68 protein-coding genes, 4 tRNA genes and 1 pseudogene (3 of these 73 only partly in view) are annotated in these 52,353 nt (G+C 67.7%); 27 read left to right on the top strand and 46 right to left on the bottom strand.

The features are described 5' to 3' along the window. The 18 genes from I1A62_RS29910 to I1A62_RS29825 form a co-directional block, all read right to left on the bottom strand. Window positions 1-121: the 5' portion of a hypothetical protein gene (locus I1A62_RS29910; protein WP_219455875.1), read on the bottom strand. It extends 440 nt beyond the left edge of the window; the window shows 121 of its 561 coding nt (coding positions 1-121); it begins with the start codon at window positions 119-121; its stop codon lies off the left edge, out of view. Next, window positions 118-369, bottom strand: a complete 252-nt coding sequence (locus I1A62_RS29905; protein ID WP_219455873.1) for a hypothetical protein — start codon at window positions 367-369, stop codon at window positions 118-120. The genes I1A62_RS29910 and I1A62_RS29905 overlap by 4 nt, the downstream gene beginning before the upstream one ends. 2 nt (window positions 370-371) lie before the next feature. Continuing rightward, complete coding sequence (locus I1A62_RS29900) at window positions 372-1,559, bottom strand: RtcB family protein (RefSeq protein ID WP_219455872.1); 1,188 nt, start codon at window positions 1,557-1,559, stop codon at window positions 372-374. 163 nt (window positions 1,560-1,722) lie between these two features. After that, on the bottom strand, window positions 1,723-1,998 hold the full coding sequence (locus I1A62_RS29895; RefSeq protein ID WP_219455870.1) for a WhiB family transcriptional regulator: 276 nt from the start codon (window positions 1,996-1,998) through the stop codon (window positions 1,723-1,725). Next, window positions 1,995-2,411 carry a hypothetical protein gene (locus tag I1A62_RS29890; RefSeq protein WP_257890578.1) on the bottom strand — a complete coding sequence of 139 codons (417 nt, stop codon included), beginning with the start codon at window positions 2,409-2,411 and terminating at the stop codon, window positions 1,995-1,997. Before I1A62_RS29890 ends, I1A62_RS29895 begins: the two co-directional genes overlap by 4 nt. After that, complete coding sequence (locus tag I1A62_RS29885) at window positions 2,408-2,689, bottom strand: hypothetical protein (RefSeq protein WP_219455868.1); 282 nt, start codon at window positions 2,687-2,689, stop codon at window positions 2,408-2,410. Before I1A62_RS29885 ends, I1A62_RS29890 begins: the two co-directional genes overlap by 4 nt. Before the next feature lie 2 nt (window positions 2,690-2,691). Then, entirely contained in the window at window positions 2,692-2,889 is a 198-nt protein-coding gene (locus tag I1A62_RS29880; RefSeq protein ID WP_219455866.1) for a hypothetical protein, read from the bottom strand. Then, complete coding sequence (locus I1A62_RS29875) at window positions 2,886-3,617, bottom strand: hypothetical protein (RefSeq protein ID WP_219455865.1); 732 nt, start codon at window positions 3,615-3,617, stop codon at window positions 2,886-2,888. Before I1A62_RS29875 ends, I1A62_RS29880 begins: the two co-directional genes overlap by 4 nt. Window positions 3,618-3,619: 2 nt before the next feature. Next, window positions 3,620-3,778, bottom strand: coding sequence for a hypothetical protein (locus I1A62_RS29870; RefSeq protein ID WP_219455863.1), 159 nt, complete (start codon window positions 3,776-3,778; stop codon window positions 3,620-3,622). Then, window positions 3,775-4,104: a hypothetical protein gene (locus I1A62_RS29865; RefSeq protein ID WP_219455862.1), complete on the bottom strand. Its 330-nt coding sequence runs from the start codon at window positions 4,102-4,104 to the stop codon at window positions 3,775-3,777. The genes I1A62_RS29870 and I1A62_RS29865 overlap by 4 nt, the downstream gene beginning before the upstream one ends. Window positions 4,105-4,109: 5 nt before the next feature. Next, window positions 4,110-4,358: a hypothetical protein gene (locus I1A62_RS29860; RefSeq protein ID WP_219455860.1), complete on the bottom strand. Its 249-nt coding sequence runs from the start codon at window positions 4,356-4,358 to the stop codon at window positions 4,110-4,112. Between the two features lie 293 nt (window positions 4,359-4,651). Further along, a complete protein-coding gene (locus I1A62_RS46600; protein WP_257890577.1) occupies window positions 4,652-4,996 on the bottom strand; it encodes a hypothetical protein in 345 nt (114 codons plus the stop codon). Then, a complete protein-coding gene (locus I1A62_RS29850) occupies window positions 4,993-5,574 on the bottom strand; it encodes a hypothetical protein (RefSeq protein WP_219455858.1) in 582 nt (193 codons plus the stop codon). The genes I1A62_RS46600 and I1A62_RS29850 overlap by 4 nt, the downstream gene beginning before the upstream one ends. Then, window positions 5,571-6,074, bottom strand: a complete 504-nt coding sequence (locus I1A62_RS29845; protein ID WP_219455857.1) for a hypothetical protein — start codon at window positions 6,072-6,074, stop codon at window positions 5,571-5,573. The genes I1A62_RS29850 and I1A62_RS29845 overlap by 4 nt, the downstream gene beginning before the upstream one ends. An 80-nt stretch (window positions 6,075-6,154) precedes the next feature. Then, window positions 6,155-6,346 (bottom strand): hypothetical protein, encoded by a 192-nt coding sequence (locus I1A62_RS29840; protein WP_219455855.1) that lies wholly within the window; start codon window positions 6,344-6,346, stop codon window positions 6,155-6,157. A gap of 2 nt (window positions 6,347-6,348) precedes the next feature. Beyond that, window positions 6,349-7,140 carry a BRO family protein gene (locus tag I1A62_RS29835; RefSeq protein WP_219455853.1) on the bottom strand — a complete coding sequence of 264 codons (792 nt, stop codon included), beginning with the start codon at window positions 7,138-7,140 and terminating at the stop codon, window positions 6,349-6,351. After that, the gene (locus I1A62_RS29830) at window positions 7,137-7,346 is read right to left on the bottom strand and encodes a hypothetical protein (RefSeq protein WP_219455852.1); all 210 of its coding nucleotides are present in this window, start codon (window positions 7,344-7,346) and stop codon (window positions 7,137-7,139) included. The genes I1A62_RS29835 and I1A62_RS29830 overlap by 4 nt, the downstream gene beginning before the upstream one ends. Before the next feature lie 418 nt (window positions 7,347-7,764). Beyond that, entirely contained in the window at window positions 7,765-8,013 is a 249-nt protein-coding gene (locus I1A62_RS29825; protein WP_257890974.1) for a helix-turn-helix domain-containing protein, read from the bottom strand. A 138-nt stretch (window positions 8,014-8,151) separates the two neighbouring features. On the opposite strand from I1A62_RS29825, the gene I1A62_RS29820 reads away from it, so the two are divergent. After that, window positions 8,152-8,367, top strand: a complete 216-nt coding sequence (locus tag I1A62_RS29820) for a helix-turn-helix domain-containing protein (RefSeq protein WP_219455848.1) — start codon at window positions 8,152-8,154, stop codon at window positions 8,365-8,367. Here I1A62_RS29820 and I1A62_RS29815 read toward each other — a convergent pair. After that, window positions 8,329-8,547, bottom strand: coding sequence for a hypothetical protein (locus I1A62_RS29815; RefSeq protein WP_219455846.1), 219 nt, complete (start codon window positions 8,545-8,547; stop codon window positions 8,329-8,331). The two genes, I1A62_RS29820 and I1A62_RS29815, sit on opposite strands and share 39 nt — an antisense overlap. 101 nt (window positions 8,548-8,648) lie before the next feature. Between I1A62_RS29815 and I1A62_RS29810 the strand changes: the two genes are divergently transcribed. Further along, window positions 8,649-9,776, top strand: a complete 1,128-nt coding sequence (locus I1A62_RS29810) for a site-specific integrase (RefSeq protein ID WP_219455845.1) — start codon at window positions 8,649-8,651, stop codon at window positions 9,774-9,776. A 56-nt stretch (window positions 9,777-9,832) separates the two neighbouring features. On the opposite strand, the gene I1A62_RS29805 is transcribed toward I1A62_RS29810, so the two are convergent. The 7 genes from I1A62_RS29805 to I1A62_RS29775 form a co-directional block, all read right to left on the bottom strand. After that, a complete protein-coding gene (locus tag I1A62_RS29805) occupies window positions 9,833-10,861 on the bottom strand; it encodes an ImmA/IrrE family metallo-endopeptidase (RefSeq protein ID WP_219455843.1) in 1,029 nt (342 codons plus the stop codon). Between the two features lie 6 nt (window positions 10,862-10,867). Beyond that, window positions 10,868-11,404 (bottom strand): hypothetical protein, encoded by a 537-nt coding sequence (locus tag I1A62_RS29800; RefSeq protein WP_219455842.1) that lies wholly within the window; start codon window positions 11,402-11,404, stop codon window positions 10,868-10,870. Between the two features lie 54 nt (window positions 11,405-11,458). Next, a complete protein-coding gene (locus I1A62_RS29795) occupies window positions 11,459-12,358 on the bottom strand; it encodes a zeta toxin family protein (protein WP_219455840.1) in 900 nt (299 codons plus the stop codon). 317 nt (window positions 12,359-12,675) lie between these two features. After that, window positions 12,676-12,766 (bottom strand) — tRNA-Ser (locus I1A62_RS29790). 56 nt (window positions 12,767-12,822) lie between these two features. Further along, window positions 12,823-13,014 (bottom strand): CsbD family protein, encoded by a 192-nt coding sequence (locus I1A62_RS29785; protein WP_124394266.1) that lies wholly within the window; start codon window positions 13,012-13,014, stop codon window positions 12,823-12,825. Window positions 13,015-13,152: 138 nt separating this feature from the next. After that, complete coding sequence (locus tag I1A62_RS29780) at window positions 13,153-13,611, bottom strand: nucleoside deaminase (RefSeq protein ID WP_005561213.1); 459 nt, start codon at window positions 13,609-13,611, stop codon at window positions 13,153-13,155. 11 nt (window positions 13,612-13,622) lie between these two features. Further along, the gene (locus I1A62_RS29775) at window positions 13,623-14,162 is read right to left on the bottom strand and encodes a tRNA adenosine deaminase-associated protein (RefSeq protein WP_087561549.1); all 540 of its coding nucleotides are present in this window, start codon (window positions 14,160-14,162) and stop codon (window positions 13,623-13,625) included. 49 nt (window positions 14,163-14,211) lie between these two features. On the opposite strand from I1A62_RS29775, the gene I1A62_RS29770 reads away from it, so the two are divergent. Beyond that, window positions 14,212-15,180 carry a prephenate dehydrogenase gene (locus I1A62_RS29770; RefSeq protein ID WP_124394263.1) on the top strand — a complete coding sequence of 323 codons (969 nt, stop codon included), beginning with the start codon at window positions 14,212-14,214 and terminating at the stop codon, window positions 15,178-15,180. Between the two features lie 49 nt (window positions 15,181-15,229). Here the strand turns inward: I1A62_RS29770 and I1A62_RS29765 are convergent, their stop codons facing one another. From I1A62_RS29765 to I1A62_RS29755, 3 genes are read right to left on the bottom strand one after another with little or no spacing between them, the layout of a single operon-like run. Next, window positions 15,230-15,817 (bottom strand): putative glycolipid-binding domain-containing protein, encoded by a 588-nt coding sequence (locus I1A62_RS29765; protein ID WP_087561551.1) that lies wholly within the window; start codon window positions 15,815-15,817, stop codon window positions 15,230-15,232. After that, window positions 15,814-16,911 (bottom strand): hypothetical protein, encoded by a 1,098-nt coding sequence (locus I1A62_RS29760; protein ID WP_124394274.1) that lies wholly within the window; start codon window positions 16,909-16,911, stop codon window positions 15,814-15,816. The genes I1A62_RS29765 and I1A62_RS29760 overlap by 4 nt, the downstream gene beginning before the upstream one ends. A gap of 41 nt (window positions 16,912-16,952) precedes the next feature. Beyond that, entirely contained in the window at window positions 16,953-18,230 is a 1,278-nt protein-coding gene (locus I1A62_RS29755) for a cation:proton antiporter (protein ID WP_219455838.1), read from the bottom strand. A gap of 262 nt (window positions 18,231-18,492) precedes the next feature. On the opposite strand from I1A62_RS29755, the gene I1A62_RS29750 reads away from it, so the two are divergent. The 5 genes from I1A62_RS29750 (at window position 18,493) to I1A62_RS29730 (ending at window position 21,633) form a co-directional block, all read left to right on the top strand. After that, window positions 18,493-19,638, top strand: a complete 1,146-nt coding sequence (locus tag I1A62_RS29750) for a DNA cytosine methyltransferase (protein WP_219461506.1) — start codon at window positions 18,493-18,495, stop codon at window positions 19,636-19,638. A 15-nt stretch (window positions 19,639-19,653) separates the two neighbouring features. After that, entirely contained in the window at window positions 19,654-20,055 is a 402-nt protein-coding gene (locus tag I1A62_RS29745) for a very short patch repair endonuclease (RefSeq protein WP_219455836.1), read from the top strand. A gap of 104 nt (window positions 20,056-20,159) precedes the next feature. Beyond that, entirely contained in the window at window positions 20,160-20,429 is a 270-nt protein-coding gene (locus tag I1A62_RS29740) for a hypothetical protein (RefSeq protein ID WP_124394259.1), read from the top strand. A gap of 61 nt (window positions 20,430-20,490) precedes the next feature. Then, window positions 20,491-21,147, top strand: coding sequence for a bifunctional 2-polyprenyl-6-hydroxyphenol methylase/3-demethylubiquinol 3-O-methyltransferase UbiG (locus I1A62_RS29735; RefSeq protein WP_219455834.1), 657 nt, complete (start codon window positions 20,491-20,493; stop codon window positions 21,145-21,147). 54 nt (window positions 21,148-21,201) lie between these two features. Further along, a complete protein-coding gene (locus I1A62_RS29730; RefSeq protein ID WP_124394257.1) occupies window positions 21,202-21,633 on the top strand; it encodes a nitroreductase family deazaflavin-dependent oxidoreductase in 432 nt (143 codons plus the stop codon). Here I1A62_RS29730 and I1A62_RS29725 read toward each other — a convergent pair. The 4 genes from I1A62_RS29725 to I1A62_RS29710 form a co-directional block, all read right to left on the bottom strand. Then, window positions 21,608-22,429: an NAD(P)H-binding protein gene (locus I1A62_RS29725; RefSeq protein WP_219455832.1), complete on the bottom strand. Its 822-nt coding sequence runs from the start codon at window positions 22,427-22,429 to the stop codon at window positions 21,608-21,610. The two genes, I1A62_RS29730 and I1A62_RS29725, sit on opposite strands and share 26 nt — an antisense overlap. Window positions 22,430-22,505: 76 nt before the next feature. Next, the gene (locus tag I1A62_RS29720) at window positions 22,506-23,828 is read right to left on the bottom strand and encodes a serine hydrolase (RefSeq protein WP_219455830.1); all 1,323 of its coding nucleotides are present in this window, start codon (window positions 23,826-23,828) and stop codon (window positions 22,506-22,508) included. A 103-nt stretch (window positions 23,829-23,931) separates the two neighbouring features. Next, a complete protein-coding gene (locus I1A62_RS29715; protein WP_219455828.1) occupies window positions 23,932-25,500 on the bottom strand; it encodes an MFS transporter in 1,569 nt (522 codons plus the stop codon). Then, on the bottom strand, window positions 25,497-26,741 hold the full coding sequence (locus I1A62_RS29710) for a cation:proton antiporter (protein WP_219455827.1): 1,245 nt from the start codon (window positions 26,739-26,741) through the stop codon (window positions 25,497-25,499). The genes I1A62_RS29715 and I1A62_RS29710 overlap by 4 nt, the downstream gene beginning before the upstream one ends. 182 nt (window positions 26,742-26,923) lie before the next feature. Here I1A62_RS29710 and I1A62_RS29705 point away from each other — a divergent pair, with 182 nt between their 5' ends. Next, window positions 26,924-27,352: a DUF6325 family protein gene (locus I1A62_RS29705; protein ID WP_124394252.1), complete on the top strand. Its 429-nt coding sequence runs from the start codon at window positions 26,924-26,926 to the stop codon at window positions 27,350-27,352. 28 nt (window positions 27,353-27,380) lie between these two features. Then, window positions 27,381-27,716: an SHOCT domain-containing protein gene (locus tag I1A62_RS29700; protein ID WP_124394251.1), complete on the top strand. Its 336-nt coding sequence runs from the start codon at window positions 27,381-27,383 to the stop codon at window positions 27,714-27,716. A 46-nt stretch (window positions 27,717-27,762) separates the two neighbouring features. Here I1A62_RS29700 and I1A62_RS29695 read toward each other — a convergent pair whose 3' ends face one another. After that, window positions 27,763-28,836 carry a D-2-hydroxyacid dehydrogenase gene (locus I1A62_RS29695; protein ID WP_219455826.1) on the bottom strand — a complete coding sequence of 358 codons (1,074 nt, stop codon included), beginning with the start codon at window positions 28,834-28,836 and terminating at the stop codon, window positions 27,763-27,765. A 227-nt stretch (window positions 28,837-29,063) separates the two neighbouring features. Here I1A62_RS29695 and I1A62_RS29690 point away from each other — a divergent pair, with 227 nt between their 5' ends. The 3 genes from I1A62_RS29690 to I1A62_RS29680 are packed head-to-tail and all read left to right on the top strand — an operon-like array spanning window position 29,064 to window position 31,965. Next, on the top strand, window positions 29,064-30,464 hold the full coding sequence (locus I1A62_RS29690; protein ID WP_219461505.1) for an MFS transporter: 1,401 nt from the start codon (window positions 29,064-29,066) through the stop codon (window positions 30,462-30,464). Further along, window positions 30,461-31,201 carry a fumarylacetoacetate hydrolase family protein gene (locus I1A62_RS29685; protein WP_219455825.1) on the top strand — a complete coding sequence of 247 codons (741 nt, stop codon included), beginning with the start codon at window positions 30,461-30,463 and terminating at the stop codon, window positions 31,199-31,201. Before I1A62_RS29690 ends, I1A62_RS29685 begins: the two co-directional genes overlap by 4 nt. Continuing rightward, window positions 31,198-31,965 (top strand): SDR family oxidoreductase, encoded by a 768-nt coding sequence (locus tag I1A62_RS29680; RefSeq protein ID WP_219455823.1) that lies wholly within the window; start codon window positions 31,198-31,200, stop codon window positions 31,963-31,965. Before I1A62_RS29685 ends, I1A62_RS29680 begins: the two co-directional genes overlap by 4 nt. A 4-nt stretch (window positions 31,966-31,969) precedes the next feature. Here I1A62_RS29680 and I1A62_RS29675 read toward each other — a convergent pair whose 3' ends face one another. Continuing rightward, window positions 31,970-32,872, bottom strand: a complete 903-nt coding sequence (locus I1A62_RS29675; protein ID WP_219455820.1) for a LysR family transcriptional regulator — start codon at window positions 32,870-32,872, stop codon at window positions 31,970-31,972. 101 nt (window positions 32,873-32,973) lie between these two features. Between I1A62_RS29675 and I1A62_RS29670 the strand changes: the two genes are divergently transcribed. Continuing rightward, entirely contained in the window at window positions 32,974-33,339 is a 366-nt protein-coding gene (locus I1A62_RS29670; protein ID WP_124394246.1) for a nuclear transport factor 2 family protein, read from the top strand. Window positions 33,340-33,413: 74 nt separating this feature from the next. Further along, complete coding sequence (locus I1A62_RS29665; RefSeq protein ID WP_124394245.1) at window positions 33,414-33,887, top strand: hypothetical protein; 474 nt, start codon at window positions 33,414-33,416, stop codon at window positions 33,885-33,887. A 74-nt stretch (window positions 33,888-33,961) separates the two neighbouring features. Here the strand turns inward: I1A62_RS29665 and I1A62_RS29660 are convergent. From I1A62_RS29660 to I1A62_RS29650, 3 genes are all read right to left on the bottom strand, one after another. Next, window positions 33,962-34,034 (bottom strand) — tRNA-Arg (locus tag I1A62_RS29660). 54 nt (window positions 34,035-34,088) lie between these two features. Further along, a tRNA-Ser gene (locus tag I1A62_RS29655) sits at window positions 34,089-34,180 on the bottom strand. 99 nt (window positions 34,181-34,279) lie between these two features. Further along, window positions 34,280-35,005: a dienelactone hydrolase family protein gene (locus I1A62_RS29650; protein ID WP_219455819.1), complete on the bottom strand. Its 726-nt coding sequence runs from the start codon at window positions 35,003-35,005 to the stop codon at window positions 34,280-34,282. 61 nt (window positions 35,006-35,066) lie between these two features. Between I1A62_RS29650 and hisC the strand changes: the two genes are divergently transcribed. Both hisC and I1A62_RS29640 read left to right on the top strand, forming a co-directional pair. After that, window positions 35,067-36,143: a histidinol-phosphate transaminase gene (hisC, locus tag I1A62_RS29645; RefSeq protein WP_219455817.1), complete on the top strand. Its 1,077-nt coding sequence runs from the start codon at window positions 35,067-35,069 to the stop codon at window positions 36,141-36,143. A gap of 89 nt (window positions 36,144-36,232) precedes the next feature. After that, window positions 36,233-37,930, top strand: a complete 1,698-nt coding sequence (locus I1A62_RS29640; protein WP_219455815.1) for a bifunctional UDP-sugar hydrolase/5'-nucleotidase — start codon at window positions 36,233-36,235, stop codon at window positions 37,928-37,930. Between the two features lie 9 nt (window positions 37,931-37,939). Here the strand turns inward: I1A62_RS29640 and I1A62_RS29635 are convergent, their stop codons facing one another. Both I1A62_RS29635 and I1A62_RS29630 read right to left on the bottom strand, forming a co-directional pair. Continuing rightward, entirely contained in the window at window positions 37,940-38,941 is a 1,002-nt protein-coding gene (locus I1A62_RS29635; RefSeq protein WP_124394241.1) for an alpha/beta hydrolase family protein, read from the bottom strand. A 144-nt stretch (window positions 38,942-39,085) separates the two neighbouring features. Further along, entirely contained in the window at window positions 39,086-39,718 is a 633-nt protein-coding gene (locus I1A62_RS29630; protein WP_219455812.1) for a maleylpyruvate isomerase family mycothiol-dependent enzyme, read from the bottom strand. A gap of 94 nt (window positions 39,719-39,812) precedes the next feature. Here I1A62_RS29630 and I1A62_RS29620 point away from each other — a divergent pair. From I1A62_RS29620 to I1A62_RS29610, 3 genes and pseudogenes are all read left to right on the top strand, one after another. Beyond that, window positions 39,813-41,110, top strand: a pseudogene (locus I1A62_RS29620) (TIGR03086 family metal-binding protein). A gap of 24 nt (window positions 41,111-41,134) precedes the next feature. Then, window positions 41,135-41,926, top strand: a complete 792-nt coding sequence (locus I1A62_RS29615) for a VOC family protein (protein WP_219455809.1) — start codon at window positions 41,135-41,137, stop codon at window positions 41,924-41,926. A 2-nt stretch (window positions 41,927-41,928) separates the two neighbouring features. Further along, on the top strand, window positions 41,929-42,291 hold the full coding sequence (locus I1A62_RS29610) for a TfoX/Sxy family protein (protein WP_124394237.1): 363 nt from the start codon (window positions 41,929-41,931) through the stop codon (window positions 42,289-42,291). 40 nt (window positions 42,292-42,331) lie between these two features. On the opposite strand, the gene I1A62_RS29605 is transcribed toward I1A62_RS29610, so the two are convergent. From I1A62_RS29605 to I1A62_RS29590, 4 genes are all read right to left on the bottom strand, one after another. Next, the gene (locus tag I1A62_RS29605; protein WP_219455807.1) at window positions 42,332-42,955 is read right to left on the bottom strand and encodes an RES family NAD+ phosphorylase; all 624 of its coding nucleotides are present in this window, start codon (window positions 42,953-42,955) and stop codon (window positions 42,332-42,334) included. Continuing rightward, the gene (locus I1A62_RS29600) at window positions 42,952-43,476 is read right to left on the bottom strand and encodes a hypothetical protein (RefSeq protein ID WP_124394235.1); all 525 of its coding nucleotides are present in this window, start codon (window positions 43,474-43,476) and stop codon (window positions 42,952-42,954) included. Before I1A62_RS29600 ends, I1A62_RS29605 begins: the two co-directional genes overlap by 4 nt. Before the next feature lie 228 nt (window positions 43,477-43,704). Next, window positions 43,705-43,791: transfer RNA gene (locus I1A62_RS29595), tRNA-Ser, on the bottom strand. Between the two features lie 42 nt (window positions 43,792-43,833). Then, window positions 43,834-44,316 carry a MarR family winged helix-turn-helix transcriptional regulator gene (locus I1A62_RS29590; RefSeq protein WP_087561581.1) on the bottom strand — a complete coding sequence of 161 codons (483 nt, stop codon included), beginning with the start codon at window positions 44,314-44,316 and terminating at the stop codon, window positions 43,834-43,836. Window positions 44,317-44,438: 122 nt separating this feature from the next. Between I1A62_RS29590 and I1A62_RS29585 the strand changes: the two genes are divergently transcribed. Next, a complete protein-coding gene (locus I1A62_RS29585) occupies window positions 44,439-45,434 on the top strand; it encodes an NAD(P)H-quinone oxidoreductase (RefSeq protein WP_219455804.1) in 996 nt (331 codons plus the stop codon). Between the two features lie 72 nt (window positions 45,435-45,506). On the opposite strand, the gene I1A62_RS29580 is transcribed toward I1A62_RS29585, so the two are convergent. Continuing rightward, window positions 45,507-46,709 (bottom strand): cysteine desulfurase-like protein, encoded by a 1,203-nt coding sequence (locus I1A62_RS29580; protein ID WP_012691164.1) that lies wholly within the window; start codon window positions 46,707-46,709, stop codon window positions 45,507-45,509. Window positions 46,710-46,841: 132 nt separating this feature from the next. Between I1A62_RS29580 and I1A62_RS29575 the strand changes: the two genes are divergently transcribed. From I1A62_RS29575 to I1A62_RS29550, 6 genes are all read left to right on the top strand, one after another. Beyond that, window positions 46,842-47,435, top strand: a complete 594-nt coding sequence (locus tag I1A62_RS29575; RefSeq protein WP_124394233.1) for a bacterial proteasome activator family protein — start codon at window positions 46,842-46,844, stop codon at window positions 47,433-47,435. Window positions 47,436-47,483: 48 nt separating this feature from the next. Then, window positions 47,484-48,356, top strand: coding sequence for an ABC transporter permease (locus I1A62_RS29570; protein WP_124394232.1), 873 nt, complete (start codon window positions 47,484-47,486; stop codon window positions 48,354-48,356). 12 nt (window positions 48,357-48,368) lie between these two features. Then, complete coding sequence (locus I1A62_RS29565) at window positions 48,369-49,265, top strand: ABC transporter ATP-binding protein (RefSeq protein WP_124394231.1); 897 nt, start codon at window positions 48,369-48,371, stop codon at window positions 49,263-49,265. After that, the gene (locus I1A62_RS29560) at window positions 49,262-50,173 is read left to right on the top strand and encodes a glycosyltransferase (protein ID WP_124394230.1); all 912 of its coding nucleotides are present in this window, start codon (window positions 49,262-49,264) and stop codon (window positions 50,171-50,173) included. Before I1A62_RS29565 ends, I1A62_RS29560 begins: the two co-directional genes overlap by 4 nt. Window positions 50,174-50,331: 158 nt before the next feature. Continuing rightward, window positions 50,332-51,414 (top strand): ribosome small subunit-dependent GTPase A, encoded by a 1,083-nt coding sequence (gene rsgA, locus I1A62_RS29555; protein ID WP_219455802.1) that lies wholly within the window; start codon window positions 50,332-50,334, stop codon window positions 51,412-51,414. Between the two features lie 64 nt (window positions 51,415-51,478). Beyond that, window positions 51,479-52,353: the 5' portion of a class I SAM-dependent methyltransferase gene (locus tag I1A62_RS29550; protein WP_219455800.1), read on the top strand. The gene runs 1 nt beyond the window's last position; the window shows 875 of its 876 coding nt (coding positions 1-875); its start codon is at window positions 51,479-51,481; only part of the stop codon is in view: it crosses the right edge, with 2 bases visible at window positions 52,352-52,353. Continuing rightward, window positions 52,326-52,353 carry the final stretch of a mannosyltransferase gene (locus I1A62_RS29545; RefSeq protein ID WP_219455798.1) on the bottom strand. It continues 1,496 nt past the right edge of the window, so 28 of the gene's 1,524 nt are visible here — the last part of the coding sequence; its start codon lies beyond the right edge, outside the window; it ends in the stop codon at window positions 52,326-52,328. The two genes, I1A62_RS29550 and I1A62_RS29545, sit on opposite strands and share 29 nt — an antisense overlap.

Here is a 52,353-nt window from a genome sequence, read left to right as displayed (position 1 = left end):
CCGTGTCCGGGAGGAGTCGGGCATTGACGAGGTCGTTCTCGACTACCTCGGCGATCTGCCGGGGCGGCAGCCACGGTGATCGTTCGATCGCGACAGTGATGACGTCGAGTGCGTCGCTCATCCGTCGAGCCCCTCGCCATGGATCCAGCGGAAGAGGTCGTTGAGTGACGAGCGGAGCTGCATCGCCTGTACCCATGTGAGGTCGATCTCGGCATCGTCTTCGTCGGAGCAGATCGTCGGCGGGAGGGTCATCGTCACCGGCGGTGTCGAGACGTCGGCCGGAACGTCGACGGTGATCTCGTACTTGTCCGCGTCTCCGTACGTCCACAGCTTGCGCACGGCTGGCGTCTCTTTCGGTTCGTTGCTCATCTTTAGGTTCCCTTCACATTCAGGATCTGCCGCAGTTCGTGGGTGATCTGGACGAGGTCGGCGGCGTCGTCCATGACGACGTCGATGTCCTTGTAGGCGTCTGGGATTTCGTCGATCCACTCGGGGCCGTGCCGGTACTCGATGCCCTGCATTCGGTCGGCGAGGTCTTGCTCGGTGAATCGCTTGCGGGCGTCGGTGCGGGAGAAGCGTCGGCCGGCGCCGTGCGGTGCCGAGCACAGACCAGGCCTGCTGCCCCTCCCCACCACCACGTACGAGCGGGTGCCCATGCTGCCCGGGATCACAGCCTTCACACCCGGGTGGGCATTCACGGCGCCCTTGCGGGTGAGCCACACGTCGGAGCCGAAGTGCTGCTCCTGCTCGGTGTAGTTGTGGTGGCAGTTGATCCGCTCTTCCTCGAGCACCGGAGGACCGATCCACCGCCGGAAGACGTTGACGAAGCGGTCCATCATCTCCGCCCGGTTCAGGTGCGCGAACCGCTGGGCCCATCGCAGCTCGCGGATGTACTCCCAGAACTCGGGGATACCCTGCGGTAGGTAGGCGAGGTCCTGGTTCGGGAGATCGATGTGCCAGGTCTTGCAGAGCTGCTGGGCAACCTTGATGTGCTTCTGCGCGATCTTGTTCCCGACACCACGCGACCCGGAGTGCAGGAACAGCCACACACGGTCTTCCTCGTCGAGGCACAGCTCGATGAAGTGGTTGCCTCCGCCGAGCGACCCGAGCTGTTCGCGCCACTGCGGCGAATGCGACAGGTCGACGCCGTCCTTCTCGGCACGCACTTCGAGTTCGGTGATCTTGTCGCGGGCGAAGTAGTGGTTCAGCTCGTCGGTGCTGTTGTAGTTGCCCGGCGACAACGGGATGGCCTCTTCGATCGCCTCACGCAGCTCGGGGAGCTTGCGGCTGTTGCCGTCGACGTCGGCCTTTGTGAACTGGGTGCGCACCGCGATCATGCCGCAGCCGATGTCGACGCCCACCGCGGCGGGGATCACCGCGCCGCGGGTGGGGATGACGGTGCCGACGGCGGAGCCCTTGCCGGAGTGGGCGTCGGGCATCAGCGCGACGTGCGGGTGGACGAACGGCAGCGAGGCTGTCTGTTCGGCCTGGGTGAGGGTGTTCTGGTCGATCTGCGACGCCCACACCAGCAACTTCTGGCCGTTCTTCCGAGGTGTCATGCGATGTCCGCTTCTGTGTTGGTGGTTCTGCATTCGATGTGGCGGACCCATCCGGCCGGGAGGTGCTGCCCGCAGACGGAGCAGTTTCGGTCCGGGACGGGTGCGGGGTGTGTGACGCGTTTGATGGCGGCCGCGACGGGGACTGAGCTGGTCGAGGACTCGCTCATGACGCCCGACCCGCTGCTCTGACGTCACGAATTCGCCTGCGCACCTTCGGGTCCTGCATGTCGATTCCGGCGCGGATTCCGGTGTCCTCGCCGCTTCGGACGGCGTCCTGGTAGCACTCGGCGCGCACGGGGCAGGTGCCGCAGTACTCCCACGCCTCACGGACGCGGGCGCGGCGCTTGGCCGTGGTGTTCTCGACCGGGAAGAACAGTTCGGGATCGGCGTCGACGCAGGCTGCGTCCATGCGCCACTCGCCGGGCTCGCGCTCGTTCACCACAGCGTCGGCTCCGGTTCGGTGATGCCTGCTGCGAGGATCTGGTCGACGACACGCGAAACGAGGGCGATGCCAAGCTTGCGCTGGCGGCGGGCTTCGGCACGTAGCTCGGCGGGCAGCGATTCGAACCACCGGGTGATCTCGGCCCATGTGAGCGTGACGACGTGCGCTGGGTCGTCCCGCTTCCGCTCGTTCATGTAGTCGCCGAGCGCGGTGATTGCGAGGCCCCATGAGTACGTGGCGCGCCACACCCCGGCGGCGTGCCACTCGGGATAGTGGACGGTGCCGCCGCCCTTGCTGTCGCGGATCCACTTGCACCAGTACTCAGGAGCGTCGGCCAGGGCGAGGATCTGCCACGGTGCCAGCTCGCCGAGGAGCAGACGTTGGCCTTCGGTGAACTGCAGGGCTGTCACAGGTCACCGCCGACCGCGTTGCGGATGACAGTCTCGACGACACCCATGCGTTGCGCGACGATCTGCGCGCCGGGCGCACCGCGGCGGTCCATCTCCCACTGGTAGCGCGCCTCGGAGTGCACGGCGTCGACGGCGAACTTCAGGTGTCCGCGGAGGCGTTCGTTCTCTGCGCGTAGTTCGTTGTTCTCGTGGACGGCCTGGGCGACGGCGCGGTCGCACTGCTCGGTGTGGGTGCCGTTGCCGCGGTGTTCGCGGGCCTTCTCGATTCCGAGGGACATGGTTATGGCCTCCGTGCGGCGTAGGTGGCGGTGACGGCGCGGTCGCGTTCGGCGATTTCCTGGGCGGTCAATCGGGTGGGGGTGCCGGTGAGCATCCACCCGAACGCGTTCTTGCAGGTTTCGCAGCCGTCCCCGACGTGCGCGACGGGATGGTCGCAGCCGGGGAGCACGCAGTCGGGGAACAGATCGGTGGTGCTCACAGTTCGCGGCTCTCGGCGAGATGCGAGGGCTGCGGTAGGCGTTCGTCCCAGGCGTCGCGCCAGAGTTTGTGCTTTTCGCGGGTTTCGTCATCGATGGCGATCGGCATGAGGATTCCGAGGAACGATTCGCCGCAGCGGATGGTGAGGGCGCGGGAGCCGGTGGTGGCTTCGATGCAGGTCGCCTTCTGGTAGCACGACGATGCAGCCTTGAATCGGGCGAGGAACTCGCCGCCGACTGCCATCTCATCGAGGAGGGTGGGTCGGCCGTGGTGGACCTTCGCGAACAGGTTTGTCAGGTCGGGGAAGCCGTCGTCCGACGCGAGTCGCGGGAGTCTGAGGGCGCGGCCGTCGATCATGCCGGAGCTGTCGGTGACGGTGACGTGGGTGTCGTCGGACTCGATGCGCAGGATGTATTGCGGCTCATCGCCTTTGTCCTTGCCGCATTTGAAGATACTGAGGATCTTGTCGACGTCATCGACGGACAGGTCGATGATCTCGACCCAGGCGAGTTTGGTTTCTTCGAGGTCGTCGGGGTTGAGGTGGGCGACGACGGAGACCAGTGACATTCCGGCGGTGAAACGGTCGGTGGCGGTGACGGTGACGTTCTCGGGTCCGACGTCGAGGCGGATCCGGCACAGTGCGGGCAGTTCCTGATCGGTGCTGGCGTGGACCTTGACCGAGATCAGGCCGGCGCGGAGGTCGTTGGTGCCGACGAGGATGGATGCCACTGCTAGGTCACCTCTTTCTGGGTGGTGGGGATCGGGATCTCGATCTGTCCGGGTGTTTCGTGGTGGGTGTGGGGTCGGTCGACCCAGCGGTGGATTTGGGCGCGGCGTTCGGGTGGGAGGGTGTGCCACCATTCGTCGGCGGCCTGGGCGGAGGTGTTCATGCCCGGTACTTCCTTCGCCTGCCCGTTCGCCCGGTGGGGAGGTTGATTTCGAGTCCTGGGGGTTTGGGGTTATGGGGTCGGAATGCGTTGCAGGTGGTGCGGTGTGGGGTCCAGAGCAGGTCTCCGTCCGCGAGTGCGGTGTGGAGGGCGTCGGCGGTGAGGAATTCGGCGTACACCTTGGTTCGGCCGTCCGGACCTTCGGTGGTGTGGCGGCGTGCTGTGCCGGTCGAGGAGTCCGGTGAGGGGTCGAACGGGATCGCCCTGCCCTCGTTGGTCATCGACCACATGAACACGATGTTCTGGTGGCAGTGCCAGCACGTCGCCATCGGTGTTACCGCCTTGCCGTGAACGCGTCGACGGCGACCGCGGTCAGTGCGGCGGCGAGGTCGGCGGCGGTGTCGGCGGGCAGCGGTCCGGTGGTGTGGACGTAGATGCCGGTGTCGTCGACGCGGACGGCGGCGAGCTCGTCGTCGGAGCACCACCCGCCGCCGCTGAGCTGGGGCATGTGGACGACGGCGTACTGGGCGCCGAGGACGTTCGACAGTGCGCGCATGTCGTCATCGGTGACGTTGTCGGCCATCAGGTGCTCCTTCCCAGGAATTCGGCAGCGTTGGTCCAAGCGGTGTTCTTGCTCGGGGAGGTCGGTTTGCCGTTGGTCGCGAGGACCGGCAGCCGCAGGTGATGCGGGAGGCGCGCCCAGCAGTCGGCGCAGGAGAACTGCGTCTTGTGGATCGGCCGGCCACAGCGGCTGCCGGGGCACCGACGTCTGCGCTTACTCACCGCAGCTCCGTTCGTGGCAGGGCCGCAGATTCCACGGATGGACCGGGCAGTACCCGTCGTCGATGGGGTTGCCGTCGTTGTCGATGCGCCCGTTCACCGCTTCTCCCCCGCCCGGGCTGGGTCCGAGACCCAGAGCACCTGCTCGTAGTCGTCGTCGGTGGTGCGTTCGGTGCGGAACGTCGGGGTGCCGTCGCGGCGGGCGCGTTCGTACTCCGCCGATGTGGCCTTGCGCCAGACGTTCTCGTCGCCAGCCGGTTCGGTGGCCGGTGACGGGACTTCCAGTTGCGCGGCGAGCCCGGTGATCAGCTCGCGGGCCTCGGTCCCGGTCAGGTGCAGGTTCAGGCTTTCGCCATAGGCGATGACCACCCTGCCGGGCCTACTCCCCTGCCTCACCCGCACCTTCTCTATGCACGTGTCGTCGAACAGGATCATCGTCATCGGGTCGCTTCCCTCTCATCGGTCTCGGTGTCGGTCACGAATTTCGTTTCTGCCGCTTCGCGTTCGGCGTGCCACTGCGAGAGTGGGACCTTCTGCCACTGCGGGCCGACCTTCTCGGGCGGGACCTCGATCCCCCAGGTCACCTCGACGTAGCCGGATTCGCCGGGGTAGTCGATCCCGAAGGTGTGAGTCGTTCCGGCGCCGGTCTTGGGGTTGTACAGTCCGTCGACTTCGGTGGGCATTCCGGACATCCGCCGCAGGGAGGGTGCGTTGCGGAGCTTCGCAAACTGACGGTCGAACTCATTTCCGAGCTTGGTGCGACGATCCGGAACCAGCGACTCCGATTCCTTGGTTTTCCGGCGCCAGCCCTCCGGGACCGGGGCGGCGGCTGCGATCTGCAAGCCGGTGCAGAACTCGAGGTCGAGGAACCTGCCGACCCAGATGTCCGACGTCCCGGTGATCGACTCCGCGAACTGGTGGATGCGGGAACGCCACTCGTCATATGCGGCCTTCTGAGTTTCGATCGCGGCCAGCACGTCGGGGTCGTCGGTGCGGTACACCTCGACCGGGGCGCTCACAGGACACCTGCCCCGGTGAGGGCGTGGGCGATGCCGGTGATCAGGACGATCGCGAGGGCCAGGGCGGCGACGAGAATCCGGCGGAGACGGACGAGCGCGCGGGCGCGGCGCCGCTCGGCGTCGTGCTCTTCCCGCGCGTGGTCGACGTACGCGTCCATCGCCAAGCTCTCCCGCGTGAGCCGGGCCAGCGACGGCAGGAGCACGTCGGTCGGGGTGGCGTCGTCGTCCGAGTCCTGGTCTTCGAGGTCTGCGTCGGTGTAGTGCCACCGGTTGCACTCGACACCCCGAGCACGAGTCGGCACCTTCGACCGCAGAGCCGCATCGATCTCGGTGTAGTCGACGTACGGCGACCGGGAGGGGCAGTTCTGCAAGCGAGTGACGCGGAATCGTCGGACCTCGTCGTGGAGGGGGGTCGGCTCGTTCGCGAGCCGCTCGCCCTCCTCCCGCACCTTGTCCAGGGACAGGCCGGTGAGGCGAGTGTGGTCGAGTCGCATGGTCATCGATGTCTCGTTTCAGTCGGTGAGGATGTGGGGTCCGGTGCCCAGCAGGGTCAGGGGGTGTCACCTGCCGGACACCGGAGTTAGGTGGAGACGGGCGCGGCGGTAGCGAGACCGGCGCCCGTCCCCTTCGGCCCCGCGCCAGCCGGAGTAGTGGCGGCAGCGTGGGCAGCTTGGGTGTCGGCGTCGAACAGTTCGCCCGCCACGATCAGCCAGATCGCGAGCATCGGCGGCGGCCCCGGCCGCCGCATCCACTCGGTGTTGACGGGACGCACGGTCAGTTCCTGTTCAACGCCGGCGGAAGCGGCGTGGGGTCAATGGTCGTGTTGAGCCGGAGCGGCTGGGTGCCGCCGAGGCGTTTGTGCAGGTATTTCAGTCCGTGGACCGTGATGCGAACTTGCTTCGACAGCACGGGCTCACCGCTGTGCGGGTGCTCGTAGCTGGTGACGCGGAGCCGGAGGTGGTCGATGTTCTTCTGGTACGGCTGCCCGGTGTTGTCGACCATCCGCATCTGCCGGATCGCGACCATCAGCCGGTTCTGTCCGGTCGTGATGGCTGGGTCGCGGGAGAGGATCTGCGCGGCGTCACGGAGCGAGTAGTCCCCGTCGGCGTCGGCGAGCGCATCCCACGCGGCCGCCGCCGGCGCGGCCTGCTCCAGTTCGGCCCGCGTCGCCTCGTGCGCCTCCACTTCGGTGGCGTACGCACGCAATGCCTCCGGCAGCGACTTCGGGATCTGCGCCTGCGCGCTGTAGGTGCCGGTCTTGCGGATCGCGGGCAGTACTTCGGCGGTGACCCAGCGGCGGAACTTCTTCGCCTCCGGCTTGCGACTCTGGAAGACCAGCTCGTACAGGCCGGACTCGTTGACGATGTTCACCGTCCGCCGCTGCCCGGAATACGAGCTGACCTCAGCAGTACTGAGGTCAGCCGGATCCAGCGAACGCGCGGCCATCGTCGGGTTGCTGAGACCGAGGATCTTGCACGCATCAGCGAGGACGAATCCTGGTTCGGCGGTGGCGAGGACGACCGTCCGGAGTCGCCAGTCGCCGGTTCGGAACAGCTCGACGGTCATTTGATCGCCGACGTCACGAACTTGATCGCGAACGCCAATCCCATGTTCGCCGCGAACGATGCCGTTTCGAACAGGTCGACCGCGAGATCGCGAACACCACCGAGGACGGGTGTCGGCACCGGCGCCTCCAGTTCGAGCTGTGCACGCTCGAGCTGGACGATCAGAGACTGCACCGCGACGCGGTCGAGGTAGAACTCGTCGAACACACCGTCGTAGGCGAATCGGATGGCGACTTGCCGGAGGGCTGTGTCAGCCCGGACGTCAATCGACGTTGAATCGGTGCCAATCGGTGAATCGCTCGCTTGTGCCGTAGCATCGTCCATGGTCTTCCTTCCAAGGGTGGGATCGATTGGGCCCTCAGGTGTTCGAGCACCTGGGGGCTTCGTCATGTGCGGCGACCTCGTGTTCTGCTCGGCCGCTTTCCCGTCCGCCAGGCGATGGCATGTGACGGCAGGATCATCCACGCGCCTTTGCGGCCGGCTCGCTGAAATGCAGGCAGCTCTCCTCGCTGGCACGCCTTCAGGACCGTGTCGTAGCTGGGACTTGTCCGTGTGCCCGAGCCCTGCCAGCCAAGAAGGCGGGCAATCTGCTCGACCGTCTGGGGGATCTCGGAGGCTGCGGCAGTCATTTGGCACCGCCGTCGGGATCGGCGCTCAGTTCGGACGACTTTGGAATCAGGTCGTCGTGCCCGACTCCGAGAGGTTCGGCGAGCCGCACGATGTCGTGCAGCTTGAAAGCGGCGAGGCCCCCCTCGAGCCGCTTGAGGGTCGAGTATGTGATCCCGCTCGATTGAGAGAGGGATTTGATGGTGAGGTTCGCGTTCTTGCGGGCGCTGCGTACCCGCCTCGCTGTGAGTTCGTTTATCAAGACCATGCGGGCCACCATATGGACCATACGGACCAAGTGTCAAGGCATGCGTAGGCCAAATTAGGACCGTTCGGTCTTGTCTCGTGTCAGTCCGGACCGGATTGTGGTCTAATGCGACTCATGGATATAGACAAACTGAACCGGATGATCGGCGACGAGATACGGGCCGCGCGCGCCCGAGTGAATCTGAGTCGCGAGGCGCTCGCCGCGAAGTCGGGAATCAGTGCGAAGACGATCCAGCGACTTGAGAACGGCGAGCGGCCGGCTGATGTGACTCAGATGCAGGCACTCTGCGAGGTGTTCGGCGTGGAGATCACGGACCTACTTGGTCGCGCGATCGCGCGCACCACGGAAGAGTAAGCGCCAGTCGATTTCAAGCGCTTGGGCGATTACGACTAACTCGGCAACGGTGAAGTTGCGCTCGCCGCAAATCTGCTCCTGGACATGCTTAACCGTCTGCTTAGTCATGCGTGCCACCTGATCCACAGTGACCGATCCGGTTACTACAACGGCGCGGTACAGCTCGCCCGCTAGATCCATTACTCCACCTTTGCTCGATGGTTCGTTCGACGTTACGAACGTCACTCGAACATATGTTCGCACACAAACAGACTCGTAAGTTCGTTAGTGAGGTATAAGACATGGCGACCTTTAAGTCCTATCGAACGAAGGCTGGCCTCAGATACAAAGTCCGCTACATGAAGCCGGACGGAAGCCAGGGCAGCAAGAGCGGCTTCATGACCCAGGAGGCCGCCAAGGACTGGGCTTCTAGAGTCGAAGTCCGGAAGGTCGACGGCGAGTTCGTGGATCCCCGGCACGGACGCATAACTGTCGATTTGCTCGCGGGTCCCTGGCTGGCAACCAAGAAGGCCAAACTGAAGCCATCCGCATACCAACCCCTCGAGTCCTCCTGGCGCATACACGTGCAGCCGGAATGGGGCCACTGGCAGCTGGCCAAGATCGAAATTGTCGACGTGGAGGAATGGATCACCGACCTCGTTACCGAGGTCCGAGATCCCCGCGATCCCGCGAAGGTGATCCGGAAGCCTTCGTCGGCAACGACCGTCATTCGTGCCCACTCAGTGCTCGCGGGAATCCTCGACAGAGCGGTACGCGACCGCAAACTCGCGTCGAACAAAGCGCGCGAGATCGACAACCTCCCCAAGAAGACGGCCAAGCGAAAGATCTACCTCACCCACCAGCAGGTCGCGACCATGGCGGAGGCGGCTGGCGGCTGGTCAACGCTCGTCCTGCTTCTCGCCTACTGCGGTCTACGCTGGGGCGAGGCGGTGGGGCTCCGGGTGGCAGACCTCGATATGCTGCGCCGCCGCGTCAATGTCGTCCGCAACGCCGTGCAGGTCGGAGCGCGCATCGAAGTCGGCACCCCTAAGTCAGACAAGCCACGGTCGATCCCCATTCCCGCGTTCCTCGTTGAAGAGCTGGCGGCTCAGTGCGTCGGCAAAGCACGCGACGGCCTGGTCTTCCCTGGGCCGGACGGCGACTATCTCCGGCGGCCGAACTCTGAGCGCGGCTGGTTTCGTTCGGCAGCCCGCAAGGCCGACGCCGAAGCGCTAACCCCACACGACCTTCGGCACACCGCGGCGAGTCTGGCAGTTTCTGCCGGCGCGAACGTGAAGGCCGTTCAGCGAATGCTTGGACACGAGTCCGCCGCCCTGACACTCGACGTGTACGCCGACCTGTTCGACGACGATCTGGACTCGGTCGCTGACGCACTGGATCGCGCGCGGCGTGGTGTCACGTCGGCCTGAAGGGACAGGGCCAGTCACCGCGTTAGTGCGCTCTGGCGACTGCGGGCATGCAGCGCCTACCCAGCCTCGGCTTCAAAAATCCTGGCGCGCGCATATGCGTATCGGCGGAAGTCGGGATGGTTGTAGATGTCCTTCAGTCGCGGCTCTGATCCCACATTTTGAAGAACATGAGTAGCGATCGTTTCGGCCCGAATCGGGATGGCGCCCTTGCGGGCGAGCTGAAGCGTGGTTGAGAACTTGCCGTCGACTGAGCCGCGGAGCGAATCTCGCCGCTCTCCCAGATCGAGCGAATCCAGCAGCTGACGCCACAGTTCCTTGACTTTGATTTCACTCAATTCTGATTCGAATTCCATGGTATTCGGGAACGTCCACCACACGATCTGACGCCCACTTATGCTGCCCTCGATCCGCTCGCTTGCGAGCGGATCGAGGGCAGCATCACCGATTGCTGCGCCCGGCGCAGGAGGTCGCGGACCAGTGTGTTCACTTCGATACGACCGCTCAATGAGTCCATTTCGCACGGCGGAAACAATGTTTCCTGGCGGAAGCAGTTCGACGAGCGACCGCAACGGAACTGAAAAATGCACACCAGTGGTATCGAGCATTCTGAGCACGTCAGATCCCGAGTGTGTGTCTAACGCCCGAGACAACACACGCGGAGGCACAAGGATCCGTTGAGCGAAGAGGTGTGCCTCTTGTTCTGATGTCGAGATCGATGAGGAATCAAATTCGACATCGCCCTCACTGTGGCAAACGTTGATTCCAGTGTGCCAAGGAAGCTGGACATGCCCGAGCTCGTGGGCCAAGGTGAAGCGGTATCGCCGCCAGAGGTAATCCGGCGAACCTTTTCTTGGCAGTTTCCGAGCGTTCAGAACAATGCGAGGCCGCGGTAGCGCGGGTGGGCCGATCAACCCAAGCGAGATGGCGTCGACGTCGGCGGGGATATTCTGGATATCCAAGTCTGCGTATGCTTCGCAGAGCTTCTCAATGTCGGCACCGAATTCTAGATTGTGGAGATCGACCAACCGGCTTGCTGCAGCTTCGGCACTTTCGAAGCCATTTACCGAAGTGGCGGAGGCAGTCAACTTACGCTACCCCTTTTGTTGGCCGATATAATCGGCCAACCACCCCTGGACAGCCGAAAGCTCACGCGGATCGTCAGCGCGTGCAGCCAGCGCATAGGAGCGCTGTGAACTTTCCACGTCACGAACTTTCGTGAAAACCGCATTGAAGGTATCCCCCGTGCGGGCGGCATCTACCAACACGCGCAACCTACGAATATCGCCCTTAACGAATTGCTTCTCGTGGGGCTTCAGCTGCAAGCTGTCGGGGTCGCGGTTCCACTGGTCGTAAAGCTCCGAAGCGAGAATCTCTCCCCGCGCTGCTCGATCGACGGGCGATGACGACTCGTTCTCGGTGTCTGGGAGCTGTGCGAGTGCAGCTCGAATCGAGTCGGCTCGACGCACTCGCCTCTGGGCCGCCTGCCGGTCCAATGCGCTGTCAATGCGGTGCTGCGCAGCCTCGATCTCTTCAGCGTCCCCGAACAGCAATGCACGCTGAAGTGCTTCACGCGCCTCCCCTAGAAGGACGGCAGGGGACTTGCCATTAGCGCTCTGCACGCCGGGCATCCGGTCCACATCCTTCCGATCCACGACAGTCTCAAGTTGTGTCCGAGAATACATCTATAATGCCGGTCGGACAGCGGCGGCACCAGCAGAACCGAAAGTTCCGTCTCCATCGAGGACGAGCGGGGCAATACCTGAGTGCCCATCTGAAGTGTCGAAGATCCCCCACCCAGCGAGCTGGACTTCCCCCTGAGCCTGTGCGGCAAGGATCGCGTCAAGCGCTCGTTTCGGTCGCCCGCCGACACTTTCCACATACCCCACGTCGACAAATCGTCCTGTGTCGATCGCGCGTTTCTTGATTCTGCGGATCGCTTGATCGATCGGACACTGCGCAACGAGTACGTATACGCGGTAGCCAGCCTGGTCGAGTTGGTGAAAGTCCCGCAGGGAAAACTCCGGATCTCCTACAGCGTCAATGCAGATTCCACGCTGATTCGGCTCGCCCGACAGGCACCGACTGCGAAGTTCGCCGTAGGTGATGTGGGAACATTCCTCCTGCACGACTTCACTTCCGAGGCCCCCAGCATACTCCGGGAGTTCGATCCGAACCTCGTCGGCATCCAGAGGCAATGCAACATCCATACCGGGCTGTTGGATGAGCGGACGAAGCGAACTGGTCTTCCCGCTCCCGGGTCCCCCATATAGCAGGAATGCCGGTGGACGATCCTGTTCGACTGCCGGCGTGTACGTGCTCAGCAGGCCCGCCACCACTCGTTCGTGAAGTGAAGGCCGAGGCTGACGCCACGCGGATCCCGCTCGGTGAACATGTGTCGTTTGAACGACGTGCCCGTCAAGGGCCAACGACTTCAGAGTCTTGAGCAGCGCCGATTCATTCGACCAGATCTTCTTTGCCCATTCATCATGGATCCACCAGGACTCTTCGTACTGCTCGACATCTTCTCTTAGGCGAGAGAACTCCTCGTCGAGGGTCTCGTCTTCGAAGCCGAGCACAGTCATGCCAATCCGTTCTCCGCGCACCCATCATCCGTTCTGGATCTCAGAAATGGTAAGTCACTGTTCGCGGGATCCGATGAGATGGTCCCGAAACACGGCCAATGGAAGACAATCTCGGACCACGCGGGCGCATTTACGCCATGCGGTTCTGCCGCAACCGGTGTCACCGCCGCTGAAACCCAGCCGCTAGATGCCCGCCGGGGCCGCACGTGTTCGGCGTTTCGTTGAGTTGACTGTCCGAAAACTGTCCGCCAGTCGTCCTACACCCCTTCTATTCGGCACAAAAAAGCTCCCCACCTGCATGCGCAGGTGGGGAGCTTTGGCGGTGGCGGAGGGATTTGAACCCTCGGACGGGGGTTACCCGTCACACGCTTTCGAGGCGTGCTCCTTAGGCCGCTCGGACACGCCACCGCCGGTGACTTTACCGGATGTGGCGCCCGAGCCCGAAATCGCCAGGTGAAACCGCCTTACGTGAGCTTGTCCTTGAGGTTCTTCCCGGCGTCCTTGATCTTCTCGCCGGCATCCTTCACCGCCGAGGAAGCCTGGTCGGCCTTGCCCTCGTCGCGCAGGTCCGGGTTGCCGGTCGCTTTGCCCGCCGCTTCCTTCGTCTGGCCCTTGAGGTCTTCCGCCTTGTTCGAAGCTTTGTCTGCGATTCCCACGAGATACCTCCGTGAATCCGATTTCGAACCCGGTGACGGGTCCGGCGGCGCCTCGTCAGCGCCTCTCTCCAGAGAAGCACGGGTCACGGCGACCCGGCCACAATGTGTCGAGTACCCCACGAAAGCGTTTAAAACCGGTCAGCGCCGCTCACGGAAGAAGTCTTCGAGGATGCCGGCGCACTCGTCCTCGAGGACACCGCCCCTGACCTGCGGTCGGTGTGTGAGACGCCGATCGCGGACCACATCCCACAACGAGCCGACGGCACCGGTCTTCGGCTCCCACGCCCCGAACACGACCCGGGAGATCCGGGCCAGCACGAGCGCGCCCGCGCACATCGTGCACGGCTCCAGCGTCACCGCGAGCGTCGCCCCCTCGAGGCGCCACCCGTCGCCGTACACCCGCGCCGCGGCCCGCAGCGCGATGATCTCCGCGTGGGCCGTCGGATCCGACATCGCCTCCCGCGAGTTCACGGCCCGCGACACCTCGACGCCGTCCGCGTCGAACACCACCGCACCGACGGGCACGTCGGCGTCGGTGGCGGCCCGGGCCGCCTCGATCGCCGCGCGGATCATCCGCTCGTCGTCCTGAAGAGTCACGGCGTGCGGGACTACCGGGGCAGCTTGTCGAGAACCCCGGTCAGCTCCGTGGTGAACCCGAGCCGCTGCGCGATCATCCCGAGCTGCTCGTCGGGGTACAGATCCGTCTCGGACGTGATGACCGCCAGCACGGGTTCAGGCAGACCGAGGTCGGCGAGCAGCGACAGGTCGCCCTCCTCCCACGGCTCGACGTCGTCGAGGTCGTCCGGATCGATGTCCGGGACCTCGACGTTGAGCGCCTCGAGGACGTCGGCGGCGATGTCGTAGTCGATGGCGGCGGTGGCGTCGGACAGCAGCAGCCGCGTTCCCGACGGCGCCGGACGGAGCACGATGAAGAACTCGTCGTCCACGTCCAGCAGACCGAAGAACGCGCCCGCGCTACGGAGGGCCCGAAGCTCCTCCTCCGCGACGCTCAGACTGGTCAGAGCAGCCGACGTGAGGGCCTTCACCTTCCACCGGCCGTCCTCGTGTACTACTGCGACACCGAAGCCCTCCAGATCCTCTGCCCGATCCGTGGAGGCGCTGTTGTTTTCCGCGCGCTGTGCACCCATGAGCGCAACGGTAGCCCGCTGGGTGCCGGTAAATGAAGTCCGCCGTCGAATGTGCCAACCTGTTCGGGTGTCTGATACCCCTTCCACACCTCCGGTGTGCGTGCTCGGCCTGGGATTGATCGGCGGTTCGCTGCTGCGTGCGGCAGTGCGCGCGGGCCGCGAAGCGTGGGGCCACAACCGGTCCGCGCCGTCCGTCGACGCCGCCCGCGCGGACGGGTTCGACGCCGACACCGATCTCGTCGCGGTCCTCCAGCGTGCGTCCGCCGCATCGGCGCTGATCGTGATCGCGGTCCCGGTGCCCGCCGTCGCCGCCACCCTCACCGCGATCGCCCTGTACGCGCCGAACTGCCCGATCACCGACGTCGTCAGCGTCAAGGCCGAGGTCGCGGCGGCCGCGGCCCGGCAGGGACTCGCCGACCGCTACGTGGGCGGGCACCCAATGGCGGGAACGTCGGCGTCCGGGTGGAGCGTCGGCAGCGCCGACCTGTTCCGCGAGGCCGTGTGGGTGGTCGGCACCGACGACGGCGTCGACCCCGGCATCTGGACGCAGGTCGCGCAACTCGCGTTGGACTGTGGTTCCGTCGTCGTGCCCGCCGAGTCCGCCGAACACGACCGGGCGGTCGCGCGGATCTCGCACCTGCCGCACCTGCTGGCCGAGACCCTGGCGATCACCGGCGCCCGCGGCGGACCGCTGGCGCTGGGTCTGGCAGCCGGCTCGTTCCGCGACGGCACCCGGGTGGCGGGCAGCGCACCCGGACTCGTCCGGGCCATGTGCGAAGGCAACCGGGACGCCCTGCTGATCGCACTGGACGAGGCGTTGACGCTGCTGCAGGACGCGCGGACCGAACTGGCGGAGGAGTCGTCCGCGGCGTCACTCGTCGAAGACGGTCACGGAGCGCGCCTGACGTACGACAACCAGGAAACCTGGGAAATCACTGGCATCGTTCCCGGCCACGACGGCTGGATCGAGGAAATGCGCGACGCCGGCAGGCGCGGGGGGCGGCTCCGCCGCCTGTGAGTGCCCGGCGAGTGCAGGGACTCCTTAACCACGCACGAGCGCGAAGCGCCTAGATCCGCTCCGCCAGCCCCGGGTAGTCGATGATGAACCCGTCCCGGTCGACCGTCACCGAGGAACTCGACACCGGCGACAGCACGTGGATGCCGTCCGGACCGCTGCTGTACGTGAGGATCGCGCCCTCGACCCGCAGGTCCAGGAGGTTCACGTAGACGACGGGAACCTCGACGTCCTCGGACCCGAGGTGCAGTCCGTACCGCCGGATGGGCAGGGCGTTGAAGAAGGGGCTGAGCACCATGTCGACGTCGAGGGCGCCCTCGAACGTGGACCGCTGGTGGTTGGCGCCGTGCTCCACCATCCACGTGCCCTCTTCGTCCCGGCTGATCGACATTTGCCGCTCACCGGCCGCGACGGACGTTCGCAGCGACAGCCGGCGGGTGATGCCGCTCTCGTCGGTGACGAGGTCGTAGGACGCGCTGAACGCGGGATGCTCGGGGCACTCGCCGCCGATGATCCGGCCTGCGGCCTTGATGCGGTCGCCGCTCAGCTGGACGCGCACCGATTCCATTCGGGGTGCGTTGTCCGCCCGCCACGTCAGTACTGCGGGCCAGGTCGAGGCACCGGAGGCTTGGATGCTCACCTGTCTACGGTAAGCGACGACGGCTCCCGGGGTGGCAACGGGCCGAGTTTCGTTGCAGCAGAGTTGTCGAGAGTCAGCGCCCGGGCTCGTTCCGTGACCGCGATGCGCGACGAGAAGACGACGAGGGCGCCGAGTCCGACCGCGACGTTCAGCAGTGCCCCGAATTCCTGTGCGACGAAATCGAACACCTCGGTGAGGAGCACCGTGACCAGCGCTGCCGCCCTCAAAAACTGCAGCGGCCACAGTTTGCCGTTCCGCAGTCGCAGGACGGCCGACCAGCACAGCACGAACGCGATCGCAGAACCGGTGAGCTGACCGACCGTCGTGATGTCGGTTCCCTCGTCGCCGCGGAGGTCGTCGTCGAGCGTGATCACGGCGCTGAGCAGTCCCAGGGTGGAGAACAGGGTGAGCAGCACGGCCGCCGTCCACAGCATGCCGGGGCCCTTCGCGAACGCGGGCGTCGCGCGGCGGGCCAGCTCCCGGGCCGTGGGCACGGTCCGGCCGGTCCGGTCCGGACAGTGGTCGAGCAGATCCCGCACCGACGTCAGCGTCGCCTCGTCCGCCCCGGCCGCGGCCGCCCGGCGCAGCTGCGCCAGCGCCTGCACGCGGCGCGCGCGGTCCAGGCCGCGGTCCAGGCCGCCGAGCGCGATGGCGGCGGCGTTGGCGACGTCCTCCGTCGGGGTCGGCGGCCGCACGTCGTGCAGCGACCGATTGACCAGAAGCAACACGACGATCACCACGTACATGATCGCGACGGACGGCCGGTAGAAGTAGTCGTTGGTCTTGGTGACGAACTTGCCGATCTCGTCGAGGAACAACCCGAACCCGATGCCGCCGATCACGACACCCAGGACCCGCGGTTTCATCCCGAGGAACGAGAACACGGTCACGAGCGCCACGACCATGCCGAGCCCGCCCCACAGGACGTGCGCGATGTGCAGCGACGACCCCCCGACCTGCGGATAACCGGTGAGGTGGAGGTAGGCGCGGGTGAACAGAATCGTGCAGATCCCGATGATGACGAACGCCTCGACGAGGCCGCTGCCCTGGGCGTCACGCACGAGGTGCGACCGGTTCCGGAAACCCGAGATCATGCCGCCTCCCTGTGTTCCCACCTACAGGAAGTCTAGGACTCTCAGTGGTGGAAAGTCTGCGTGTTGCTCGCCGAGGACAGGCGGTCGAGACGCTCGAGTACACGGTCGACGACGTGCGGGTCCTGCCCCTTTTCGTTGCGGGCCCGCAGCACTTCGGCCTGCGCCGCGCGCTGCAGCGCCCCGCGCTGCAGCGCCCGCAATTCGTCGCGGCAGGTCTCGAGTTGTTCGATGCGCTGCGAGTATTCGGGCGAGTGGGCGCCGGGTGCGGAGTCCTCCTCGAGGCGGTCGTAGAGGGCCTCGAGCCGGGCCACCGATTCGGGCGGCAGCGTGGTGGGCGCGGAGGTCACGACCTCGAGAGCCGCGCGCCGGGCCCGCTCGACCAGTGCCCGTTCCTCGGCGTCCTCCGCGTCCGCGACCCCGGCGACGCCGAGCGCCTTCACCAGCCACGGCAGCGTGAATCCCGGAATGACCATGCTCATCACCAGCACGACGGCCGCGATGACGACGGCTTCGGACCGCCACGGGAAGTCGTCGACCGGCAGGCTCAGCGCCAACGCCAGGGTGACGAGTCCGCGCATCCCGCACCACGTCATGATCACGGCTTCGGCGGGCGTGCGGGGTGCGGACGACGCGTTGTCCTCCCAGCCGCGGATGTACAGCCAGGTCACGCCCATCCACAGCGCGCGGACCACCACCTGCACCACCCCGATCACGACGCCGTGCCACACCATCGTCCACAGGTCGCTGCCGGCGTCGTCGACGATCTGGCGGAATTCGAGACCCATCAGACCGAACGCGATGCCGGTGACCAGCAGTTCGGCGACGTGCCAGAAGGAGGCACTGGCCAGGCGGTCCTCGGCGTCCACCTCGGAGTCGGCGGCGCTCATCTGCACCGCGGCGACCACCACGGCGATGACGCCGGACGCGTGGATCTCCTCGGCCGGCAGGTACACGACGAACGGGATGACCAGGGTCAGTCCGCTGCGACCGGGGACGTCAACGATCCGCACCACCAGCCACGACCCCGCCCAGCCGGACGCCAGACCGATCAGCACCGCGGCGACCGCGGTGTACAGGAAGTGCAGCACCTCGAACCCGAAGTGCAGGTCCTCGCCGGCGACGGTCGCGGCGAGCGCCGCCTGGAACGCGACCAGCGCGGCGGCGTCGTTGAACAGGCTCTCCGTCTGAGGACGCCGACGAGTCGGCGCGGAATCCCGACCGGTTCGGCGACGGCCTCGACCGCCACCGGGTCGGGTGGGGCCGTCATCGCGGCGATCGCGATGGCCGCCGCCAGGGTGATGCCGGGCACCAGCGCCCACAGCAGCGGCGGCAGGAACAGCGGCAGGATCGGTTCGGGTTCGAGTTCGACGTGCGGAATGCCGGGTACGAACGCGGTGACGAGCGTGAGCAGCACCGGCCAGGGTGCTCGTATCATGTGTGGCTGCGCCACCCGTGAGTACTTCTTAACCGCCCGAGGTTAATAAGTACTCACGGGTCGTTGGTCAAAGCGGCCACAGATCTCGAGTAACGTTCTCGGGTGACTGGTTCGTGAGGAAGGGTGCCGTGACGTCAACCGGGAGCATGGTGGGCCTGTTCGCCGGTATCGGCGGGCTCGAGTTGGGTCTGAGAGAGCACGGCTGGAACACCGAACTGCTCTGTGAGATCGACCCGGGCGCCCAGGCGGTTCTGCGTACCCGATTCACGGACGTCTTAGTGCATTCCGACGTCACCAAGCTGCGTTCCCTCCCCCAGGACATCGAACTCGTCGCCGCCGGATTCCCCTGCCAGGACCTGTCCCAGGCCGGCCGGACCGCAGGCATCACCGGTGCGCGCTCCGGTCTCGTCGACGAGGTGTTCCGGTTGGTGAAGCGGAAGAAGGGCCCGCGCTGGCTCCTGATCGAGAACGTTCCGTTCATGTTGCAACTGGGTCGCGGGGCGGCTATGAGGCACATCACGGACGCCCTCGAGGACCTCGGCTACACGTGGGCGTACCGGGTCGTCGATGCACGCGCCTTCGGACTCCCCCAGCGCCGGCAGCGGGTCCTGATGCTCGCCTCCCGCACCGAGGATCCCCGCGCGGTCCTGTTCGGTGAGGACGCCGGGGAACGCCCCGTCGACGACCCCACCGACTTCCCGTGCGGTTTCTACTGGACGGAGGGCACCCGCGGCCTGGGGTGGGCGGTCAACGCGGTGCCCACGCTCAAGGGCGGTTCGTCCGTCGGGATCGCAAGCCCGCCCGCCGTGCGACTGCCGTCGGGCGAGATCGTCACCCCCGGCCTCGTGGACGCCGAACGCCTGCAGGGCTTCGACCCCGACTGGACGGCGCCCGCCGCGCTGGTTCCCGGTCTGCGGAACAGTCATCGGTGGAAGCTCGTCGGCAACGCGGTGAGTGTGCGGATGGCGTCGTGGGTCGGTCGGCGGCTGCTCGAGCCGGCCGAGTACGAGCGGGGCATCGAGACACCGATGAAGCCCGGCGACGCGTGGCCGGTCGCGGCGTGGGGCAGCAACCGTCAGGCCTTCCGCGTGCACACGTCGACGTGGCCGGTGCAGGAGCCGTACGAGGATCTCAGCGGCTTCCTCGAGGACACCCGGCTGCTGTCGGCGCGCGCGACCGCCGGGTTCCTGAAACGGGCCCGGATGGGCAATCTGCGTTTCGTGCCCGGGTTCATCGACGACGTCGAGAGCCACCTCGACCGCATGGGCGGCTTCCCCGAGGCCGCCGCGTAGCCGGACGGACCTGCGATGCCGGCCACCGACCCCGCGACCAGCGCCCGGATGCGGGCGCAGCGGCGGCGCGACACGGCACCCGAACTCGCGTTGCGCCGCGAACTGCACCGGCGCGGGGCCCGGTACTTCGTGGACCGGGCGCCGATGAAGGGGGTTCGGCGGCGCGCCGACCTGGTGTTTCCGCGACGCAAGGTGGCCGTATATGTGGACGGGTGTTTCTGGCACAGCTGCCCGCAGCACGCCACGTTCCCGAAGAACAACGCGCAGTGGTGGGCCGAGAAACTCGCCGGGAACGTCACCCGCGACCGGGACACCGACTCGACGCTCACCGACGCGGGGTGGACGGTGGTGCGGATCTGGGAGCACGAGAATCCGGTGGCCGCCGCGGATCGGGTTCAGGCCGCGCTGCGTCGCTGACTGTGACGGTGTTGCACTTCCCACCCCTTGGGGGTCTGGTCGCCGACGCCGGATCGGTGCAGGATGGTGTCATCAGCAACCGTTCGAACCAAATTCGGAGGCGCATGATGATCCGCCGTATCGTCGCGGCGGCCTCCATTGCGATTGCAGCAGCGGCCGTCCCACTCGTCGGTCCGGGGGCCTACGCGGTGGCTGCCCCCGGCGACACGTACATCAGCAATCCCCCGGCCAACCCTGCGGATCAGGGCTTCTGCGAGGACCAGGCCGCCCTCGCCAACAATCTCGCCGCCAAGGGCGATTACGCGCGTGCCGACGGCGTCGTGTCGGCCGCGAACATGAGCGGTTGCCGGATCTACACGTTCTCCAGCCCGTAATCGCTTGCCGTTCCGGCAACGGAATTCCCGGTTGGACGGCTCCGCGCGGCACAGTGGGGGCATGACTCACGAGCACACACCGGACACGACCGATTTCCTCAGCCAGGAGTTCTGGGACGAGCGCTACCGTTCGGCCACCGCGGTGTGGAGCGGCAACCCCAACCCGCGCCTCGTCGAGCAGATCGCGGACGTCACCCCCGGCAGCGCCCTCGACATTGGCAGCGGAGAGGGTGCCGACGCGATCTGGCTCGCTACCCGCGGGTGGAACGTCACCGGAGTCGACGTGTCCACGGTCGCGTTGGACCGCGCCGCCGCACGGGCCGCCGAGGCCGGTGCGGATGTCGCGGACCGGACGACGTGGGAGCAGGCCGACATCCTGTCGTGGGAGCCGCCTGCCCGCCGATTCGACCTGGTATCGGCGCATTTCATGCATCTGCCCGGACCTGCCCGCGAGGCCCTGCACCGTCGTCTGGCGGGAGCCGTCCGGCCCGGCGGACGACTGCTGATCGTCGGACATCATCCGTCCGATCTGGAGACGTCCGTGGGGCGGCCCAATGTTCCCGACATGCTGTTCACCCCGGAACAGGTCGCGGCCGTGCTGGACCGCGCGGAGTGGGAGATTTTCGTGTCGGCGGTCCCGTCCCGCGAGGCGCGCGACCCCGACGGCCGGCCCGTCACGATCCACGACACCGTCCTGCACGCGGTTCGCCGGGCCTGACGACGGACTACCCTGTGGGGCACGATCTCTTCCGAGTGCCGAGACGAGGACGCCGTGGCCGATCTGTTCGTGAAAACCCTTCAGCTGCACCAGTTCGTCTACGAACACAGCCACGGCTGGGTGGGGCATCGGTTGTTGTTCGGGATGCCGACGCTGTTGCTGCGCAGCGTCGGCCGGAAGTCCGGTCAGCCGCGCACGTCCGCGTTGACCTACGGCCGCGACGGCGCGAGCTATCTGGTCGTCGCGTCGAAGGGCGGCGCGCCCACGTCGCCGGCGTGGATGCACAACGTGCTGGCCGCCCCGACCTGCGAGATCCAGGTGGGCCGCGAACACATCACCGTGGCGGCGCGGAAAGTGCTTCCGGGCGAACCGGATTACGACCGGATGTGGGCGAAGATGAACGAGATCAACCACGGCCGGTACCGCGACTACCAGAAGAAGACGGACCGCCCGATTCCCGTCATCGCGCTGACCCCGAACCGCTGAACTCGTCGGCGTGCGCCGACGCCCATTGCGCGAACGTGGTCGCCGGGCGGCCGGTGAGTTGCTCGACGAGGCGGTTCGCCTGCTGCGGGTGGTCGACGAGACTCGCCATCCCGTCCAGGTACCAGCGGGCGTACTCCCCCATCGCCGGTGTCAGGACGTCCACCGCCTCGTCCAGCGGCACCTGCCGGTACTCGATGTTCCGGCCGAGGGCGGCGCCCAGTTCCCGCACGAGGTCGGCGCGGGTGATCGTCGCGGGACCGGTCAGTTCGTACGATTTGCCGACGTGCCCGTCGTCGAGGAGGGCGACGGCCGCGACCTCGGCGATGTCGTCCATGGCGATCGGCGCGTTCGCCGCCGTCGGGTAGGGCTCACGCACGGTGTCGCCCGCGGCGATCTGCGGTGCCAGGATTCCCGCGTTCTCCATGAACTCGCCGGGCCACAGGTGTGTCCATTCGATGCCGGACGCCTCGACGGCGCGTGCGACGTCACCCCAATGGCCGTCGTGGGGGCCGGAGAGGTCGACGACGTGCCGGACTCCGGCCTGCTTCGCCAGGCGCAGTGCGTCCGGTGCGGTGTCGGGAGTCGGTGCGAGGTAGAGGGAATCGACGCCGTCGAACGCCGCGGGCAGGCTGTCGAGTCTGCGGAGGTATCCCTCGGCGACGGTGACCGAGTCCGGAAGTTGCGCCCTGTCAGGATGATTCGTGAGGGCCCGGACGTCCGTCGCACCCCGCGCGAGCAGGTGGTCGACGAGCATTCGGCCGATGTTCCCGGTTGCCCCCGTCACGAGAATCGTCATGGCTGCACGCTACTACCGCGCCCGGGCACGTGAGTGGCAAAGTGTGCCCGGGCACGCTTTGCCACTCACCTGGGGGTCAGCTGGTCGGCGGGGCGGGGGTCGTGGACGGCGCCTGCGCCGGGGTCTCCGACGGCGTCGGTGTGGCGGGGGACGACGCGTCCGGGTTCTGCACCTCCGGCCGGAGCCGGTAGATGTGTTCGGGCGAGATGACTTCGGTGACGGCTCCCGCCAGCGCCGTGCTCGGTTCGCTGTCTTCGTAGGGGATGTCGGTGTTGAGCATGATCGCGACCGTGGTCTCCGTCTCGGGCAGGTACATGCACACCGTCTGGTAGCCGGGGAGGCTGCCGTTGTGCCCGATCCAGCCCGCGATGTCGAAGATGCCCAGCCCGTAGCCGACGTCGGACGCCAGACCCGGCGCGGTCACCGTCTCGAGCCGTTGCGCCTGCGTGGCCGGCTGCAGCAGGGTTCCGGTGGCCAGCGCGGGCGCCCAGATGCGCAGGTCGTCGAGGGTGGAGATCATGGCGCCCGCCGCCCATCCCCAGGACGGATTCCAGTCGGTGGCGACGGCTTCCTTCTCGTCCAGGGTCTGCTCGGTGTAGCCCTGCGCGTGCGGTTCGGGGAACGCGTTGGTGGTCGGGAAACTGGTGTCCGCCATCTTCAACGGCTGCAAAATCTTCTGCGAGACGTACTCCGGGAGCGGTATTCCGCTGACCTTCTCGACGGCGAGCCCCAGCAGGACGGTGTTCGTGTTCGAATACTCGAATCCCTGACCGGGCGGGAAGGACGCGGGCTGCGTGAACGCGTAACCCAGCAGCTCTGGCGGCGTGAATTCCCGCATCGGGTCGGAGAGCAACGCCTGCTGGAAGTCCTTGTTGGCCGTGTAGTTGGGCAGCCCGCTCTGCATCCGGGCGAGCTGGCGCAGCGTGATCTGGTCACCCGCGGGCACGCCCTCCACGTACTTCGAGATCGGGTCGTCGAGGGCCACCTTGTCTTCGTCGACCAGTTGCAGCAGACCTGTGACCGTGAACGTCTTTGTCACACTGCCGATCCGGTGATAGAAGTCGGTCTCCATCGGCGCGCCCGTCGACTTGTCGGCGACACCGAACGCCTTCACGTAGTCACCGTCGGGCCCCCACACGCCGACGATCGCGCCGGGAATCGCCGCCATCGACATCGTCTTCTCGATCGCCTCGTTCAGTCGGTCCGCGACACCGGGGTCGATCTGCGCGGCGCCCGCTTCGGCACCTGCCGATCCCGCCTGCGTCGTCGTCGAGGTCGCGGAGGTGCCCGTGGACGAGGAGTCGTCGGAGCACGCCGCCGTCACCACCAGCAGCAATGCTGCCGCGACCGCCGCGAGACCGCGTCGCCGATTCGTCTTGGTCACGACCTGAGCTGTCATCGTGCGGTCCCGTCGTCGAGGTGCCCCTCTCGGGAATTTACCCCGCGACCGCCGGGCGAATGTACCTTTCGGCGCTTCCGAAGCGACCGACGGTACGTTCGCCCTACTGCGCACTCTCGGTCGCGTATTCGGCCAGCAGCCGCTTCTCCTTGTCGCGGCGCGGGTAGAAGAAGAACACCACCACGGCCCCGGCGCACACCACGAGGATCGCGGCGAGGTACGCGCGGTCGTCGCCGTCCAGGAAGGCGTTGCGGGCGGCCGCGATGATCTGCTCGGCGTACTGCGGATAGCGTTCCGCGAGCACCTCGGCGCTGGAGTACGACTTCGTCAGCGCCGCTTGGGTTTCCGCGTTGATCTGGCCGGCGTCCGGCGACGAGGCGATCGTGGCGGACAGCGACTTCGCGTAACCGGCGGTGAGGACCGCGCCGAGGATCGACTGCATGATCGCGCCACCGAGGTCGCGTTGCAGGTCGGACGTGCCCGACGCCATGCCCGCCCGCGACACCGGCACCGACCCGGTCAGCGACCGCGACGCCGGGGTTCCCGCGAACCCGACCCCGATGCCGACGAACGCGTAGGCCAGTGCCACCCACCAGTACGTCGCGTTCTCGTCCCACCACACCAGCGCGACGACCAGTCCGAGGACGACGAACAGGTAACCCAGGAGCAGGGTGAACCGGGAGCCGTGCGATTCGATGAGTTTCGCGGAGCGGGGTGCGACGACGACCATCGCGACGGCGGCCGGGATGATCGCGGATCCGGCGGCGAGCGTGGAGTACCCGAGCACGTTCTGGAGGAACTGCTGCCCGATGAACATCGCTCCCATCAAGGCGCCGAACACGATCACCCCGCCGACGGCGGCCACCCAGAACGTCGGGCGGGCGGCGACGTGGAGATCGAACAGTGGGTGCGCCGCCCGACGTTGCTGCAGGAAGAACGCGGCACCCGCGGCGAGAGCGATCAGGCCGAGACCGACGGCGAGTGCCCCGGAGCCGTCCACGGGCGCGAAATTGATCGCGAGGATGAGGGCGGCGATGAAGACGACGGAGATGATGCCGCCGAGATTGTCGACGGGATCGGTCGTTTCGTTGACGTGGGCGGGCACCCACAGGATGGCGCTGACGAGGGCGAGACCGGCGAGCGGAAGGGTCACGAGGAACACCGAGCCCCAATGGAACTGCTCGAGGAGCGCCCCCGACACGATCGGTCCGAGCGAGGAGATCGCGCCACCGAGCGCCGACCACAGTGCGATCGCCTTGGTGCGCGGCAGTCCCGACCACAGCGCGGTGATGATCGCGAGCGTGGTGGGGAACGCGAGCCCGGCGGAGACACCGCCGAGAACTCGTGCGAGGAACAGTATTTCGAAGTTCCCGGCGAACCCCGCGATCGCCGACGCCGGCAGCGACAGCGCCATGCCGAGCACCAGCATCTGCTTGCGCCCGTAGCGGTCACCGAGCGCCCCGAGGTAGAGGACCGACGCGGCCAGCCCGAGGGAGTAGGCCACGGCGATGAGGTTCAGCTGCGTCTGACTCGCGTCGAACGCGCGGCCGATGTCGGGGAGCGCGACGTTCGCGACGGACAGGTTCAGGTTGGCGACGGCGGCGACGAGGATGAGGGTCGCGAGGGTCAGCGTCGCCCGGGCCGGCGCCTGCGTCGATTCGGTTCGAGTCACGGTCTGCTCCCGGGGTTCTTGTCTCCTCGTGCGCCCGGGCCGGTCGGGTCGGCCACCGGTTCGGGCATCGACGCGAGCAACGATGCCGCGAGCGGGAAGAGGAGGACGGTGATCGCACCCGCCGCGACGAGCACGGACGCATTGGCGGACGTCATGTCACCCGAGTCGACGGCCACTCCCGTGACGGCGACGATCAGCGGCAGACCGGTTCCCGCGTACAGCGCCAGCTGGGTGCGCTCGCGGACGGTGAAGGGCGGGTCCGTGCCGTCGGCGCCGCGGTCGAATCTCCCGGCGAAGTAGACCGGTCCCGACCGCACCAGCAGGATCAGCAGGACGAACGCGATCAGGACGCCGGGTTCGGACGCCACCGCGGCGACGTCGATGGCCATACCCGACGTCACGAAGAAGATCGGGATCAGGAAACCGAACGCCAGGCCGTCCAGTTTGGTTTCGAGTGTTTCGTCGCCCTCGGGAGTGGCGCGCCGCAGGATGAATCCCGCCGCGAATGCTCCGAGGATGGTGTCGAGGCCGAACTCCGCCGCGAGCACGGTGAGTGCGACGAGGAGCAGCATCGTCAGCCGGACCGTCGTCTGCGACGTCGTCTCCGACCCCGACCGGATGATCGCGGTGATCCGGGAGCCCTCGCGCCGCACACGGGCGGGGATGAACGCGACCAGCACCGCCGCGGCCGTGAACAGTCCGAGGACCACGATGGACGCCACCGAACCCCGGGACCCGAGCAGCACCGCCATCGCGACGACGGGTCCGAGTTCGCCGAACGCGCCGTGATTGAGGATCGTCCGGCCCAGCCGGGTGTCGAGTCCGCCCGCGTCCCGGAGGATCGGCAGGAGCGTGCCGAGCGCGGTCGACGTCATCGCGATGGCCACCGCCGTTCCCGCGTCGACCCCTTGAGCCAGGCTCAGCAGCGACACCACCGTGAACGCCAGCGCCAGCGAGATCAGCCACGTCAGTAGCGCCCGCCTGCCGCCGCGACCGGTGATCTCGGCCGTGTCGATCTCGTAGCCGGCCAGCAGGAACAGCAGTCCCAGCCCCAGTTCCCGCAGCAGGTCGATCTCGCTGCCCGCGACCGCGAGGTCGAAGACGTGCGGGCCGATGACGATCCCGGCGGCGAGGAGGAGCACGACCTCGGGCACCAGCTTGCGGGGGAACAGCCCGGCGAGCAGCGGGGCGATCACGGCGCAGGCCACGATCCAGAAAAGCGAGGCTCCCACGGAAGGCATGCATCACCCGTCTCTCGAACCACCCGGCAACGGCACTGCGCTCGAGCCTCACAGAACCCGGACCCCGCGGCATCATCCGTAGGGGATGAACGGCGGCGAGCGGAATCACCCGTCGTGGATGATGCGCACCCCCGGGCCGGTCGCGATCATCGACACCAGGGCACCCAGCGCAGGGAGAGAAGATGTCGATTTCAGCTGAAGATGTCGGTCCGGTCGCGTTCCTGTTCCTCACCTTTCCGGGTGAACGGGCCGATCCCGCGGTGATCGACACGTTCCGCGAGGTGGTCGCCCAGGGCGTGATCACCATCCTCGATCTCGTGTTCGTCTCCAAGGGGGCGGACGGCACACTGAGCCAGGTGGAGGTGGACGAGGACCTCGACAGCATCGGACTCGCCGCCCTGTCCCTCGAAGCCAAGGCACTGATCAGCGACGAAGACCTCGAGGTGGTACGCGAATCACTGGAGCCGGGCACGTCGGCGGTGGCGCTCGTGTACGAGCAGACGTGGGCGCGCAAGCTCGCGGCCGCATCCCGCCACGCCGGCGGCGAAGTGGCTCTGCACCTGCACATCCCGCGCGAGGTGGTCGAGGCGGCCATCGCCGCCGCGGTCTGACGGTCACGAACGGAAACGGAGCAACGACATGGTTTTCAGGGGTCCACGCCGCATGGGACGTCCCGGGCTGCTCGGCACGGTGGCTCGGACGGCGGTCATCACCGGCACTGCGCGGGCGACGTCGAACGCGATGAACCGGCGCGCCGCCAGCAAGGACGCGGAGCAGCAGGCTCGGATCGACGAGGCGGCGCAGCAGCAGTACGCGGAACAGCAAGCAGCGCAACAGCAGGCACCTCCGCCGCCGCCAGCGCCGGCCGGAGGCGACCTGGTGTCCCGCCTCCAGGAACTCGCCGGCCTGAAGGAGGCCGGCGTGCTCACGGACGAGGAATTCGCGGCGGCGAAGGCGAAACTGCTCGGGTCCTGAACAGACCACGACGACACGCCCACCGGACGCGCCGTCGTAGCCGGAGTCAGTAGAACTCGACGGTGTCCACGCGGTTGATCAGTTCCTCGCCGTCGAGGAACCGGGTGGCGTTGCGCGCGAACAGTTCCGCGATCAGGCGATCCTCCGCGGGATTCAGCGCCGCGGTGTGCGGGCTGACCAGCACGTTCGGATGAACCCACACCGGGCTGTCCGATGCCAGCGGCTCGGACGCGAACACGTCGAGCGCGGCGAAGCCGACCCGCCCGTCCTCGATCGCCGCGGTCATGGCGGCCTCGTCGACGACGCTGCCGCGGCCGACGCTCACCACCGTCACTCCGGGCTTGACGGCGCCGAATACCTTTGCGCTGACGAGACCTTCGGTGGCACTGGTTCCGGGAAGCGTCACGACGATGCCGTCCGCGTCGCCGACCACGTCGGCCAGCCGGTCGGGGTGCACGATCTCGTCGACGCCCTCGACCGCGGTGTCGCGCCTGCTCGTTCCCACGACCGTCGCGCCGAGCGCCTTCAGCTTCAGCGCCGTCGCCCGGCCGATGCTGCCCAGCCCGACGATGACGATGCGCTGCCCGGACACGGTGCCCATGGCCCACCGGCCGCTCCACGCCTTGTCGCGCTGCTGGGCGAGTAGCCGCGGGAGGGTCTTGGCGCCGGCCAGCAGTCCGAAGACGGCGAACTCGGCGAGCGGTTCCGCGTGCACGCCGGCGGACGTGCTGAATGCGATGCGGTGGAGTTGCTCGTCGGTGAGTCCGGCCGCCTTCACCTGGGCGCCGCCGCCGGCCGGCATCGTGTGCACCCAGCGGAGGCCGGGGTTGACGCGCGCCGTTCTGGTCAGTGCAGCGGGCGTCTCGTCGGGTATGCCGTACAGGGCCTGCGCCGAATCGACCAGGTCGTCGAAGGCCTTCTGCTGCTCCGCGGTCCGGGTGAACGACGGGTCGCCGGAGTGATCACCCGGGAATCGGGAGGGCGGCAGCAGATCCTGCTCGCGGATGAAGTCGATGCGCGGTTCCGCGCGCGTGACGAGGTCGATGAGTTCCTCGCTCACGGGGGTCGCGGCGACTACGCGGAGTCGCCGCTCGTGCGGCTTCGGGTCGTGTGCACTCACTGCGGATTCCTTCGGTACAGGACCAACTCTGGCCATATGTTCAGAATAAAAACTCTGCACTAATCATGTGATTCAGTCAACATTTCCAATTACGTATGACAAATAGCTCGTTGCGCGGTAGGGTCCTCGCCATGCCAGTGACCTGGGTCACTGCACCGACCTGTTTGTGACCGCGCTGAACGTGGTCCCGTCCCGCAACGGAGCAGAAGATGTCGCCAGAATCGAAAATGCCGGAAGGCAGTGGATCCACCCGACAGGTGCGCGCCTCGGGCGACCCGGACTACGCCGCGAACCTCAAACGCGCGACGCTCGCCAGTTCCATCGGCAGCGCACTCGAGTACTACGACTTCGCCCTGTACGGCCTGGCGTCGGCGCTGATCTTCGGTGAGCTGTTCTTCCCCGCGATGGGCGCGTCGGCCGCGCTGATGGCCAGTTTCGGCACGTACGCCGTCGGATTCCTGGCCCGCCCCGTCGGCGGTCTGTTCTTCGGCGCCCTCGGCGACCGCATGGGGCGCAAGGCCGTCCTGATGATCACGATCGCGATCATGGGCGGTGCGAGCACTCTGATCGGCGTGCTGCCCACTGGAGCCCAGGTCGGCATCTGGGCGCCGATCCTGCTGGTCGCGCTGCGACTGCTGCAGGGCTTCGGCGCCGGCGCCGAGCAGGCCGGTGCCACCACGCTGATGGCGGAGTACTCACCGACCCAGCGACGCGGCTTCTTCTCCGCACTCCCGTTCGTCGGGATCATGGTGGGCACCCTGATGGCGTCGGGGGTCTTCGCGATCCTCGGTCAGATCGATCGTGAACTGCTCCTCGCCTGGGTGTGGCGGGTGCCGTTCCTGGCCTCCATCTTCCTCATCGCGGTCGCCGTGTTCATCCGGCTCCGCATGCAGGAGAGCCCGACGTTCATCAAGTTGGAGAAGCAGGACCAGATCAGCGAGAGCCCGTTCCGGGAACTGATCGGCAATTCGATGCCCAGCGTGCTCCGCGGCATCGGCCTGCGGATGGCCGAGAACGGCGGCTCGTACATCTTCCAGACCCTCGGCATCAGCTACGTGACGACGGTGGTGGGTGTCAGCAAGTCGATCGGACCGCTCGCGATCGCGTGCGGCGCCGCCATCGGCATGCTCGTCATCCCGTTCTCGGGCGCGCTGTCGGACCGCTTCGGCCGGATGCGGGTGTACCGGTTCGGTGCGGCGCTGCAACTCGTCCTCGCCGTCCCGTCGTGGTGGCTGCTCTCGCTCGGCAACCCCTACCTCGTGGTCGCGACCCTCGCGGTCAGCTACGGGATCGGCGTCAACGTGATGCTCGGCGCGCAGTGCGCGGCCCTGCCCGAGCTGTTCGGAAACCGTCACCGCTACATCGGCGTCGCGGTCGCCCGGGAGACGAGCGCAATCCTCGCCGGCGGCATCGCCCCCTTCGTCGGCGCGCTGCTGCTGTCGCTGATGAACAACTCCTGGGTGCCGCTCGCGATCTACGTTCTGGTCCTCAGCGTCATCTCGTTCGCCACGACGTTCGTGACCCCCGAAACCCGTGGCCGCGACCTCGGGCTCGCGTGGGATGCGATGGCCGACCCGGTCCACGGACCGGATGCCGTCGCCCCGTCGAAGGATCGGGTCGACGCATGAGACTGGCCCGCATCGCGACCGATTCGGGACCGCGGCCGGTGTGCCTGCGCGACGGTCGCTGGCACGAGGTGGCCGATCCGTTCGCGGACACGTTGACGTTCACCGGACCCGCACACGACGTCGACGGGGCGCGCCTGCTCGCGCCTGCCGAACCGCGGGTCCTGCTCGGGATGGCGCACAACGGCGCACCCGGAGATCGCGACCTCCCGTTGCAGGCGTTCATGAAGTCGGCGCGCACGGTGATCGGCCCCGACGACCCGATCGTCGTCGACGAGGAGCTGGGGAAGGTCGTCGCGGAGGGCGAACTGGCCGTCGTCATCCGGCGCACGTGCCGCAGGCTGCGCCCCGAGGACGTGCCTTCCGCGATCCTCGGCTACACGATCGGCAACGACGTCACCGCCGTCGAGCAGATCGCGCTGGACGACAAGCTCACCCAGGCGAAACACGGCGACGGCTTCACCCCGCTGGGTCCGTGGATCGAGACGGACCTCGACCCCGGCGACGTGCCGATCGCCGTGCGCGTCAACGGGGTCACCGTGGCGGAGGCGTCCACGGAGCAGCTGGCGTGGAACGTGTCCGAGCAACTGGTCCATCTCACCCGGTATCTGACGCTGGGGCCGGGAGACGTCGTGCTCACGGGTTGCCCGTTCACGTCGGGCCCGATCGAACCGGGCGACCGTGCCGAGATCACGCTCGACGAAATCGGCACACTGAGCAATCCAGTGCGTGCTCTATGAACCTCTTCGATCTGTCCGGGCGCATCGCCCTGGTCACCGGTTCGAGCCGGGGAATCGGCTACGCCCTCGCGCGGGGCCTGGCCGGGGCGGGCGCCACGATCGTCCTCAACGGGGTGTCGGCCGAGCGCCTCGCACAGGCACGTGAGCGCCTCGGCGAGGAATTCGGCGACACCCGTGTCCACGCGTACGCGTTCGACGTCACCGATCCCGAGCGCGTGACCGAATCCGTCGCCCGGATCGAGTCGGAGGTCGGGCCGATCGAGATCCTGGTGAACAACGCTGCGTTGCAGCACCGCCAGCCCCTGCTCGATGTCACCCTCGAGGACTGGAACAGGGTGCTTACGACCGACCTCACCAGCGCCTTCCTCGTCGGGCGTGCGGTCGCACGGTTCCAGATCGGCCGTGGCAGCGGGAAGATCGTCAACGTCTGCTCGGTGCAGAGCGACCTGGCCCGGCCCACCATCGCGCCGTACACCGCCGCGAAGGGCGGGCTGCGGAATCTGACCCGCGCGATGACGGCGGAGTGGGCACGCTCCGGGCTGCAGATCAACGGCCTCGCCCCCGGCTACATCCACACCGAGATGACGCAGGCCCTCGTCGACGACGCCGAGTTCGACGCCTGGCTCCGCAGCCGCGCGCCGGCAGGCCGGTGGGGCACCCCGGACGACCTCGTGGGTCCGGCGGTGTGGCTGGCGTCGGACGCGTCCCGGTACGTCAACGGTCAGGTGATCTTCGTCGACGGCGGGATGACGTCGGTGGTGTGACGAGTCACCCGGCCGCGGACGCGGTCTGCACGTCCCCGAAGGATCGGCGGGTGTGCCGGACGAGTTCGCGGAGCGCGGGACCCCCGAGGCTCTTCCAGACCAGCGCGAGCACGGCCGGGATGTCGACGCCGTCGAGGGCGACCGCGGTCAGCCGGCCCCGGTAATCCGTGGCCATCGACTCGCTGAGGATCGCCACCCCCAGCCCGCGGATCGCGAGGTCGGCGACGGCGTCGGGCGCACTCGCCTGCAGGGCGATGTCGGGACGCAGGCCGGCGGCCGCACACGCCTCGTCGAACACCGTCCGGATGCCCGTTCCGGTCGGCATACATACGATCGGATGGTCGCCGAGTTCGGCCAGCGTGACTCGCGACTGCCCTGCGAGCGGGTGATCCGGCGACACGGCGGCGACCAGCCCCTCACTGATAATCGGGAAGGCGTCCAGCCCTTCCGGCGGGGCGGTCGAGGTGGCGACGAGAGCGAGATCGATCGCACCGGCGCGGACGCGTTCGACGAGGCGGTCGGAGCTGTCCTCCGTCAGCGTGATCTCGATCCCGGGGTGCGCGACGTGGAACACGGACAGCGCGTCGAACAGCGGCTTGATCGTGCACGCGGTGACCATCCCGACGACGAGCCTGCCCCGGATCAGCTGGTTCACGTCGTCGACGGCCTGCCGCATCGCGTCGGCCGAGGCGAGTGCCGCGCGGGCGTGCAGCAGCGCCGCCTCCCCCGCCGACGTGAGCGTCGCCGTCCGGCTCGACCGGTCGATCAGCGTGGCGCCGAGGTCGTGCTCGAGTTGCCGGATCTGCGCGCTGATTCCCGACTGGCTGATGTGGACGCGTTCCGCGGCGCGGGTGAAGTTCGCTTCCTCGGCGACCGCGACGAAATACTCCAGCTGCCTCAGTTCCATAAGCAATGATTCTAGTATTCAGCAGAACTATCTGTTGGACTTCCGGTTGGGGCGGCACCACCATGGAAAGGGACAGCAGTTCACCCACGAAAGGATTCCCGGTGACCGACTACGAGAAGGCCCAGCACCCCGAAGACCTCACCCGACTGTTCGTCGAGCGCAGCAACGCAGGCGACGCGGCCGGAGTCGCCGCCCTGTACGAGGAGAACGCCGTGATGGCGTACCCGCCCGGCAGCCGGACCGTCGGCCGGGCCGCCATCCGGAAGCTGTGGGAGTCGGTGCTCGCGAACGCGCCGCACTTCGAACCCGAGACGCCGCTCCCCACCCTGATCAGTGACGACATCGCGCTCACGTCCACCCCGCCGAAGGACGGATCCGGCGCGCGGGCGCAGGTCGTCCGCAGGCAGCCGGACGGAAGCTGGCTCCGGCTCCTCGACCAGCCGGAATTCGTCCCGCCCACCAGCTGAACCGGCCCCTACACGGCATGAACTTCGTTGTCCACCATTGCATCTGCATTCGGATCGGTGGGATCATAGAGGTCATGCGCAGACCGCGTTGGCCGGCAGTAGCACCACCCACCACCGGAGGACACCGGGTCCACGGCCCCCTGCTCCTCAGCGCCGAAGACCACCTCACGCTCGAGCTGTTCGAGATCGTGGCGTTCCCGGACGGCCTCCAGCTCCGGATGGCCCTGACCGCGACGGGCAGGCCCGCGGAGCTGGCGCAGTACGAGACCCGTTCGCTGTCCGACCCCGACGATCCCTCGACGCGGTGGTCCTACCTGTCGGTGCGGGCACGCGTCGACGACATCGAGGGCGAGGCCGACCCGTACCATCCGGCGGCGGCGTCGAAGCCGTGCGGGAGCGGGCCGCCCGAGTACCGGACCGAGCCGCACTACTGGCTCGACGCGATCCCCGCGTCGGGCTTCATCTCGGTCACCGCCGGCTGGCCGCGCATCGGCCTCGGTTCGACGACCACCACCATCGGCCTCGAATCGAGCACGCGAACGTCGTGACCGCCCGGCCCTACGGACCGGCGACAAAGAGAAGCCCCGCCACCTGCATCACTGCAGTCGGCGGGGCTTCTTTGTGCGCCCGAAGGGATTCGAACCCCTAACCTCTTGATCCGTAGTCAAGTGCTCTATCCGTTGAGCTACGGGCGCATGTTCTTCAGTTGTCGAACTTGTCTAACTCTCACCGGCCGTCTAGGCCCGGTGTGGCGGAGGCGAGAGGATTTGAACCTCCGGTCCCTCGTAAAAGGGACAACTCATTAGCAGTGAGTCCCATTCGGCCGCTCTGGCACGCCTCCCTGGGGTGGTTCCGATCCCTTCGGACCGCCGGTGCGAAAGATTACACACCTTTCCACCACAAAGGCAAAACGGCTGGTCAGCGCGCAGGAATGGCCGGTCTAACGCAGGTTGCTGTCGAACCAGTCGAAGATCCGCCGCTGCGCGTCGACGATGGCCTGCGCGCCCGGGTCGTCGTCCCGGCCGTCGGGCACCTGGGGCGGTTCGTCGGCCCGGTGCGCGAGCCCGGCGTAACTCACGACGAGTCCCGCGACGTCGGACTTGGCGGTGGCGTCGCGCAGCATCTCGACCTGATCGGGCGGTGTGGACGGATCGTCCTCCCCGTACAGACCGAGCCACGGCGCCTTCAGCCCGGGCGCCGCGTGCACGAGCGCGGGCGCATCCTCCGACAGTGGTTCGACGATCCCGGGGGCGGCGACACTCACGGCGGCACCGACGGGACGGGTCGTCGCGACGAGCAGGGCGGCGGTCCCGGCGTCGTCGAAACCGAGCACCCCCACGCAGTCGGCGTAGATCCCGCGCGCGATCAGCCAGTCGAAGGTGGCGTCGAAGTCGGCGAACAGGGCGTCGCCGAACACCTCCGCGTCGCTGGTCGCCGGTTCCCGGTGGAAGAGGTGCGGCGCGACCGTCACCCACCCCTCCATCGCGAGCGAACGCATCAGATCGAGGAGAGCGTCGCTGAACGTGCGCGATTCGTGCAGGATCACGATCCCGCCCCGCGCCGGACCGTCCGGTTCCACCGCGGTGAGCGGAACGCGCCTCTGCGGGTCTACGGGCGCGTCTCCGGACGTCCGCAGGGCTGCACTGTCCCTGAAGAATCCCGACATGTCCCTACCTTGGCACGAAGGGGGCGTCGGCGCAGTGGATCGGGAGGCGCATAATCGCCTGGTGACTCCGCGAACCAGGGCAGACCTCGACTCGATCACGGCATACGTTCCCGGCAAGAGCTATCCCGGAGCGATCAAGCTGGCCAGCAACGAGACCACGCTGGGACCGCTGCCGAGCGTGCGGGACGCCATCGCGGACGCCGCCGCCAACGCGAACCGGTACCCGGACAACGGTCACGTCGCCCTGATCGCGGCCCTCGCCGACCACTTCGGGGTAACCGCTGCGAACATCGCCGTCGGGGCCGGATCCGTGAGCCTGTGCCAGGAACTCGTCCACGCCACCTGCAACGACGGCGACGAAGTCATGTTCGCGTGGCGCTCGTTCGAGGCGTACCCCGTGGTCACCAGCGTGGCGGGCGCGGTCCCGGTCACGGTGCCCCTCACCCCCGACTACCGGCACGACCTCGATGCGATGGCGGCCGCCGTCACCGACCGCACGCGACTGATCTTCGTCTGCACACCCAACAATCCGACCGGGCCCGCCCTGAGCGCGGATGAGCTCGAGCGGTTCCTCGACGCCGTGCCCGACCGCGTGGTCGTCGCCCTCGACGAGGCCTACTTCGAGTACAACCGTTCGGGTGCCGACGGTCTCGACCTGTTCCGCCGCCACCCGAACGTGGTGGTGCTGCGCACGTTCTCCAAGGCCTACGGCCTGGCGGGTCTCCGCGTGGGGTACGCGATCGCCGATCCCGCGGTCGTCACCGCGCTGAGCAAGGTCCACATCGCGTTCACGGTCAATGCCGTCGCGCAGGCCGCCGCCATCGCGTCGCTGGCCGCGTCCGGTGAACTGCTGGCACGCACGGACGGCGTCGTCGCCGAGCGGGGCCGGGTGCGCGACGCCCTTCTCGCCGCCGGATACGAGGTGCCCGAATCGGCCGCCAACTTCGTCTACCTCCCGCTGGGCACCCGCTCCGGAGCGTTCGGTGCGGCCAGCGCGGAGGCCGGTGTCGTGCTGCGCCCGTACGGCGACGACGGGGTGCGGATCACGATCGGCGATCCCGCGGAGAACGACGCGTTCCTCGCGTTCGCGACGAGCACCGAGGCGCGCTCGATCGCGAACGTCGCAGTCCGGGCGTAACGCTCGAGATGTAAACGTTACCCACGGGTACAACGCCCGTGACTCCTTGTTGGCAGACTCAGTGAGGTTTTGCCGAAGGGAGACCGCACATGCGTCGCCGCCCCGCGCTCCGCACTGCCGTGCTGGCGGCCGGACTGGCGACGACGCTGGCGATCTCGGTGACGTCGGGGCTGTCGGCGCAGGCCCAGGATTCGGCGGTCTCCGTCCGGCTCCTCGCCTTCAACGACCTCCACGGCAGCCTCGAACCGCCACCCGGCGTCCGCAGCCAGGTCGAGCACGCCGACGGTTCGCTGGTCCCGGCCGGCGGCGCCGCCTACCTGGCCGCCTACGTCGCCCAGCTGCGCGGGCAGGCCACTCATTCACTGCTGTATTCGGTGGGTGACAACTGGGGGTCGTCGGCGCTCGAATCCGCGATGTTCCACGACGAACCGACCGTGCAACTGCTCAACCGGATGGGCGTCGACGCGTCCGCGATCGGCAACCACGAACTCGACGAGGGATACACGGAGTTCCGGCGGATGCAGACCGGCGGCTGCCATCCCGTCGACGGCTGCCGGTTCGGAAACACGTTCGCGGGCGCGAACTTCCCGCTCCTCGCCGCGAACATGGAGTTCGACGACGGCGCGCCCGCGACACTGCCGTTCACCGTCGACTACGTGGAGGGCATCCCGGTCGGGGTCATCGCGACCATGCCCGCCGACACCGCCACGATGGTGACACCGGAGGGCGTGGGCGGCCTGCGTTTCACGGACGAGCTCACGGCCGTCGACCGGACCGCGGACCTCCTCGACTTCTTCGGCGTGCGGGCCATCGTGCTGCTGCTGCACAAGGGAGCCGAACCCGTCGCCGACAACGGCCCGAACTCGTGCGAGGTGACGTCGGGACCGGCACGCGACCTCGCGCTGCGGGCGTCCCCGAAGGTCGACGTCATCTTCACGGCCGACAGCCACCAGCAGTACAACTGCTCGTTTCCCGACCCGATGGGGAATCCGCGCGTGATGATGCAGGGCGCGTCCCACGGCCGCATCGTCTCCGTGGTCGACGTCTCGATCGACCGCACCACCCGGGACGTCCTGCGCGACCGCGCGTCCGCGTTCAATCAGGTGGTCACCCACGACATCCCGCCCGACCCCGACGTCCAGGCGCTCGCCGACAGCGCCACCGCCCAGGCGTCCCGCATCGGTGCGGCGCGGGTGGCGTCGCTGTCCGGCGATCTCACCCGCGACGAGGCCTCCAGCGGTGAATCGACCCTCGGAAACGTCGTCGCCGACGCCCAGCTCGCCGCCGGGTCCGGGTACGGCGCCCAGGTGGCGCTCACCAACCCCGGCGGACTCCGCGAAGACCTGCTGCGGGGCGTCGACGGGGCCGTCACCTACGGGCAGACGTACGCCGCTCAGCCGTTCGGCAACACCCTCGAGGTCCTGACCGTCACCGGCGCGGTGCTGAAGGCCGCCCTGGAGCAGCAGTTCCAGCCCCGCGGCGACGGCACGGTCACGGAACGGATCCTGGCGCCGTCGCGTTCGCTGACGTATGCCCTGAACCGCTCGGCGATCGTCGGCGAACGCATCTCGGACCTCCAGGTGAACGGCGAACCCGTCGACCCCGCGCGCCCCTACCGGGTGGCGGTCAACAAGTTCCTCGCCGACGGCGGCGACGGCTTCGACGCGTTCCGCACCCGCACCGAGGCGGTGCACTCGGGCTGCGACCTCGACGCCCTCACGACGTATCTGGGAGCGAATTCACCGGTCGCGGCGCCGAACATCGACCGGATCACCGTGGTCGGTTAGGAACGCTGGTCAGACGCCGAGCGCGCTCTTCAGGACCGGCCACGACGTGCGCAGTTCGTCCTGCCAGTACGGCCACGAATGCGTGCCGAAGTTGCGGTAGGTGAACGTCGCCGGGATCGCGAGCTGGGTCAGGCGCTGCTGGAACGTCTGCGTGCAGAGGTTCGCCGCCGCCTCGAGCGGGCCGCCGACCGCGATGGTCGACGCGATGTCGCCGGTGATCTCGTACGGTCCGGGAAGCCCGTTGCCGGTGGAGATGTAGATCTGCTTGCCGCGCAGCGCCTCGGCGTTCACCGACGGATCGTGCGCGGTCCAGGCGGGATCGGTGTCGGGGCCCCACATGTTGGCCGGGTTCCCGCCCTTGAACGCGACCGTGCCGCGGACCGAGTCACGCGAGCTGGGGTTCGAGTTGTCGAGGCAACCGCTGTAGGCCGCGAGTCCGCGGTAGAGCTGCGGGTGCCTGGTGACGAGGTTGGCGGCGCCCATCGCGCCCATCGACACACCCGCGACGGCGTTGACGCCGTTGCCGCTGAAGTTCTTGTCGATGATCGGCGGGAGTTCGTCGGCCAGGAACGTCTCCCACTTGTTGATTCCGAGCGTGGGGTCGGGCTGAAGCCAGTCGGTGTAGTAGCTGGCCGTGCCCCCCACCGGGAGCACCACGTTGACGTTCTTGTCGGCGAAGAACTGGACGACGTCCGTCTTCTGCGTCCACGTGCTTTCCCGGAAGTCCGACTCGGCGCCGGCGCTGACGCCGTCGAGCAGATACAGCGACGGCCGCGAGCCGCCACCGGCGGGATGCAGGACCTGGACCTGCACGACGCGGCCCATGGCGGGGGAATTGATGAAGACGGCGCTTCGGGTGTCGGTGAGCGGGACGATCTTGTCGACGCTCGCGACGCCGTGGCCCTGGGGCGCGACCGGAGCAGGCACCGGATCGGCCACAGCAGTGAACGCCGGCCCCAGGAGGGTCAGTGACACTGCCAGACCGACAGCAGCCATTGCTTCGCGACGCATAAAGTGAACCCTCTTCCCCGGACTGTGTGGACCCCGATTGCACAGTACAAAATGCGTCCGGTCAACAAGAGCTTAGAGGGTTTGTGACAGCTGTGTGCTCCACCGTGATCACGTTGTAGTCACCACGGTTCGCTCGGAGGACCGCTACTTGGACAGCGCCGACTTCAGCTTGTCCAAGCCGTCTCCGCCGAGTTCGTCGAGCGAGGCGCTGCGACCCGTCATCGCCAGCACGAGCGCCAGCATCGGGCCGGAGACCTCGGGTCCCGAGCCGGTGGTCCAGTCGGTGTCGGTGGCACGCAGCGTCAGGCCGGTGACCCGCGACTTCGACCCGATCAGCAGGTTCGAATTCTTGTAGAAGTCGGCGACCCGGACGACGGCGTCCATCGGGTACTCGTGGGTGATGCCGAGGGGCCGGCGGATGTCCTCGCCGTGGACGATCATCTCACCCAGCATGGCGTCGATCGGGCCCGGTGGGTGGGTGGAGTCGGCCATGTGCGCCCGGAACTCGTCGAGCGCCTCCGCCGGTGTTCCTTCCTCTTCGTGTGCGATGTCCTTCTCGAACATGGTGTTGATCCGAAATCCCGACCCGACGAGCTTTCCGACGAATTTCGGCGGCGTCATCTTCTCCGTCGCCGTCATGTGCGCGAACACGTCCCGCACTGTCCACCGCTCGCAGAGCGACGGCGTCGACCACTGAGTGTCGGTCAGCGGTTCGAGGTCGTCCACCAGGGCGCGGCGTTCTTGGTGAATCGTGGGCCAGGGGCTTGACGTTGTCATTTTTCACTCCCTCGTCACCAAGAATTCTCCCACCTCGCGGCGTCGGCGGCGAGACCCATTGCACAACGCGTTAGTCACGACTAACGTATTGGTTGTGCTCGATCAGTTGGAAGTCGCAGCTGAGCCCACCCGGAGACGCCTCATGCAACTGCTGACAGCAGGTGAACAGACCGTCAACAACCTCGCCGCACACTTCCCCGCGAGCCGGTCTGCGATCTCGCAACATCTCCGGGTGCTCACCGAGGCCGGGCTGGTCACCGCGCGCAAGGACGGACGCTTCAGGTATTACCGGCTCGACCCTCAGGGACTCGCACAGCTCCGCACGTTGTTCGACTCCTTCTGGATCGACGAACTCGACCGCCTCGTAGCGGATGCCACCGACGAAGCAGGATCCAAAGGAGACAGCTGATGCCATTCGACAAGACCGTCGTCGTCCCGCTGGACCCGGACGCCACGTTCGATCTCGTCACCAGACCGGACCGATTGCGGCGGTGGCAGACCGTCGCGGCCCGCGTCGATCTGCAGGCCGGCGGCGAATACCGGTGGACCGTGGTTCCCGGACACTCGGCGGCGGGCACCTTCCGGGAGGTCGTGCCCGGACAGCGGGTGGTGTTCGGGTGGGGCTGGGAAGGCGACGAAGAACTCCCACCCGGATCGTCCACCGTGACGGTCACTCTCACCCCGACCGCCGGCGGCACCGAGGTGCGCCTCGTGCACGACGGGCTGACCGCCGAACAGGCCGCCCGCCACGCGGAAGGCTGGAACCATTACCTCGACCGGCTCGTCGCCGCCGCGCAGACGAGCGACGCGGGGCCCGACGACTGGGCGGCCGCACCGGATCCACTCGACGAACTGTCCAGCGCCGAGGCGACATTGGCCGTCGTGCAGCACGTCTTGCGCGGCGTCACGGCCGACGACATGTCCCGGCAGACGCCGTGCACCGAGTTCACCGTCTCGCAGCTCGCCGATCATCTGGCCGGTTCGATCACCTCCCTCGGCGGCGCGGCGGGCGCGACGTTCGACGACGACCCCGGCAAACCCGTCGAGGCCAGAATCGCCGACCTCGCCCAGCCCGCGCTGGAGGCGTGGCGCAATCGCGGCGTCGACGGCACCGTGACGCTCGGGACGAACAGTTTCCCCGCAACCCTCGCGGCGGGGATCCTGTCGATCGAATTCCTGGTTCACGCCTGGGATTTCGCGGCAGCGACCGGCGGCGACGTGGCAGTATCGGAGCCGCTCGCCGAATACGTGCTGGCGTTGGCACACAAGATCATCTCGCCCGAAGGCAGGAAAACAGTCGGGTTCGACGACCCCGTACCCACCCCGCACACCAGCGACGCGGTGACCCGGCTCATCGCCTACACCGGCCGCCACCCCGTCCCGGCGGCCTGACACCTCACACGGAAAGGTCCAGTCATGCCCAACAAGTCGGAATACGCCCAGGGAACACCGAGCTGGGTAGACCTCCAAACCAGCGATCAGGACGCCGCCAAGAAGTTCTATTCGGAACTGCTCGGCTGGGAATACGACGACCGGCCGATGCCCGAGGGCCCCGTCTACTCGATGGCCACGGTGCGCGGCGAGAACGTCGCCGCCATCGCGCCACTGCCGCCCGACGCCGCGAAGGCGGGGGCGCCTGCGAACTGGAACACCTACATCGCGGTCGACGACGTCGACGCGACGGTCGCGAAGGTACCCGGCGCCGGCGGCCAGGTGCTGATGCCGGCGTTCGACATCTCGGACGCAGGCCGCATGTCCTTCGTCACCGACCCCACCGGAGCGGCCGTCGGATTGTGGCAGGCGAACAGGCACATCGGGGCCTCGCTCGTCGGCGACCCGGGCGCGTGCCTGTGGAACGAACTGAACACCGCCGACGTCGACAAGGCGCTCGCGTTCTACAACACCGTCTTCGGGATCACGTCGTCGACGATGTCGATGGGACCGGAATACACGTACCACCTGCTGGAGGTGGGCGAGGATCAGGTCGGGGGCTGCGGTCAGCCGATGACGCCCGGCACCCCCAATCACTGGCGGGTGTACTTCGCCGTCGAGAACGTCGACGCGAGCGCCGCCAAGGTCGTCGAACTCGGCGGCACGATCGTCGAAGAAGCGATGGACATTCCCACCGTCGGCCGCATGGCGGGTGTCGCCGACCCGCAGGGCGCGACGTTCAGCATCATGACGCCCGAGGAACGTCAGGATCAGTAACCGTGAAGATGCCCAAACCCTCCGAGGAGGACAAGCAGTTCTTCCGCTCGCTGATCCCCGACACCCCCGGCGTCGAGGTGAAACCGATGTTCGGCAACCTGGGCGCGTTCGTGAACGGCAACATGTTCGCCGGGCTGCTCGGACCGAGCGTCGGGGTGCGGCTCCTGAACGAGCAGGCGAAAGCTGAACTGGCGTCCACCGACGGCGTCGGCGGATTCGGACCGGGTGAGAAGCCGATGCGCGAATACCTGGCCATCCCCGACCGGTGGCGGGACACCCCGGACCTCGCCACGCCGTGGATCGAACGCGCGCTCGCCGAGATCGCCGAACTGCCGCCGAAGCAACCGAAACCGCGGAAGAAGTAGGAAACGACAGCAGCCCTGGTGGTGTGGCCGTGGAGCCGGATCAGCTCGTCGGCGGCGAGATAATGCGCACCGACCGCGGCGGGCGGGCGACGGTGAGGCCGTGCCGGCGAGCGGCCACCGCGAGCGGCTCGGGACTCGGGTCGGTCGGCCAGTCCGCCTCACCCGCCTCCCCGAACAGCGCCACTGCGTTGGCGCTCGGGCCGGTGGTGAAGCGGGTCTGGTACCGCAGGCCGGTGAAGCTGACGGCCTCGAACGCGGCGGCCCATTCCTGCGGCACCGAGTAGGGGGTCATGGACGACAATTCTCGGGTCAAACCGAGATCCGCGGCCGCGTCCGCGCAGGTGTCGGCCATGCGGTGTGCGTGAGGCACGACCAGGGTCGACAGCTGGCGTACTGCGGCGAAGTCCTCGCTGATGATCCCCGTCGTCGCCAGCGCCGCCCCGACGGTCTCCCGGATCGCGGTGAGCTCGTCGAGCGCGAGGTAGCAGGTGCCCCGTGGCGGTGTCAGATCGAACCGGCCGCCGCCGGAGGAGGAGGAGAACCACCACGGACCGTTCCCCTTGTTGTGTCCGCGGTGCAGCGCCTGCGCCGCGGTGAGCTCGCAACCGGGGAAATGCTGCAGCGGACGGGCCGGAGGGCGGAGGGCAACGGAGTCTCGTATCACGCGGCCCACCGCTCCGCGTCGGCCCGGGCCAGCGCTAGCGGCTCCTCGACAGAGCGGCCGGTGGTGACCCAGTCGACCGCAGTGCGGTCGCCGAGTTCGGGCTGCGGGCTGCGCAGCCAGACCGCGCAGGTCCACGGGTCGGCGGCTGTGCGCAGAGCCTTCCACAGGGCGATCAGGTGCGGATGCACCGTTCTCGCGTCCGTGAACTGCCACGTCGGGTAGACCCACTGGCCGTCGTCGAGCCGGCAGGCGATCACGGTGCCTGCGGCGACAGCCTTGTTGACCGCCTGGCGGCTGATGCCCCACCACCGGGTCAGGCCGCCGGTGTCGTAGAACGGGCCCACCAGCAGGTCGTAGACGTGGGTGGTGGGCAGTGCCGCGGCCATCGACGCGGCGATCGATTCGACGTCGTCGAAGACCTCGGCGGGGACGCCGGCCGCGCGCGCGTTGGTGAAAGTCTCGTGGACGCGGCGGGTGAGAAGGGCCATGAGCTTGCGTTCCTGCTCGACCAGGGTGTCCATATGGGCCCTCCCATCGGGTCAACTGCGTCAACCCAAGTGTGCTCAGATCCGACAACCACGTCAACGCGATAGGGCTCGTTGCTCCAGTCCCGTTCAATGTTCGATCAGGCTCGATCCGCGGCACGTGTGGGCAAAACGTGGGCACGGGCCGGCTGACCCTCACCGGTCACCGCAACGAAAAAGGCTCCGACCTGGCATCCATCACCAGATCAGAGCCTTTTCACTCTGCGGAAGCGGAGGGATTTGAACCCCCGGTGGGTTTAACGCCACGCTCGCTTTCAAGGCGAGTGCATTCGGCCGCTCTGCCACGCTTCCGTGGGCGATCTTATCGGTACGGAGGCGGCATCGGGCAACCGGTCAGCGGTCGCCGATGGCCTTGTCGACGCGTTCGAACACCTCGGCGAGAACCTTGAGCTGAGACTTGGTGAGCAGATCGACGAGGTTGCTGCGCACCCCGGCCACATGGGTGGGGGCCGCGTCGGCGAGCCGGGCGCGACCTTCGTCGGTGATGACGGCGAGCACCCCGCGGCCGTCCTCGAGGCAGGTGTCGCGGGTGACCATGCCCTGCGCTTCCATCCGCCGGATCTGGTGGGTGAGGCGGCTGCGGGAGGAGAGGACGCCGTCCGCGAGGTCGCTCATGCGCAGCGAACCGTCCGGCGACTCGGACAGCAGCACCAGAATCCGGTAGTCCGCGAGGGAGAGGTCGTGTTTCTCCTGCAGATCCCGGTTGAGGACGTCCATCAGCCGCTGGTTGCCGTCCATGTATCCGCGCCAGGCGCGCATCTCGGCCGCCGTCAACCAGTTGGTCGCGGCTTCGGCGTCGGAAGTTTCTGCTGTCACAGGTTCACATTCTAGTAGTCCGACATTACTTTCCAGTAGCGTGCGGTGGCGGAAGAGTCCGAGCGGTCGCTTGGACCGGTCGCGGGCACCGGACGCGGGTGCGTTTCGCTAGCGTCGTTCCCATGTATGCGATCACGATCGATAAGCCGGGCGGCCCCGAAGTCATGACGTGGGCCGAGCAGCCGGACCCGCAACTTCCCCCCGGTCACGTTCTCCTCGACGTCGCCGCGACGGCCGTCAACCGCGCCGACCTGTTGCAGCGTCAGGGGTTCTATCCACCGCCGCCCGGGGCCAGCGACATCCTCGGGCTCGAATGCTCCGGCACGATCGCCGAACTCGGCGAGGGAGTGTCCGGCTGGTCCGTCGGTGACCAGGTGTGTGCGCTGCTGGCCGGCGGCGGCTACGCGGAGAAGGTGGCCGTCCCCGCGTCGCAGCTTCTGCCGCTGCCCGAGGGCGTCGATCTGCTCGTCGCGGCGTCGCTGCCGGAGGTCGCGTGCACGGTGTGGGCGAACGTCGTGATGGGCGCCGGACTGTCCCGCGGCGACGTGCTGCTGGTGCACGGCGGTGGCGGCGGCATCGGCACCCACGCCATCCAGGTGGGCGTCGCGCTGGGAGCCCGCGTGGCCGTCACCGCCGGATCCGAGGAGAAACTGGCGCGCTGCCGCGAACTCGGCGCCGACATCCTCGTCAACTATCGGGAAGCCGATTTCGTCGACGAGATCCGCAAGGCGACGGACGGACACGGCGCCGACGTGATCCTCGACAACATGGGCGGCGCCTACCTGGACCGCAATGTCGACGCGCTCGCCGCCGACGGCCGGCTCGTCGTCATCGGCATGCAGGGCGGCCGCAAGGGCGAACTGGACCTGGGCAAGGTGCTGGCCAAACGCGCCCACGTGACGGCCGCCGGACTGCGGGGGCGCCCCGAGTCGGGTCGCGAGGGCAAGGCCGACATCGTCGCCGACGTCCGCAAGCGGCTGTGGCCGCTGATCGCGGAGGGCGCGGTGCATCCCATCGTCTCGGCGGAACTGCCGATCACCGAGGCGCCGCGCGGACACGAGCTGCTCGACTCCGCCGACACCGTCGGCAAGGTGATCCTGACGATCCCGCGGAACTGACGCTTCGCCCGGTGTGACATTCGCCGTCCCCCTCCGGTGCAACGAATGTCACACCGGGCCTGTCGGCTGTGTTCAGCCGAGGGTGGCGAGCTCGTTGACGAGCTGGTCGATCTCATAGCGGGTGGTGTACGGCGCGAGACCGATGGTGACGGCGCCGCCCTCGTCGTTGACACCCAGGGCGTCGAGCAGCCGGGAGCCGCCGTGGACGCCGCTGACGGTGGCGATGCGCTTGTCGGCGAGGTGCGACGCGACCTTGTCGGCCGAGACTCCGGCGACGGTGAAGCTGAGCGTCGGGACCCGGCTCGGCGACCGGCCGATGACCATGACCTGCGGTAGCCGCTTCAGCGAGGACATGAGGTGGTCGAACAGGGTGTCCTGGTAGTTCTGCAGCGAGCTGATGGATGCCTCGAGCTTCTCGCGCCGGGAACCGGTGGCCGACTCGTCGAGGTTCGCGAGGAAGTCGATCGACGTGGTGAGGCCTGCGAGGAGCGCGAACTGGTGCACCCCGACCTCGAGACGTTCGACACCCCGCGCATACGGGTTGAGCGACACGGCCGGGATGCGGTCGAGGAGCGACGGGTCGCGGAAGACGAGTGCCCCGACCTGCGGTCCGCCCCAGGAGGTGGCACCGACGGCGACGACGTCCGCTCCGAGTTCGTTGATGTCGACGTGCGCGTAGGGGGCGGCGCCGATCGCGTCGACGACCATCAGTCCGCCGACTTCGTGGACGCGGTCCGATGCGACGCGGACGTCGGGCGCCGAGCCGACGATCGGGGAGGCGGCGGTGAGTGCGACCAGGCGCGTCGTGGTGGTGATGAGGTCCTGGAACTGCCAGCTGGGGAGTTCGCAGGTTTCGATCTCGACCTCCGCCCACCGCACCTGGGCGCCGTAGCGGCTGGCGACGCGCAACCAGGGGGCCACGTTCGCTTCCTCGTCGAGGCGAGAGAGCACGAGCCCGGTTCCGAGACCGAGTCGCGTGCTCAGCGACTCCGCCAGCCAGGCCAGGAGAACGGATCGGTCGGGTCCGAGTACGACCCCGGCGGGATCGCCTCCGACCAGGTCGGCGACGGCTGCTCGGGCCGCATCGAGAACCGCCGCACTGCGCCGGCTGGACACGTGTCGTCCGGTCGACGAAGAGGCAGAAGCCCGGAAGGCCGTGGAGACAGTGCGCGACACCGCGTCCGGAATCTGCATGCCGGCCTGCGGATCGAGATGGATCCAACCGTCGCCGAGTGAGGGGATGAGTCCCCGAACGCGGGCAACGTCGTAAGCCATGCCCGACACTCTAAGACCCCAAGTCAATACGGTCGAAGCCAGCCATCGATTGTTGCCAGATGCAACAAAGATGGAAAGGGCCAAATCGGACGCACTTTCGCACTGCCGCGCAGGAACAGCCAAGATGGAGGCATGACGAACTCGGAGAATGAACACGTAGTCGTGATCGGCCCCGACGGTCAGCCCATGGCGATTCCCGTCGCCGAGGCGGCGAGCAAGCCCGAGGGCTCCGACGCCGCGGGAGCCGCCGCAGCCGAGAACGGGAACGGCACCGAGTCGATCGCCGACATGGTGGAGCAGCCGGCCAAGGTCATGCGCATCGGAACGATGATCAAGCAGCTCCTCGAAGAGGTGCGCGCAGCACCGCTCGACGACGCCAGCCGCAACCGGTTGAAGGAGATCCACAAGTCGTCGATCCGCGAACTCGAGCAGGGCCTGGCCCCCGAACTGCGCGACGAACTCGAACGCCTCACGCTGCCCTTCACCGACGACACCGTCCCCACCGACGCCGAACTCCGCATCGCGCAGGCACAGCTGGTGGGGTGGCTGGAAGGACTGTTCCACGGCATCCAGACGGCCCTGTTCGCCCAGCAGATGGCGGCCCGCTCCCAGCTGGAGCAGATGCGTCAGGGAGCCCTGCCTCCGGGCATCAGCATGGGCAACCCGCACGGGCCGCACAACAACGATCCGGGGTCGCAGTCGAGCGGTACCGGCCAGTACCTGTAGCAACGGGCGAAACAGCATGGAACTCGACTCCCGGTAGGCTCGGTGCCCGTGTCAGCATCCGCTATCGAAACCGAGGCCGCAGGCGGCCCGCTCCCGGCGTCCGATTCGCAGACCTTCCGTCGCGCGTTCAAGGACCTCAGGGACGGCTTCGCTCAGCGCGAGCTGTGGCTGAGCCTCGGCTGGCAGGACATCAAGCAGCGCTACCGCCGGTCGGTGATCGGCCCGTTCTGGATCACCATCGCCACCGGCGTGCAGGCCGCGGCGATGGGCATCCTCTACTCGGCCCTGCTGGACATCCCGCTGGACGAGTTCCTGCCGTACGTCACTGTGGGTCTGATCGTCTGGAACCTGATCAGCGCGAGCATCCTCGAGGGGTCCGAGGTGTTCATCGCCAACGAGGGACTGATCAAGCAGCTGCCGTCGGCGCTGAGCGTCCACGTGTACCGGCTGGTGTGGCGGCAACTGCTGCTGTTCGCGCACAACCTCGTCATCTACGTGATCATGCTGTTCGCGTTCGGGGTGTGGCGGCACCTGACCTGGACGTCGCTGGCCGCGATCCCGGCGATCGCGCTGATCGTCGTCAACGCGGCGTGGGTGTCGATCATGTTCGGCATCTTCTCCACCCGCTACCGGGACATCGCGCCGATCCTCGGCAGCATGACGCTGCTGCTGTTCGTGCTGACACCGATCATGTGGACCACACAGAGCCTCGAGGCGCAGGGCGGTCAGGCCGCCGAGCGCGTCAAGCTCGCCGAGCTGAACCCGCTGTTCCACTACCTCGACATCGTGCGCGCGCCGATGATCGGGCAGGACCAGCAGGCGTACCACTGGTACATCGTGCTGGCCATCACCGTCGTCGGGTGGACCGCCGCCATCCTCGCGCTTCGCAAGTACCGGGCCCGAGTGCCCTACTGGGTTTAGGGGTCTGAAGACATGACAGAACATGTGAGTATCGAGACGCGGGACGCTTGTGTCGACTTTCCGATCTTCGACGCCAAGTCGCGGTCGCTGAAGAAGGCGTTCCTCGGCAAGGCCGGCGGATCCATCGGTCGCAACAACTCGGACGTCGTGGTGGTCGAGGCCCTGCGCGACATCAACCTGTCGCTGAAGGAAGGCGACCGGATCGGTCTGGTCGGCCACAACGGTGCCGGCAAGTCGACGCTGCTGCGGTTGCTGTCCGGCATCTACGAGCCCACCCGCGGCAGCGCGAGCATCCGCGGCCGCGTGGCCCCGGTCTTCGACCTCGGTGTGGGCATGGACCCCGAGATCTCGGGCTACGAGAACATCATCATCCGCGGGCTGTTCCTCGGGCAGACCCGTAAGCAGATGCTCGCGAAGATGGACGAGATCGCCGACTTCACCGAGCTGGGCGAGTACCTGTCGATGCCGCTGCGCACGTATTCCACCGGCATGCGGGTGCGTGTCGCGATGGGCGTGGTCACCAGCATCGACCCGGAGATCCTGCTGCTCGACGAGGGCATCGGCGCCGTCGACGCGGAGTTCATGAAGAAGGCGCGCGTGCGGCTGCAGGCGCTGGTGGAGCGGTCCGGAATCCTGGTGTTCGCCAGCCACTCCAACGAGTTCCTCGCCCAGCTGTGCGACCGGGCCATGTGGATCGACCACGGTCAGATCCGGCAGGAGGGCGGCATCGAGGACGTCGTCCGCGCGTACGAGGGCGACGACGCCGCCGACCACGTCCGCCACGTGATCTACGAGATGGACCGGGAGAAGTCCGGGCTGACCCGCGCGGCCGAACGGGACGCCCGTAGCGTCGGATCGAACGAGCGTCCCGTTCGCACGGCCGCGGAAGCCGAGGCGGAGTCCGCGTGAGCGCTGCTGCCGAGCGGATCGTCGGCGTCGTCGTCACCCACAAACGCCGTGAACTGCTGGCGGAGTCGCTGAAGGTCCTCGGCTCGCAGACGCGTCCGCTGGACCATCTGGTGGTCGTGGACAACGCCGCCGAGGACGACGTGCGCGCACTCGTCGAATCGGCCGGGATCCCCACCAGCTACCTCGGGTCGCAGCACAATCTGGGCGGGGCGGGCGGCTTCGCCCTGGGGATTCTGTACGCCCTCTCGCTCGGCGCCGACTGGGTGTGGCTCGCCGACGACGACGGCAGGCCCGAGGGGCCGAAAGTCCTGGAGACGCTGCTCGACTGCGCCCAGCGGCACGGGCTCGCCGAAGTCTCCCCCGTGGTCTGCGACATCGACGACCCCGACCGTCTCGCGTTCCCGCTGCGCCGCGGCGTCGAGTGGCGTCGGCTGCGGTCCGAACTGTTCACCGACGGCGACGACTCGGCCGACCTGCTGCCGGGCATCGCGTCGCTGTTCAACGGCGCCCTGTTCCGGGCGTCGGCGATCGACACGGTCGGCGTCCCCGACCTGCGTCTGTTCGTCCGCGGCGACGAGGTGGAGGTGCACCGGCGGCTGGTGCGGTCGGGGCTGCCGTTCGGCACGTGCCTGCAGACGGCGTACGTGCACCCGAACGGCGCGGAGGAGTTCAAACCGATCCTCGGCGGCCGGATGCACACCCAGTACCCGGACAACGAGACGAAACGCTTCTTCACCTACCGCAACCGCGGCTATCTGCTGTCCCAGCCGGGCATGCGGAAGCTGCTGCCGCAGGAATGGGTGCGGTTCGGGTGGTACTTCCTCGTCACGCGGCGTGATCCGCAGGGTCTGCGGGAGTGGATGCGGCTGCGCAAGCTGGGCCGTCAGGAGCGGTTCGAGCGGCCGTGAATTCGGTTGCGCCCGGGTTCCGCCGGGTGGGAGCATCGTGGGGTTCCGGTCGAAAGATTCTGATGTGCTGCGAAGGAGTGAGTGTCCGATGACTGTCTCGTCGGTCGACGCCGCGTGCGTCCACTCCCCCTTCCCCCTCGCCTGACCGAACCCGCGCAGTGGTCCGGTCGGCGCTCATCGACCCGAGGATCACACCCACCATGTTCGATTCTGGACACCTCCTGCCCTACGGCTGGAACGACACTCTTTCCGACACCTTCGACAGTTACCCCGACGACGGCCGCGAGCCCGGCCGGGTGATCCGCGTGGACCGCGGTCGCTGCGACGTCGCCGCGCCCGCCGGCGTCGTCCGCGCCCTCGCCGGTGAGCACACCCTGTGCACCGGCGACTGGGTGACACTCCACCGGCACGGCGACGACATCGCCGTCGCCGACCTGTTCCCCCGGCGCAGCGCGATCGTCCGGTCGTCGGCGTCCGGCCGGTCCGAGGGGCAACTCCTCGCGGCCAACGTCGACACGGTGGTGATCGCCGCCGCACTGGACACCGCCCTCGATCTCGGGCGCATCGAACGACTGCTCGCACTGTCGTGGGAGAGCGGCGCGCAGCCGGTGGTCGCCCTCACCAAATCCGATACCGTGCACGACGTTTCCCTCGCGACCGCCGAAGTGGCGGCGGTGGCTCCGGGCGCGACCGTGGTCGCGGTGAGCGCCGATACCGGCGACGGCATCGACATCCTCACCGCAGTGATCGACGGGACCGTCGCCCTCATCGGACCGTCGGGCGCGGGCAAGTCGACGCTCGCGAACGCGCTGCTCGGCGAGGACGTGCTCGCCACCGGACGCGTCCGCGAGGGCGACAACAAGGGACGGCACACGACGGCACACCGGGAACTTCTGCCGCTGCCGTCCGGCGGCGCCCTGATCGACACGCCGGGCCTGCGGGGCGTCGGCATGTGGGACGCGGCCGACGGCATCGACAAGACGTTCCCCGAGATCGAGGAACTCGCGGCGCAGTGCCGGTTCGCGGACTGCTCGCACGAAGCCGAACCCGGGTGCGCGGTCCAGGGCGCGGTGGCGGGCGGCGAACTACCCGAACGCAGACTCACCAGCTACCGCAAGCTGATTCGCGAGAACGGGTGGATCGCGTCCCGCACCGACGCACGGCTGCGGGCCGAGCGGGAGCGCGAGTGGAAGACCATCGCCCGTTGGCAACGCCAGATGTACCGCAGTCGCGGTCACTGACCGAGCGTCCGCCCCGCATCCCGGTTCACTCCCTGAGCCGGGATGCGGGTGGCAACATGGAGATATGTTCGACCTTCGGAGAAAGGCCCGTCTCAAGTTTCAACGTGCCATGTCCGAGGTTGTCGCCGAGTCCGACCGGCGGTCCCGCGAGCTCACCGAGAACCAGCACGACCAGACCCTCGCCGAGCTGAGCGCGACCAACCAGGAACTGGCCAGGGTGCTGTCCGAGCTGTCCGATGCCCGCATGGAGATCTCCGACGTCCAGCAGCGGCTCGGCGAGCTCGAGCAGCAGGCCCGCCGCGACATCACCCAGGCGCTGGACGTGCGGGCCACGAAGGAGGCCGCGGAGTTCGTGCTCGAGCACATGCCGAAGGCGCCCGTGTTCTGGAACCCGCAGGACACGTTGCGCTACGGACTGTCGCAGGTGGAGGTCGAGGGACTGGCCCTCGAATTCGGGGTGGCGTCGGGCACGACGCTCCGGATCATCGTCGAAGAGTTGAAGGACGCCGAGCACGAGGTGTTCGGGTTCGACGTGTTCTCCGGGTTGCCGCAGACGTGGCGCACCGGGTTCCCGGCCGGGGAGTTCGCGCAGGAGAAACTGCCCAAGGTGCGGGGTGCGGAGTTGGTGCCCGGACTGTTCGAGGACACGCTGTCGGGCTTCCTCGAGAAGCACCCCGGACCGGTGTCGTTCGTGCATCTCGACGCCGACCTGTACTCGTCGACGAAGTCGGTGCTCGACCGGCTCGAACAACGGCTCGTCGCGGGCACGGTGATCGTGTTCGACGAGTTCTTCAACTTCCCCGGCTGGCAGGCGCACGAGTACCGGGCGTGGACGGAGTTCGTCGACCGCACCGACGTCGGATTCGAGTACCTCAGCTACACCGCCAACCACGAGCAGGTGGTCGTGCGGATCACCGCACCAGCTTCACCGCCTGGGTG

Origin of the sequence: Rhodococcus sp. USK10 (genome assembly GCF_019378875.1) — a bacterium.
Lineage (GTDB): Bacteria > Actinomycetota > Actinomycetes > Mycobacteriales > Mycobacteriaceae > Rhodococcus_F > Rhodococcus_F pseudokoreensis.
Note: the sequence above shows the minus strand (reverse complement) of the source record. Positions and strands in the feature narration are given on the sequence as shown.

Excerpts from the sequence above, each read along its gene's own strand:
- I1A62_RS29905 (WP_219455873.1), bottom strand. The coding sequence starts at position 369 with ATGAGCAACGAACCGAAAGAGACGCCAGCCGTGCGCAAGCTGTGGACG.
- I1A62_RS29900 (WP_219455872.1), bottom strand. The coding sequence starts at position 1,559 with ATGACACCTCGGAAGAACGGCCAGAAGTTGCTGGTGTGGGCGTCGCAG.
- I1A62_RS29885 (WP_219455868.1), bottom strand. The coding sequence starts at position 2,689 with ATGTCCCTCGGAATCGAGAAGGCCCGCGAACACCGCGGCAACGGCACC.
- I1A62_RS29870 (WP_219455863.1), bottom strand. The coding sequence starts at position 3,778 with ATGAACACCTCCGCCCAGGCCGCCGACGAATGGTGGCACACCCTCCCA.
- I1A62_RS29865 (WP_219455862.1), bottom strand. The coding sequence starts at position 4,104 with ATGGCGACGTGCTGGCACTGCCACCAGAACATCGTGTTCATGTGGTCG.
- I1A62_RS29860 (WP_219455860.1), bottom strand. The coding sequence starts at position 4,358 with ATGGCCGACAACGTCACCGATGACGACATGCGCGCACTGTCGAACGTC.
- I1A62_RS46600 (WP_257890577.1), bottom strand. The coding sequence starts at position 4,996 with ATGACGATGATCCTGTTCGACGACACGTGCATAGAGAAGGTGCGGGTG.
- I1A62_RS29845 (WP_219455857.1), bottom strand. The coding sequence starts at position 6,074 with ATGACCATGCGACTCGACCACACTCGCCTCACCGGCCTGTCCCTGGAC.
- I1A62_RS29835 (WP_219455853.1), bottom strand. The coding sequence starts at position 7,140 with ATGACCGTCGAGCTGTTCCGAACCGGCGACTGGCGACTCCGGACGGTC.
- I1A62_RS29825 (WP_257890974.1), bottom strand. The coding sequence starts at position 8,013 with ATGGTCTTGATAAACGAACTCACAGCGAGGCGGGTACGCAGCGCCCGC.
- I1A62_RS29820 (WP_219455848.1), top strand. The coding sequence starts at position 8,152 with ATGATCGGCGACGAGATACGGGCCGCGCGCGCCCGAGTGAATCTGAGT.
- I1A62_RS29815 (WP_219455846.1), bottom strand. The coding sequence starts at position 8,547 with ATGGATCTAGCGGGCGAGCTGTACCGCGCCGTTGTAGTAACCGGATCG.
- I1A62_RS29810 (WP_219455845.1), top strand. The coding sequence starts at position 8,649 with ATGGCGACCTTTAAGTCCTATCGAACGAAGGCTGGCCTCAGATACAAA.
- I1A62_RS29800 (WP_219455842.1), bottom strand. The coding sequence starts at position 11,404 with ATGCCCGGCGTGCAGAGCGCTAATGGCAAGTCCCCTGCCGTCCTTCTA.
- I1A62_RS29795 (WP_219455840.1), bottom strand. The coding sequence starts at position 12,358 with ATGACTGTGCTCGGCTTCGAAGACGAGACCCTCGACGAGGAGTTCTCT.
- I1A62_RS29775 (WP_087561549.1), bottom strand. The coding sequence starts at position 14,162 with ATGGGTGCACAGCGCGCGGAAAACAACAGCGCCTCCACGGATCGGGCA.
- I1A62_RS29770 (WP_124394263.1), top strand. The coding sequence starts at position 14,212 with ATGTGCCAACCTGTTCGGGTGTCTGATACCCCTTCCACACCTCCGGTG.
- I1A62_RS29760 (WP_124394274.1), bottom strand. The coding sequence starts at position 16,911 with ATGATCTCGGGTTTCCGGAACCGGTCGCACCTCGTGCGTGACGCCCAG.
- I1A62_RS29750 (WP_219461506.1), top strand. The coding sequence starts at position 18,493 with ATGGTGGGCCTGTTCGCCGGTATCGGCGGGCTCGAGTTGGGTCTGAGA.
- I1A62_RS29745 (WP_219455836.1), top strand. The coding sequence starts at position 19,654 with ATGCCGGCCACCGACCCCGCGACCAGCGCCCGGATGCGGGCGCAGCGG.
- I1A62_RS29740 (WP_124394259.1), top strand. The coding sequence starts at position 20,160 with ATGATGATCCGCCGTATCGTCGCGGCGGCCTCCATTGCGATTGCAGCA.
- I1A62_RS29735 (WP_219455834.1), top strand. The coding sequence starts at position 20,491 with ATGACTCACGAGCACACACCGGACACGACCGATTTCCTCAGCCAGGAG.
- I1A62_RS29725 (WP_219455832.1), bottom strand. The coding sequence starts at position 22,429 with ATGACGATTCTCGTGACGGGGGCAACCGGGAACATCGGCCGAATGCTC.
- I1A62_RS29720 (WP_219455830.1), bottom strand. The coding sequence starts at position 23,828 with ATGACAGCTCAGGTCGTGACCAAGACGAATCGGCGACGCGGTCTCGCG.
- I1A62_RS29710 (WP_219455827.1), bottom strand. The coding sequence starts at position 26,741 with ATGCCTTCCGTGGGAGCCTCGCTTTTCTGGATCGTGGCCTGCGCCGTG.
- I1A62_RS29705 (WP_124394252.1), top strand. The coding sequence starts at position 26,924 with ATGTCGATTTCAGCTGAAGATGTCGGTCCGGTCGCGTTCCTGTTCCTC.
- I1A62_RS29700 (WP_124394251.1), top strand. The coding sequence starts at position 27,381 with ATGGTTTTCAGGGGTCCACGCCGCATGGGACGTCCCGGGCTGCTCGGC.
- I1A62_RS29690 (WP_219461505.1), top strand. The coding sequence starts at position 29,064 with ATGCCGGAAGGCAGTGGATCCACCCGACAGGTGCGCGCCTCGGGCGAC.
- I1A62_RS29685 (WP_219455825.1), top strand. The coding sequence starts at position 30,461 with ATGAGACTGGCCCGCATCGCGACCGATTCGGGACCGCGGCCGGTGTGC.
- I1A62_RS29680 (WP_219455823.1), top strand. The coding sequence starts at position 31,198 with ATGAACCTCTTCGATCTGTCCGGGCGCATCGCCCTGGTCACCGGTTCG.
- I1A62_RS29675 (WP_219455820.1), bottom strand. The coding sequence starts at position 32,872 with ATGGAACTGAGGCAGCTGGAGTATTTCGTCGCGGTCGCCGAGGAAGCG.
- I1A62_RS29665 (WP_124394245.1), top strand. The coding sequence starts at position 33,414 with ATGCGCAGACCGCGTTGGCCGGCAGTAGCACCACCCACCACCGGAGGA.
- I1A62_RS29650 (WP_219455819.1), bottom strand. The coding sequence starts at position 35,005 with ATGTCGGGATTCTTCAGGGACAGTGCAGCCCTGCGGACGTCCGGAGAC.
- I1A62_RS29640 (WP_219455815.1), top strand. The coding sequence starts at position 36,233 with ATGCGTCGCCGCCCCGCGCTCCGCACTGCCGTGCTGGCGGCCGGACTG.
- I1A62_RS29635 (WP_124394241.1), bottom strand. The coding sequence starts at position 38,941 with ATGCGTCGCGAAGCAATGGCTGCTGTCGGTCTGGCAGTGTCACTGACC.
- I1A62_RS29630 (WP_219455812.1), bottom strand. The coding sequence starts at position 39,718 with ATGACAACGTCAAGCCCCTGGCCCACGATTCACCAAGAACGCCGCGCC.
- I1A62_RS29615 (WP_219455809.1), top strand. The coding sequence starts at position 41,135 with ATGCCCAACAAGTCGGAATACGCCCAGGGAACACCGAGCTGGGTAGAC.
- I1A62_RS29600 (WP_124394235.1), bottom strand. The coding sequence starts at position 43,476 with ATGGACACCCTGGTCGAGCAGGAACGCAAGCTCATGGCCCTTCTCACC.
- I1A62_RS29585 (WP_219455804.1), top strand. The coding sequence starts at position 44,439 with ATGTATGCGATCACGATCGATAAGCCGGGCGGCCCCGAAGTCATGACG.
- I1A62_RS29580 (WP_012691164.1), bottom strand. The coding sequence starts at position 46,709 with ATGGCTTACGACGTTGCCCGCGTTCGGGGACTCATCCCCTCACTCGGC.
- I1A62_RS29575 (WP_124394233.1), top strand. The coding sequence starts at position 46,842 with ATGACGAACTCGGAGAATGAACACGTAGTCGTGATCGGCCCCGACGGT.
- I1A62_RS29565 (WP_124394231.1), top strand. The coding sequence starts at position 48,369 with ATGACAGAACATGTGAGTATCGAGACGCGGGACGCTTGTGTCGACTTT.